This window comes from Natribacillus halophilus, assembly GCF_900100185.1.
Lineage (GTDB): Bacteria > Bacillota > Bacilli > Bacillales > Marinococcaceae > Natribacillus > Natribacillus halophilus.
In genome coordinates this window covers 1-44,299 of record NZ_FNEN01000021.1, presented here as the reverse complement: position 1 = coordinate 44,299, position 44,299 = coordinate 1, and the positions used below count along the sequence as shown (strand labels likewise).

The 44,299-nt window shown below is 46.5% G+C and carries 39 protein-coding genes and 4 pseudogenes; 5 read left to right on the top strand and 38 right to left on the bottom strand.

The window, feature by feature from the left end:
* Nucleotides 1-176: pseudogene (locus tag BLS58_RS17300) on the bottom strand (IS110 family transposase); the annotation flags it as partial.
* Between the two features lie 80 nt (nucleotides 177-256).
* Here BLS58_RS17300 and BLS58_RS15460 point away from each other — a divergent pair.
* From BLS58_RS15460 to BLS58_RS15450, 3 genes are all read left to right on the top strand, one after another.
* Nucleotides 257-952, top strand: coding sequence for a solute carrier family 23 protein (locus tag BLS58_RS15460; RefSeq protein WP_245723208.1), 696 nt, complete (start codon nucleotides 257-259; stop codon nucleotides 950-952).
* A gap of 406 nt (nucleotides 953-1,358) precedes the next feature.
* Complete coding sequence (locus BLS58_RS15455) at nucleotides 1,359-2,132, top strand: transposase (RefSeq protein WP_090399811.1); 774 nt, start codon at nucleotides 1,359-1,361, stop codon at nucleotides 2,130-2,132.
* A 49-nt stretch (nucleotides 2,133-2,181) separates the two neighbouring features.
* On the top strand, nucleotides 2,182-2,832 hold the full coding sequence (locus tag BLS58_RS15450; protein WP_176764803.1) for a transposase: 651 nt from the start codon (nucleotides 2,182-2,184) through the stop codon (nucleotides 2,830-2,832).
* An 810-nt stretch (nucleotides 2,833-3,642) separates the two neighbouring features.
* Here BLS58_RS15450 and BLS58_RS15445 read toward each other — a convergent pair.
* Both BLS58_RS15445 and BLS58_RS15440 read right to left on the bottom strand, forming a co-directional pair.
* Nucleotides 3,643-4,467 (bottom strand): aspartate/glutamate racemase family protein, encoded by an 825-nt coding sequence (locus BLS58_RS15445; protein ID WP_218126259.1) that lies wholly within the window; start codon nucleotides 4,465-4,467, stop codon nucleotides 3,643-3,645.
* A gap of 1,095 nt (nucleotides 4,468-5,562) precedes the next feature.
* A pseudogene (locus BLS58_RS15440) lies at nucleotides 5,563-5,765 on the bottom strand (transposase); the annotation flags it as partial.
* A 448-nt stretch (nucleotides 5,766-6,213) separates the two neighbouring features.
* Between BLS58_RS15440 and BLS58_RS15435 the strand changes: the two are divergent.
* The gene (locus BLS58_RS15435; RefSeq protein ID WP_090399808.1) at nucleotides 6,214-7,650 is read left to right on the top strand and encodes a YfcC family protein; all 1,437 of its coding nucleotides are present in this window, start codon (nucleotides 6,214-6,216) and stop codon (nucleotides 7,648-7,650) included.
* A 54-nt stretch (nucleotides 7,651-7,704) separates the two neighbouring features.
* Here the strand turns inward: BLS58_RS15435 and BLS58_RS15430 are convergent, their stop codons facing one another.
* Complete coding sequence (locus BLS58_RS15430) at nucleotides 7,705-9,375, bottom strand: PucR family transcriptional regulator (protein ID WP_090399806.1); 1,671 nt, start codon at nucleotides 9,373-9,375, stop codon at nucleotides 7,705-7,707.
* A gap of 179 nt (nucleotides 9,376-9,554) precedes the next feature.
* On the opposite strand from BLS58_RS15430, the gene BLS58_RS15425 reads away from it, so the two are divergent.
* On the top strand, nucleotides 9,555-10,844 hold the full coding sequence (locus BLS58_RS15425) for a uracil/xanthine transporter (RefSeq protein WP_090399813.1): 1,290 nt from the start codon (nucleotides 9,555-9,557) through the stop codon (nucleotides 10,842-10,844).
* 88 nt (nucleotides 10,845-10,932) lie between these two features.
* Here BLS58_RS15425 and BLS58_RS15420 read toward each other — a convergent pair whose 3' ends face one another.
* The 34 genes and pseudogenes from BLS58_RS15420 to BLS58_RS17870 form a co-directional block, all read right to left on the bottom strand.
* Nucleotides 10,933-11,352, bottom strand: a complete 420-nt coding sequence (locus BLS58_RS15420; RefSeq protein WP_090399805.1) for a GNAT family N-acetyltransferase — start codon at nucleotides 11,350-11,352, stop codon at nucleotides 10,933-10,935.
* A 3-nt stretch (nucleotides 11,353-11,355) separates the two neighbouring features.
* Entirely contained in the window at nucleotides 11,356-13,278 is a 1,923-nt protein-coding gene (gene thrS, locus BLS58_RS15415) for a threonine--tRNA ligase (protein WP_090399803.1), read from the bottom strand.
* Nucleotides 13,279-13,782: 504 nt separating this feature from the next.
* Nucleotides 13,783-15,372 (bottom strand): Na/Pi cotransporter family protein, encoded by a 1,590-nt coding sequence (locus BLS58_RS15410; protein WP_176764800.1) that lies wholly within the window; start codon nucleotides 15,370-15,372, stop codon nucleotides 13,783-13,785.
* On the bottom strand, nucleotides 15,353-16,018 hold the full coding sequence (locus BLS58_RS15405) for a phosphate signaling complex PhoU family protein (protein ID WP_090399799.1): 666 nt from the start codon (nucleotides 16,016-16,018) through the stop codon (nucleotides 15,353-15,355). Before BLS58_RS15405 ends, BLS58_RS15410 begins: the two co-directional genes overlap by 20 nt.
* A gap of 130 nt (nucleotides 16,019-16,148) precedes the next feature.
* Complete coding sequence (locus BLS58_RS15400; RefSeq protein ID WP_218126257.1) at nucleotides 16,149-17,003, bottom strand: putative sporulation protein YtxC; 855 nt, start codon at nucleotides 17,001-17,003, stop codon at nucleotides 16,149-16,151.
* 174 nt (nucleotides 17,004-17,177) lie between these two features.
* Nucleotides 17,178-18,293, bottom strand: coding sequence for a cyclic dehypoxanthinyl futalosine synthase (gene mqnC / locus BLS58_RS15395; RefSeq protein ID WP_090399795.1), 1,116 nt, complete (start codon nucleotides 18,291-18,293; stop codon nucleotides 17,178-17,180).
* Nucleotides 18,294-18,373: 80 nt separating this feature from the next.
* Nucleotides 18,374-19,315, bottom strand: a complete 942-nt coding sequence (gene dnaI, locus BLS58_RS15390; RefSeq protein WP_090399794.1) for a primosomal protein DnaI — start codon at nucleotides 19,313-19,315, stop codon at nucleotides 18,374-18,376.
* 7 nt (nucleotides 19,316-19,322) lie between these two features.
* On the bottom strand, nucleotides 19,323-20,747 hold the full coding sequence (locus BLS58_RS15385) for a replication initiation and membrane attachment family protein (protein WP_245723209.1): 1,425 nt from the start codon (nucleotides 20,745-20,747) through the stop codon (nucleotides 19,323-19,325).
* A 5-nt stretch (nucleotides 20,748-20,752) separates the two neighbouring features.
* A complete protein-coding gene (gene nrdR, locus BLS58_RS15380) occupies nucleotides 20,753-21,235 on the bottom strand; it encodes a transcriptional regulator NrdR (RefSeq protein ID WP_090399790.1) in 483 nt (160 codons plus the stop codon).
* Nucleotides 21,236-21,347: 112 nt separating this feature from the next.
* Nucleotides 21,348-22,376 (bottom strand): glyceraldehyde-3-phosphate dehydrogenase, encoded by a 1,029-nt coding sequence (locus BLS58_RS15375; protein ID WP_090399787.1) that lies wholly within the window; start codon nucleotides 22,374-22,376, stop codon nucleotides 21,348-21,350.
* An 83-nt stretch (nucleotides 22,377-22,459) separates the two neighbouring features.
* The gene (gene coaE, locus BLS58_RS15370) at nucleotides 22,460-23,065 is read right to left on the bottom strand and encodes a dephospho-CoA kinase (protein ID WP_090399784.1); all 606 of its coding nucleotides are present in this window, start codon (nucleotides 23,063-23,065) and stop codon (nucleotides 22,460-22,462) included.
* 12 nt (nucleotides 23,066-23,077) lie between these two features.
* Entirely contained in the window at nucleotides 23,078-23,725 is a 648-nt protein-coding gene (gene ytaF, locus BLS58_RS15365) for a sporulation membrane protein YtaF (protein ID WP_090399782.1), read from the bottom strand.
* Between the two features lie 66 nt (nucleotides 23,726-23,791).
* Nucleotides 23,792-24,613, bottom strand: coding sequence for a DNA-formamidopyrimidine glycosylase (gene mutM / locus BLS58_RS15360; protein WP_090399781.1), 822 nt, complete (start codon nucleotides 24,611-24,613; stop codon nucleotides 23,792-23,794).
* Between the two features lie 15 nt (nucleotides 24,614-24,628).
* Nucleotides 24,629-27,262: a DNA polymerase I gene (gene polA / locus BLS58_RS15355; protein ID WP_090399779.1), complete on the bottom strand. Its 2,634-nt coding sequence runs from the start codon at nucleotides 27,260-27,262 to the stop codon at nucleotides 24,629-24,631.
* Nucleotides 27,263-27,494: 232 nt separating this feature from the next.
* Nucleotides 27,495-29,252: a two-component system histidine kinase PnpS gene (pnpS, locus tag BLS58_RS15350; protein WP_090399778.1), complete on the bottom strand. Its 1,758-nt coding sequence runs from the start codon at nucleotides 29,250-29,252 to the stop codon at nucleotides 27,495-27,497.
* Nucleotides 29,249-29,968 carry a response regulator transcription factor gene (locus BLS58_RS15345; RefSeq protein WP_090399775.1) on the bottom strand — a complete coding sequence of 240 codons (720 nt, stop codon included), beginning with the start codon at nucleotides 29,966-29,968 and terminating at the stop codon, nucleotides 29,249-29,251. The genes pnpS and BLS58_RS15345 overlap by 4 nt, the downstream gene beginning before the upstream one ends.
* Before the next feature lie 43 nt (nucleotides 29,969-30,011).
* Entirely contained in the window at nucleotides 30,012-30,671 is a 660-nt protein-coding gene (gene phoU / locus BLS58_RS15340; RefSeq protein ID WP_090399773.1) for a phosphate signaling complex protein PhoU, read from the bottom strand.
* A 12-nt stretch (nucleotides 30,672-30,683) separates the two neighbouring features.
* Complete coding sequence (gene pstB / locus BLS58_RS15335) at nucleotides 30,684-31,445, bottom strand: phosphate ABC transporter ATP-binding protein PstB (protein ID WP_090399771.1); 762 nt, start codon at nucleotides 31,443-31,445, stop codon at nucleotides 30,684-30,686.
* Nucleotides 31,446-31,459: 14 nt separating this feature from the next.
* Nucleotides 31,460-32,248 carry a phosphate ABC transporter ATP-binding protein PstB gene (pstB, locus tag BLS58_RS15330; protein WP_090399769.1) on the bottom strand — a complete coding sequence of 263 codons (789 nt, stop codon included), beginning with the start codon at nucleotides 32,246-32,248 and terminating at the stop codon, nucleotides 31,460-31,462.
* Between the two features lie 6 nt (nucleotides 32,249-32,254).
* On the bottom strand, nucleotides 32,255-33,139 hold the full coding sequence (gene pstA / locus BLS58_RS15325; RefSeq protein ID WP_090399767.1) for a phosphate ABC transporter permease PstA: 885 nt from the start codon (nucleotides 33,137-33,139) through the stop codon (nucleotides 32,255-32,257).
* Nucleotides 33,139-34,062 carry a phosphate ABC transporter permease subunit PstC gene (gene pstC / locus BLS58_RS15320; protein ID WP_090399766.1) on the bottom strand — a complete coding sequence of 308 codons (924 nt, stop codon included), beginning with the start codon at nucleotides 34,060-34,062 and terminating at the stop codon, nucleotides 33,139-33,141. Before pstC ends, pstA begins: the two co-directional genes overlap by 1 nt.
* A 19-nt stretch (nucleotides 34,063-34,081) precedes the next feature.
* Nucleotides 34,082-35,005 (bottom strand): phosphate ABC transporter substrate-binding protein PstS family protein, encoded by a 924-nt coding sequence (locus BLS58_RS15315; RefSeq protein ID WP_090399764.1) that lies wholly within the window; start codon nucleotides 35,003-35,005, stop codon nucleotides 34,082-34,084.
* 212 nt (nucleotides 35,006-35,217) lie between these two features.
* On the bottom strand, nucleotides 35,218-35,487 hold the full coding sequence (locus BLS58_RS15310) for a DUF2726 domain-containing protein (protein WP_090399762.1): 270 nt from the start codon (nucleotides 35,485-35,487) through the stop codon (nucleotides 35,218-35,220).
* Entirely contained in the window at nucleotides 35,477-35,644 is a 168-nt protein-coding gene (locus BLS58_RS17695) for a hypothetical protein (RefSeq protein WP_176764798.1), read from the bottom strand. Before BLS58_RS17695 ends, BLS58_RS15310 begins: the two co-directional genes overlap by 11 nt.
* A gap of 191 nt (nucleotides 35,645-35,835) precedes the next feature.
* Nucleotides 35,836-36,702: an SDR family oxidoreductase gene (locus BLS58_RS15305; protein ID WP_425433701.1), complete on the bottom strand. Its 867-nt coding sequence runs from the start codon at nucleotides 36,700-36,702 to the stop codon at nucleotides 35,836-35,838.
* Nucleotides 36,703-36,768: 66 nt separating this feature from the next.
* Nucleotides 36,769-37,221: a YndM family protein gene (locus BLS58_RS15300; RefSeq protein WP_176764796.1), complete on the bottom strand. Its 453-nt coding sequence runs from the start codon at nucleotides 37,219-37,221 to the stop codon at nucleotides 36,769-36,771.
* 91 nt (nucleotides 37,222-37,312) lie between these two features.
* Entirely contained in the window at nucleotides 37,313-37,855 is a 543-nt protein-coding gene (locus BLS58_RS15295; RefSeq protein WP_425433700.1) for a glycerol-3-phosphate responsive antiterminator, read from the bottom strand.
* A 5-nt stretch (nucleotides 37,856-37,860) separates the two neighbouring features.
* On the bottom strand, nucleotides 37,861-39,471 hold the full coding sequence (locus BLS58_RS15290) for a glycerol-3-phosphate dehydrogenase/oxidase (RefSeq protein ID WP_176764805.1): 1,611 nt from the start codon (nucleotides 39,469-39,471) through the stop codon (nucleotides 37,861-37,863).
* A 254-nt stretch (nucleotides 39,472-39,725) separates the two neighbouring features.
* The gene (locus tag BLS58_RS15285) at nucleotides 39,726-39,953 is read right to left on the bottom strand and encodes a hypothetical protein (RefSeq protein ID WP_143018936.1); all 228 of its coding nucleotides are present in this window, start codon (nucleotides 39,951-39,953) and stop codon (nucleotides 39,726-39,728) included.
* 88 nt (nucleotides 39,954-40,041) lie between these two features.
* Nucleotides 40,042-40,204 (bottom strand): annotated as a pseudogene (locus tag BLS58_RS18090) (glycerol kinase); the annotation flags it as partial.
* Nucleotides 40,205-40,238: 34 nt separating this feature from the next.
* On the bottom strand, nucleotides 40,239-41,105 hold the full coding sequence (locus BLS58_RS15280; protein WP_245723206.1) for a pyridoxal phosphate-dependent aminotransferase: 867 nt from the start codon (nucleotides 41,103-41,105) through the stop codon (nucleotides 40,239-40,241).
* 600 nt (nucleotides 41,106-41,705) lie between these two features.
* Nucleotides 41,706-43,208 carry a glycerol kinase GlpK gene (gene glpK, locus BLS58_RS15275; RefSeq protein ID WP_090399750.1) on the bottom strand — a complete coding sequence of 501 codons (1,503 nt, stop codon included), beginning with the start codon at nucleotides 43,206-43,208 and terminating at the stop codon, nucleotides 41,706-41,708.
* Nucleotides 43,209-43,229: 21 nt separating this feature from the next.
* Nucleotides 43,230-43,937: an MIP/aquaporin family protein gene (locus BLS58_RS15270; RefSeq protein WP_090399748.1), complete on the bottom strand. Its 708-nt coding sequence runs from the start codon at nucleotides 43,935-43,937 to the stop codon at nucleotides 43,230-43,232.
* A gap of 109 nt (nucleotides 43,938-44,046) precedes the next feature.
* Nucleotides 44,047-44,299: pseudogene (locus tag BLS58_RS17870) on the bottom strand (IS1634 family transposase); the annotation flags it as partial.

The following is a 44,299-nucleotide window of genomic DNA, read 5'->3' as shown; positions in this document are numbered from 1 at the left end:
CATCTTAGAAACGTCTCAAAACCTTCAAGGTCGTTGGTGAAATTGATGCGTTTCCCAAACTCGAAACCGCGATCATCAATGGCACGAGCAACATGTTTGTTCTTAGCAATGTCGACGCCAATGATAAGTGTTTCCGGGGTGATTTGAGCGAGCTTTTCATTTTGTGTATAATTCATGATGAGTCCTCCTTGGTTCCCTAAATTCGAGATTCGATGATCATTCATCGTCTACTCCGCACTATACCAAGGAGGCTCTTTTGTGTTCAAAGCCCAAAATTTCACCTAACAGGAATGCTTTCTTTTTCGGAATGCCCACCTTTGAATTGTCAGCGATTATAACGATGACCATTGTTGCCATCATTATTATGATCGAAAGTATTGGCGCCTTTTTTGCCCTTGGCGAAATTACTGATCGCAAGTTAACCGGTCATGACATTAAAAAAGGACTGAGAGCGGAAGGGGTTGGTGGGTTTATCAGTGGAATCTTTAATTCCTTCACCCATTCTACTTTTTCACAAAACGTAGGTTTAGTTGCCCTTACGGGCGTTAAAAGCCGCTATGTACTAATTGCGGCCGGCATCATTCTTCTGATATTGGGCCTTTTTCCCAAAGTATCCGCTCTCGCTTCCATGATCCCCAGGCCGGTCCTTGGAGGCGCGATGATCCCCATGTTCGGAATGTTGATTGCTACCTCACTGCGGATGATCAACCGATCAGATTTGACAAAGGGAACGAATCAACTCGTTATTGCTGTCGGTTTAGGAATCGCTTTAGCGATCGAAGGCGCGGAAGAGGTTTTAGCCGCTTACCCTGATAATATTACGCTCATTGTCGGAAACGGTATCGTCATGGGAACCATCACGTTGTTCACTTTGAATTTATTGCTTAATGGTCCCGACAAAACGGAACACGCAACAAATGATCCTCCCACATCAACAAAGGCCGGCGGATAACGCCTATGAGTCCCAGTTTGAATATAATTCACATTCTCCCCCAGAGAGACAAGCGTCTCTTTGGAGGAGTTTTAATGGCAATTCAAGGTATTATACATTTTTTACAACCTATATGTTCACGCATAACTTTTTTCCTTTTTGATCATATACAACAATTGTTCAGTATACATTTAGTCAATTACTGGTTCTCACCCAAAAAGGTCCAGATTTTCCACCAATTAGACCGAAAAATCGATTATAATAGAGACAGACTACGATGTTGGAGGTTCTACCATGTTCAAGCCAGGAGACAAACATGTACAAAAAACACTCTTCGATCAGGATCAAGCATTTCCGGACTATGTTGTTGAAATCCTAAAAAAAAGCTAGGCCGAGGATTTTTATCGTCTTATTCTTACGCAAATTGATGAAGAACGTTTTTCCGTATTATATAGCGAAAGGCCAGCCCCCAAACAAGCCAGTGAATGTACTGGTTGGTTTGCTTATCCTCAAGCAACAGAACTTGCTTTCTGACGAAGAGTTGATTGGATCTCTTTATTTTGATTATCGGTTTCAATATGCTTTGGGTCTGGAGGCAAATGCAGATAAGGAACGTCTCTGTGTCAATACCATATCTAACTTTAGATGTCGCCTGGTTGAACATGAACTCCAAACGGGAGAAAACCTCCTCCAACAAGAAATGGAATCGCTCGCTGAAAAGATGGCCGATTTTCTGTCTTTAAATAAATCGCTGGCACGCATGGATTCCACGATGCTCGACAGTTCCTGCAAGAAAATGACACGCATTGAGTTGGTTTATACGGTGATTCGTAACATGGTCAAGGAAGTAAACAAGGTTCCGGGATTGGATATCCCTGAGTCTTATTTGGCATACCTTGAGAAAGGCCATAAGAACCAAACCATATATAAAACCAAATCGGCAGAGGAAGCATCTAAACTGGAATCCCTCATTTATCAGGCGTATGACTTGCACGCGTGGGTTAAAGATACATCCGTAGCTCTTGATACGGATGCTTTTGCGCACCTGTCGCGACTCCTTCAAGAACAATCCATTGAGACAGAGGACGGTGTCGCTGTTCCGATCGAGGGATCAAAATTATCTTCTCGTGTCCTTCAAAACCCATCGGACCCTGACGCAACCTTTCGTCATAAAGGCGGCGACCATCATATCGGGCAATAGCCTAAATCTTGTCGAAGTTCATGACCCTGAACAAGAAACAGGGCTTATTATGCATGCCGACTTGAAAGAGAACACCCATAGTGATGCCCAATTTGGCGAGGACTTTGTCAAAGAGCACCCTTTGGCCGACGAGATTGACACACTAGCTGTTGACGGCGCTTACTATCGCCAGGAAACGGTGAAGCACGCAGATGGAAAAGACCTTGAAATCAACTTTTCAAAGATGACAGGTGGTCCTGTTTCCGATGACTATATAGGGGTCGATCAATTTGAGATTGATCCCGAAACAGGTGAGATCACAAGATGTCCACAAGGCTATGAGCCAACCTTTGCCATCTACGATGCCGAGAAAGAGATATACACAGCCAAATTTTACAAAGACCATTGCGAGCAATGCCCTCTACTCAACCAGTGCCAAGTCAAAGAGCAAAAGAAAGCCTACCACGTTTCGTTTAGCGAAACCAAAAGACGGACCGACCAAACGCGCGCCAAAATTGGAACAAAAAGGCACCAGGATCTTTCCAACTTTCAGGCGAGTGTCGAAGGTGTGCCATCTGTATTAAAATGGGCCTATCGATTGGAGGATTTGCCTGTCAGGGGACGCGTACGTCCAAAAATCTGGTTATATGCCTCAATCATTGCCCAAAACTTCAAAAGATGCACGAAACACCTTAAAAAGATGGCTCCAGCCACCATATAGAGGGGATGGGGTGATTTTTTTCAAAGAAAAAATACCCTTTTGAACTCTAAAACGCGGCTCACTTTTGTTGGAAAAGACTTTGAGTGAACCTTAAAACCATAGTTTTTGGGTGCTAACCTATTGTTAAATACGTAGAATATGTTCCGAAAATGACAAATTTCCCTGATTACAACGAAACCCTCTATGCCTATTATGACGTTGTTGGGGGAAGTTTATTTACACCATTCTCTCAACTTTCATATACCAAAGGTTTTGAGATAGCACAAGTAGCTCGGGCTGAGACCCGAGCTAAGGACAATACCGTTTAGTTAGGTGTTTGTATCGTCGTGAGTGCGGTGGTTCTCGGCGCGGTTGGGGCCAGCTGGCGTGTTGGGGCCGTTTGAGTAGCCATAGGGCGATTTTTGTGTTTGACCACCCGCGGCCTGGATCGCCACCTTCGTCTTCACTGGCGTGGTAGGGACACACTCACCAATTTGCTTGGCACCGACGACCTGACCTGGCAAGGTGTCGTTGGAATTCAACGTGGAGACAGGGTTGTGCGTTCTGGCATTCCTGTGGGCGCAGTTGATACTCACGCTTATCGGCCAACAACTGGGCCAGGAAGATAGCCAATTCCCTCGAGACGTCGAGCGTGGCACCATAGGTAAGCAGTGGAGCCTCGTAGTGGAGATGATCTTTGACGCGATACATCTTCTACAAGGGGACTCCATGACTGTCCTTACTGGGCACCCGTACACATCACCAGTCCCGACAGCACACGAGATCTTCTTGAGACCACCTCATTGTGTTATGGAGCTGAAGGAACTATACCTATTCTGTCTCGTTGACGACGTCGAGCGCTTCATCAGTTGCCGCGATGACAGGGACCACCAAAGGCTCCTCGAATTCCTCCTCTATTCTGAGAGCAGGCTCCGACAGCGGCCCGCCACCCATGATTACCGCTTCGGCGCCTTCCGAACTGATGGACTCCTGTACCGCTTCAGTTAGCGCCGCGTCAAGTTCTTCCGGTGACTCATCCAGTTCATCAGGGTCCCCGGGCGTGACCCTGACACCCTGATACAGATGCGAATAACCAAACGACTCGGCTCTCTCCTGGAACGACTCGACCAAGTCCTCGTCCGGCGTGATAGTTGCGATGCTGAACTTCCGGTCGTCCTGCGCGGCGGCATGAAATGACTCTTCACCGATGCCGAACACCGGGACATCGACCTCCTCGCGCAATTCCTCAAGCCCTGGATCGCTGAAGGCTGAGACGATAATGGCGGCAACGTTCTCATCTTCCGCGGCTTCTACGCCGAGCTCCACTACGCCAGGCGCCGCTTCTTCCATATCCTGAGGTGTCTCCAGCAGCGGTGGAGCATCTTCATTACTGACTCCCTCAACATTTGCGACGCCGTCGGCCTCCGCCTCGGCGAGGTCGGCCATCGAGCGGGTCGAGTCTTCATTGGAGTTCGGATTGATGAGAACGATGGTGTTAGCTGTTTCGGAAGTGCTCGACTGTGTACTGTCGCCCTGTGTACTGTCGTCGGCACCTGCGCAGCTGGTCAGCAAAAACACGAGCATGGTCAAACCAGCCAGGACTCGGCGACCAGCTGAGAACTTCGGTCGAGAAGATCGATATGGACGGTAGCTCACGAAAATTCCTCCTAAAAGGTAACCGAACAGGTACTGATGTAGCTTATAACCGCTGTCACCGTGTTTTGAGTTTAGGGATTTCAATTTTGGAATAATAGTTCCATATTTTTGGGGTGTGACCTTCGATGGGGACAGGTCTCTATCATATTGATGAAAAGCATTGCGAACACTGTTTAAGGCGTCAATACACCGATAAAGACGGCGAAAAAATCGGTGCTAGGTTTTAGCAAGTGTTACCATCATTCCTTACCTCATGCGCAAAGCTTCATTTTGTTTTTTCCTTTTTGCAATTGTTTTTAAATTTTTATCTTTAACAGAACAATATCGTTATAAAGGTTGCAATTAATTCTCGTTCTCCCTCATTACGCATGGCTCATAAGCCTTCCACTTCATATTTTGTATCCTTTAAATATTATGAATATAAATTCTTTCTTTGGGATGAGGTTTCCGGCTCAATATGTTCACCTCCTCGTATTTATATAGCCTCTCGGCATTCGCCGAGGCTGATGCTTTCATCGATTTGAACAAACGAAGCAAGACGAACATCGAAACGGGCAGTGATATTCAAATTTCTCCGAGGATATTCCCATCTGTCCAAACGGGAAGAAAATGAAATCGAATGGCTTTGACAAATCCCAGAACCGTCGGAAGTTGCGGGTGTTCGGACGCGACATATGGTCGAACCTATCATACGAAATCAAGCGACAACCTGCGCAATAGGTGTTACGACAATGATTCCTGTCACCCCCTTAAAAGGATACACACTAGTAAGTAAATATACGATTATGATAGCGCTATCTGATAAGTCTGTCATTATGATCATTGGCTAAAAATGAAGCTTTATATTATCTAATATGACCATATAATGTATGAAATAAATACGACATACAAACCTGAATTATTCATACCTCCAAGTAAAAGCATGCATGAATAAGCATCAAAGCTCATGATTTTTTCGTTTTGTGCTCAAAAAATGTGGTGTGATAACTAACATTGTGATAACGCATAGCGTCAAACGCTGAAAAATGGCCTTTTTTGGACATACGTCTCCCTTAGTCTTGAAATGGCTTTTAAAAAATGTGGAGCGATCGCATGTCATTCTAGTTTTAGCCTTTGAATACGATTGAGCACATTCCAGAAAAAGGTTTCATAGACAAAACTTGAAGACAATTTAAAGTAAAACGAACGGCCCTGATTTCACTAGTTTGCTTGCCACTTTAATGACTTTTGATCGTATGGTTTGGATTTGCATGCTTTTGTTCTTCCGGAAAACAAAGCGTGAGCAGCCAACCTCCGAGTCTATTATCAAAATTAACAAATAAAAATCATATATTTAGCCAGATGTAATAATGACATACGCTTTGGATAGAGTTAATATACTCACTATCTATATAAACAGATGAGCATTAGAATACAGTCATATTTTTAGGAGGTGAAGTGATTAACGTCTTAAGATACTATTTCCTACGAGGCACTCTTACTCAAATGCTACAATGCTATGCAGGAAAGAGTTGAAATCGCCTTCAAATTAAAGCTATATAATCGCGCATTTTGTTTATAGGATGCATTCAAAAGCCTGTTATGGAGAAGAAAAGGTATTGTTTTGTCTTAGTTTTATGAACCTAGCCACTACGTTTTCAAATTAAATTTTTGAAAACTCAAAATCAAATCCGAAAATCATCAATCTACCCCAAAGTCAAATGTAGCATAAAGCAAAGGTGCTAAAATTGGCAAGGAGGTTTTAACATGCAAACATCACCGAAACCGGAAGAACAGCATCAAGTCAAAAAGAAAAGAACAATGAAACTGCCTCACATTTATGTAATATTATTTATCTTAGCTGCCGCAGGAGCCATTATGTCTTACATTATTCCTGCGGGCGAATATGACCGAGTTCCAGGTCCAAACGGACAAGAGGCCATCGACCCGGACTCCTTCACACAAGTCGAAGCTTCACCTGTCACACTGACGGACTTTATGTTCGCAATCCCTAGAGGTTTGATTGACGCGAGCGAAATTGTATTCTTTACATTTATTATCGGCGGTGCTTTCATGGTTCTCCGGCATACCGGCATCATTGAGATTGGAGTCGAACGTCTAGCACGTAAATTTCAGACAAAGAGTCTCATGATAGTTCCCGTTTTGATAACAATCTTTGCCATGATTGCAACAATAATTGGAACACCTGAACTTTCACTCGTATATATTCCTGTCTTGATACCACTGATGATCTCACTTGGTTATGATTCCATGACAGCGGCAGCCATTGCGTTGGTATCAACTTGTCTAGGCTTCACTGCCGGTTTAACGAATCCGGGGACGGTAGGATTACCCCAACAAGTATCAGGCCTTGAGTTGTATTCCGGAATAGGCATGCGAGTTGTTGTCTTCGTTGTTATTGTCATCATAGGTTGTTGGTATATCGCACGCTATGCTAAAAAGGTTCGAGCAAACCCTCAGTCAAGCCTTGTATATGACGATGATAAGGAAAAGCGTGAACTTTATAAAGATGAACTAACAAAAGAGCCTAAAACCTTGTCAAAGCGGCAGAAGGTAGCCATATGGACATTACCCATTTTCTTTGGGATACTTGTTTTCGGGATTCTGCAATTTGGTTGGTTTATGATGGAAATATCCGGGTTATTTATATTTATAGGGGTCATTGTGGGGTTAATCGCCGGTCTTTCTATCACGAATATTTGCGAAGCATTTACCGAAGGTTTCCGTGAAATACTGGTGGGGGCGATTGTTATAGGGCTCGCTCGTGCTATTTCCGTAGTAATGGAAGATGGCCAAATCCTGGACACGATTGTTTTTGGTTTAGGCGGAATTGTAGGGCAATTGCCGGGAGCATTTTCAGCAGTAAGCATGCAGTACGTACAAATGACCATAAATTTCTTTATTCCATCCGGCAGTGGCCAAGCCCTTGTTACTATGCCAATCATGGCACCACTGTCCGACATTGCAGGAGTTACCAGGCAAACAGCTGTCTTAGCTTACCAATTCGGCGACGGCTTTGCACAAATTCTATTTCCGACTTCCGGTCATTTCATGGCCGCCCTCGTTATTGCTGGAGTTAGCTGGGGAAAATGGGTTCGTTTCTTTTTCCCACTCTTCCTTATTTATATGGCAGTAGCTAGTGCTTTTCTCATTTTTGCTTACATGATTCAGTGGACTGGGTGATATTTAACATCATGTGAAACGGCTAGTATTAAAAACTAGCCGTTTTGTTTATCTTCATAATTCTTCATGTATACTGGCATTTTTCAGCAACTTCTCCACCAATAAAGCAGTTCGGATACGCAATGAATCAGAAGGGTCCCTTAAGGAACAGTCAAGAATCGATTCAATTTTCTCAATTCGGTATTTCACCGTATTGCGATGAACAAAAAGTTTACGAGACGTTTCAGAGATCTCGCATTGGGTATCCAGGTAAACCTTCGTTGTTTTCATTAATTCATTCACTTCTTTCGTATCTTCTGTTGCGAATGCTTTTAGCGTATGGCGGTAAAACTCATGAAGATTTTTTAGGGGAACCATTTGAAACAACTCCAACAACTCCCGAACTTTATAAACGTGAATAAATGGTTCGTTTTCGTTCATATAACCGCTTTGCAGCGCATCAGATGCTTCATGATACGCATTTGGGAGTGCTTGCAATTTTTGTACGTAATTACTAACCCCGAAAGAAAGATTAATCCCTTGTTGTAAAACGTGGTTTTGTATATTTCGTAAAAAACCCTTCACGTTCCCGAGGACGTCGTCGTTATATGTGTCAAATTGAAGGACAGTCGCTACATAGGATTCTTGTGAAAATAAAACGCCGTCAAATGCGTAAGAAAGCATTGCATCTTCCATGTTTTCAAAAATCAGTTGTTGTATTTCCGCGATTTCTTTTTCCCTCTGCAAGGACCAATGCGCTTTTTTCTCTCCGTTCGCTTGACATAAAATCATAAGATAAAAAGCATCTTGACGCAATCCATAATATGCACAACGACTTTCAATCTCTGAGTCAGTGTCGAATCGTTTTTCGATGAGATCCGTAAAAAAATTGTTTTTTATAATTTGCAAATTTTCTTCAATGGCATGGTCTTTTAAAATCGTAAAAGAAATTACATTTGCCGCTTGTTCAATGGCGGTCTCCGATAATGGGTATGCCAACGTGACCGCATCTGAAATAATCAACATATTCGGCTGAAGTCTTTTTGTCTGAATCGGAAACGTCGTGATACTGCCGATGTTATTCTCTTCTATGAAAAATGTCGCCCCTTTTCGAGCAAGCGCCAGATCTTGTTTTATCGTATTCGTTATCGTCGTTTGTTTAGGCTTATCCAAGCGAACTTCTTCCGATGAAGCGTAGGGTTGACTGAGGCATTTTATTTCCCCACGGTGATCAGCGAGTAATAAAGGCCTCTTAATATAATAGCTGACTTGTTTGATAAGCGATTGAAGGGTATAGCCTTTAATCATCATATCTGAAAATTTTTGATGTAAATCCATGGCGTAGTATAATTGCTCTGCTCGTGCATCATTCAATAAGTTTAAAACGTTTTGAGATAGCTCCCCTAACTTATAATCCAACGGCAAATGAATAACGGGTAATGAAAGCGAATCGGCCACGATTTTTGCTTCTTCCGGTAAAGTATATAAGTATCGATCAAGTTTAACGATGATACCAGAACAGTTCCGGTCATTCATTTGTTCAATCAGACGGCAAAGCGCCTCCGGCTCCCCCTTGAAAGCGTATCCGGTCGTCAGCAAAAGTTCATGTTCATTTAAGTGATCGATGGCATCCGGGGTGTCCGAAATATTGACCGATTGTACGCTTCTCGTCAGACCGCGATGTCCTGCCATGACGGTGCTGTTTTTTAAACTTTCGATCAAAAATAAATCGTTAACGCTCTTCATACGAAAGCACCTTTCATCAGAGTTTGTTTAATCTATACAATAAATTATACATTTTTTAGTAGAAGACAACAATGTTTTTTTTCGGTCATCCAGTTACGCTAGAATTGCAAAATTATCAAGAAATTTATACTTTTATCGCTGTCTTTAAAAAGAAATGAGGCAATGATGTGGCACAATTTATGAAATTAAGACCTTGGGTGTCAGGGGTTCAATGGCTTTTTTTCATGTTTACAAACACAGTCGTTATCCCAATCACCATCGGCGCTGCTTTCTCTCTATCGCAAGAAAGTATAGTGACGTTGATGCAGTATTCCTTTATCGTGACAGGGATTGCTTGCATGATCCAGGCCGGCATCGGACATAAACGCGCGATTATGGAAGGGCAATCGGGGTTATGGTGGGGCGTAATGTTGTCTCTTGCGGCCATTGCCCCGGCTCAAGGGATTCCAATTGCAACTGTCGGAGGTAGCCTTATTGTCGGGATTATAATTTCCGGTATACTCACATTGATGATTGGTATTACCGGTTTGGGACCGCTCCTATCGAGAATGTTCACCCCAAATGTTATGGGCGTTTTTATGTTCCTTTTTGGTTGCCAAATTCTTGGAATCTTCCTTCAAGGTATGCTCGGGGTTCCCTTTGGAAACGAGACATCAGACTCCGAAGTGGCTATCAATCTTCCTGTTTCGCTGTTATCCATAATCATCGTTCTGATCGTCATTTTCATAAGCGTCAAAGCACCGGCAAAATATCGACCGTACGGATTATTAATCGGTATACTGATTGGTTGGTTCGCCTATAATATGATTTTTTCGACGGAAGCAACGATGACAAATATAACCGGGTTTCAATTTGATATCTTTATTCTTGGTACACCGGACTTTCATTGGGGAATCATTTTAACGGCTGTTGTTACCGGTATCTTAAATCTCGCCAATACGTTTGGTTCTCTTAAAGGGACGGAGCCGATGTACGATATCAGCACTACCAAAAGTGACTATAGGCGTTCTTTTTCAATTACAGGCGTTACTACCACGATAGCGGGCATAATTGGTCTCATTCCATACGCCCCATATGTCTCTTCTATTGGTTTTTTAAGCCAGACTAGAATATTGCAAAGGCTGCCGTTTGTGCTTGCTGGTATTATGTTTGTTTCCGTCGGTGTTGTCCCTTTATTCGCGAGCATCTTTGCAACCATCCCGTTAAGCATTGGAAGTGCAGTGTTATTTGTCGCGTATTTACAATTGTTTTTGTCTGCCTTTGGTTTCTTCAAACAAATGAACTTTACAAGCACAAACGTTTACCGAACGGCTATCCCTGTATTTACGGGTGTGATCATAATGACCATGCCGGGAACTTATTTTTCATCACTGCCTGAACTATGGCAACCTTTATTATCCAATGGGCTCCTTGTTGGACTCATGCTTGCCATTGTTTTGGAAATGGCCATTCCTTGGGACCGAATTTAACTCGATATCAAAAAACCCACTTTTAACGAGTGGGTTTTTTATGAAGAAACTCTTTCGCCGGAATGAAGGATCACTTTTGCGTCCTCCATTAAACCAACAATTTTCGCATATAGTATTGGCATTCGCCTGCGATCGGATACCCGTCCAGCTTTCCAACGATCTCAAATCCGTGCTTTTTGTAGAAATCCGGTGCTTGCCAACTTAACGTTTCCAGGTACATCATGCGGCAAGAATGGTTCACCGCTTCCGCTTCCATTTTTTGCAATAATTGGCTCCCGCACCCGCGACCACGGTAGGACGCGTGCACGGAGAAAAGCGAGATGTGCATATTGTGCCAAAAGATCTCACCGTTGATGCCAGCTACGATCTCACCCTCATCTTTGATTACAAAACAGACGAGGGTTTTCTCGCGGCTGGCGAACGCCGGTCGCTTCGCTTCCGTATCGGCTTGCAAATGAGTAGTCATTGCTTTTTTGGCCTCTTCGTAGTCGATGCGTTCGACGGGCATAAATTATTTTCCTATCTCTTGTGACATCCGCTCCACAAACGCGTCCAGCGATTCCGTGTTCGTTTCTTTTTCTCCGTATTTGCGGATGTTCACCGAACCGGCTTTCCTTTCATCATCCCCGAGCACGAGGGTATAAGGAATTTTTTGCGTTTGCGCTTCGCGGATTTTGTAGCCGAGTTTTTCGTCGCGGAGATCAGCTTCCACTCGCACGCCGGCAAATTGCAGTTTTTCTTTTACCTGTTGGATATATCCGCCATGAACATCCGGCGATACCGGTATCAGTTGCACTTGCACAGGCGCAAGCCAAGTCGGGAACGCGCCTTTGTATTCTTCAATTAGAAAAGCAACAAACCGTTCCATCGTCGAGACGACCCCGCGGTGAATGACGACCGGCCGGTGTTCTTTGCCGTCTTCGCCGATATAGGTGAGATCGAACTGGTTCGGCAAGTGAAAATCAAGTTGAACCGTCGCCAACGTCTCCTCTTTCCCGAGGGCTGTTTTTACTTGCAGGTCAAGCTTCGGACCGTAGAACGCCGCTTCTCCGGTAGCTTCGACATAATCCACGCTGTTCTCGTCCATTGCTTCTTTTAAAAGAACCTGTGCTTTCTCCCACATTTCATCGTTATCGACATATTTTTCCTTATCGTCCGGATCCCGATAAGAAAGGCGGAAATAGTAGTCGTTGATACCAAAATCTTTATAGACATATTGAACGAGTTCAACAACGCGTAAAAACTCGTCTTTCATTTGATCGGGACGACAGAAAATATGGGCGTCATTCAATGTCATGGCCCGAACACGCTGCAACCCGGCCAAAGCGCCCGACATTTCATGGCGATGCATCGTACCGAGTTCGGCAATGCGAAGCGGCAGTTCACGGTAACTATGCAAATCGTTCTTATAGACCATCATATGGTGCGGGCAATTCATGGGACGCAAAACGAGGTCTTCATTATCCATCTCCATGGCGGGAAACATGTCGTCATGGTAGTGCTCCCAGTGACCGGATGTTTTATAAAGATCCACACTTCCAAGCAGCGGGGTGTAGACATGATCGTAGCCAAGACGCTCTTCCAGGTCCACGATGTAGCGTTCAATCGTACGGCGGATGGTCGCGCCTTTAGGCAGCCACAGCGGCAGTCCCTGGCCGACTTGTTGATCAATGGTAAAAAGATCCAATTCCTTCCCTAGCTTGCGGTGGTCCCGTTCTTTCCTTTCCTGCAAAAGGTGCAAGTATTCATCGAGTTCACCTTGTTTCTGGAAGGCCGTCCCGTAAATCCGTTGCAGCATCTGGTTGTCACTGTCGCCACGCCAATAAGCACCGGAAATGTTCATGAGCTTGAATTTTTTCAGATCACTCGTTGCCGGCACGTGAACACCGCGGCAAAGGTCCACGAATTCCCCTTGTTCATATAGCGATACGGTTTCTCCTTCGGGGATATCATCGAGAAGTTCGAGTTTCAGCTCATCGCCCTGTTTTTCGAAAAAGGCTTTTGCTTCTTCCCGGGACACTTCCTTGCGGACGATCTCATGGTTTTCATCGATAATCTTTTGCATCTCTTTTTCGATTTTCGGCAAATCTTCCGGTGAAATCGTCGAGGCCGCTTCGATGTCATAATAAAAGCCCTCTTCAATGACCGGGCCGACGCCGAACTGGGCATCCGGATACAGGCGCTTGACCGCTTGCGCCAACAAGTGAGCCGTGCTGTGGCGGAGCACTTCCAATCCTTCCTGATCTTTGTACGTCAAAATTTCGACTTTGCCGTCATCGTTTAACGGCGCACGTAAATCGAAGTGTTCGCCATTTAATTTTCCGGCTACGGCTTGTTTTTTTAAGCCTGGACTTATGGAAGCCGCCACATCTTCCAGCGTCGCTCCCTGAGTAAATTCCTGTACGGATCCGTCTGGAAACATTAATTCCGGCATGTTGTCATCTCCTTTGTATTTTCACGAAAGAGCGTAAAAAAGCCCGCCCCAAAAAGGGACGAGCTTAACCCGCGGTTCCACCCTCGTGCCTTGCCGAGAGTGATCAGCAAGACGCTTGGACCGGTTAACGCCCGGGGACGGCAACGAATACTCTTCGTTCATCGTTGCAGCTCCGAGGGGGTAAACATCAGAACCGTCGATAAAAAGCTTTCAGCCGCGGGCTTTTCTCTCTGTCATTCGTATCCTGATATTCGCGTCCTCTTCCGTGCTATTGTTCGTTGTCCATATTATAAGGAGGTTTATCGGAAAATGCAAGTGCAGCATAGTTATTGACAGAGAAGGTTGATGCCCTAACCAGTGATCGTGCTTGCCGTTAGGTCGTCATCAGGGGCGTTTGGCGCCCTAACTGGTGAACGCACATGCCGTTAGGTCGTCAACCGAGTAGATTGACGCCCTAACTAATGATCACGCATGCCGTTAGGTCGTCATCAGAGCACCGGACTGCTACACCATCCCGAGCAACGTATGCGAGATATTCACCGAGTGCTGATGGATCCTCAGCATCCCGTTCATCAAGTCGGAAAATACGACGCTTACGGTGCTGCTCGAGCTTGCCCCCTGGTGGAAATGTTGATAGCGAAGCTCTCGTTCCATGCGCAAAATTTTCGGGTTGCTGTGGATGACGCGGAGCGCCACCTCTTCATCCTGATTCTGAAACCCTTGAATAGCATCGTTGAAGCTTTGCATGACTTCCTCATATAATTCCGCGACCTTCGTTCTTTCCCACTCGCTCAATGCTTTCCCGCCACGATCAAGTTTAGCGATCACCCGGGTCATATCCTTTACGGTATTGGCCATTCGTTCCAAATCGTTGTTAAAATAAAGCAGCTTTAACGCTTCTTCCGATTCCCGGTCGTTCAAGTCCTGTTCCATCATTTGTTGCAGATGATGATAAATCGCCTTATATAGATGATCGATTACTTTTTCTTCTTCAACGACGGCTGCCCGGGTTTTCTCGTCCCGGATCATCGTGATTAAATGCGGAAACATATCGTCACGGATTTTGCCCGACATGCGTTCAAGTTCCTTGCGCGCCTGCAATAAACCGACTGCAGGAAATTGCACGGTGTCCCGGTCAATATGTTTCACGTGTTTCGATGGTTCCATTTTTTCAGGCAACAACCGCACCATCCAATCCGCGAAACGATTGCAGAAAGGAAGAAGCAACAGCATGTTTACGATATTAAATATCGTGTGTGCATTCGCGATCTGACGCTCGACATCCCCGCCCAGCAGCGGGAGAACTTGCACAAACATTTGCGTAAAGGGTATAAAAATCGCAACACCAATCGCTTTAAAAATAGCGTGGGCGAGCGCTGCTCTTTGGGCATCTTTAGATGTTTTCAAACTGGCGATCATCGCGGTAACGACCGTACCCAAATTAGCGCCATAAACCGCATACACCGCTGCTTCCAGCGAAATCAATCCACTGCTTGTCAAGGCGAATAAAAGGGCTATCGTGGCTGCACTATTTTGAATGATAGCGGTAAAAACGGCAGCTACAAGTACAAAAAGCAATGGATAATCAGAGATAAACACCAACGATTCCCTGAAGAGTTCACTCGACTGCAGCGGCTCCATAGCCCCTGTCATCAAGTCCAAACCGAAAAAGACGAAGCCAAAACCCAATACGATCGAACCATAAGACCGAAATCGCGAATCAAAAAGAAACAAGAGCACACCGAGAATGACAAATACGAGAGCATAATCCGTAATCGCAAAAGCGATGAGTTGCACGGTAAACGTCGTTCCCACCGCTGAACCGAGCAGAACCCCCATCGCCCGGCGCAAACTGATCAACCCCGCATTCACAAAACCGACGATCATGACCGTAGCCGCGGTCGAAGACTGTAATATCGCCGCGAGCACTATACCGGCAAGAGCCCCGTACCATTGATTTTTCGTCACTTTTCGCAGAAATAGGTTAAGTTGATAGGACGATGACTTTCTCAGACCGTCACTCGCGATATGCATCCCATATAAGAAAATAGCGAGGCCGCCGAGCAGTTGCAGGCTAACTTCGATCCAATTCATCGTATCCATCCAGCCTGCGGTTAATATTCACGACATGATCGGCGATTCGTTCCACGTAGCGAATCGCGAGAAAAAGGGGCGCAACTTTTTCAAGCTGTTGCGGATTGGCTTTCATATCCCGGATTACTTGTTGTTGCAAGTCAGAAAATAACTCATCAACGTTCTCGTCCATCTGTTCAACCCTTTCATCCGCGCTATATGTTTGCGACTGCATCCCTTCCAGCGTCCTTGCCAACATATCCATGCTCACTTGCTGCATACGCATGTATCCATCGGCGAATGTCGCGCTTACATGGTGTTTTAACGCCTCCACGCCTGTTTCGGTTTTGAGTTCCGCAATGTTGACGACCTGGTCCCCAATCCGCTCAAATTCCCGAGCCATACGCATCATCGTTGTTAGGGCTTGCAGTTCTTCCGGTAGAGGAGGCTGCAGGCTGATTAAATGGAGAATGGATGTATGAATATGACGGTCGAACGCGTCGATGTCATTGTCTTTTTCAAGCAAGCGCTGGACATCCGGTCCTGTATGCTCTTCGAGAAGAATATCTTTTACCTGTTCCAACTGACCGGCGACTGCTTCTCCCATTTTGACGAGATCAGCTTCGATGTTTTTTAATTCTCTGCTAAAATTTGTCATTTCATACATCCTGTTACCCCCTTGTAATTATTCCTACACTAAAAAGAGGCTCTCAACAAGCCCCTCATTTCAATTCCTTTTATTTTGCAAGTTTAGTTTACATATAAGGATTATTTCCCGGGAAATGTGCCTGCACTCTTTAAAAGCCCCATTGTTCAAAAGGGCGGACATTCAACCTCTCCTGAAAAATCGCACGCAAAGTCTGAATCACACCATCATCCTGGGCCGTATAAATATAGAGATGTTGGGGCGCAATACTTGCAATCGGGCTGACAATCATTTCCATTGGTTGTAAACCGTCTTCGAAAATAAGGGCGGACTCTGTATGTTTCATTCTTTTCTCCGGCCCCCATTCATGACCATTAGCATCCACCAGCCAAAAGTATTCACTATTCTCATACCATAAATGAAGGTGTTTTGTGGCAGGGGCGGTCCTTTCCACATAGGAACGAAGTGTGTCCACGACTGTCTGATATTCCTGTTCCATCTGATACTCGTCGATCACGACTTCAGCAAGGCGCGCCAAATAGCGCTCATAATTTCCTGTACAAAAGGTAAGAAATGGGTTCCAGTAAAAAACAGAACTATCGCTCAGATACTCATTAATCGCCTGGTATAAAGAAGTCTTTCTCTCCGCAGCATTTCGTGTTTCCGGAATTTCAGGCCTTTCCCCGGCAAGCAACTCCCTGGCCAGTTCCATGACTTGCTCTCGTTCATCAGGATCCCGAAATTGAAAACGCTTCTTAATGAGTTTTTCAAGTAAGGATATTTCGTATCTTTGCATAATGTCTTCGGTTAAAACCGCCGCCATATACGGTCTTATTCCATGCTCCCACTCCATGTCGGAACCATCATGCCTACAATGAATCACATCTTCGTTTTGCTGCAATTGCAATGAAAAGGATGGAAACGCTGTTAATTTTGCCAACTCCTTCTCTACACGGGCGTATACACGTGCACAATCATGATCGTGATTAAACTCAATTGCCAACAAACTTAGCCCTCCTCCGAACTCTGCTCTATTTGATGCCGCATCCATGCACGTCATTCACTCTGCTAACATGTGTATGGGCAGGCTCCTGGTTTCATGCAGGGTTTTTCGGAGAAGTCACTGCGGTAACTGACAAATAAATCCCGCAAGCACCTGCTCACGGGAATGCCTATCCTTCTAGTTTTGCATCACGAAGTCTTTCTTGACGCGTTCATCTTCGGCGAACACGTGAAGGGTATTGTACTTCGTATCACGCACCGCCGGCGTTTTCCCGGCTTCGCGAATGATATCGAGCGCACGATTATTGTTCACTTTATAGGTGGCGCCTGCAGAGGAGACGACATTTTCCTCAATCATCGTGCTGCCGAAGTCGTTGCAACCGAAATGCAGCGAACGCTTGCCGGTTTCCGGTCCCATCGTGACCCAGGATGACTGGAAATTCGGCACATTATCGAGGAAGAGCCGGGAAATCGCCACGTTTTTCAAATAGCCGTTCGGTGAAATGCGTTCACCTTTCATGCGGGTATTATCCGGCTGGAAGGTCCAGGAAATAAACGCTAAAAACGGATTCACCTCATCCTGGGCATCACGAACCCGTTGCAAATGCAGAGCCCGCTCATGATAGGATTCACCGAAGCCGATCACCATCGTGGCTGTGCCATGCATGCCGGTTTTTTTGGCCAGTTTCATACAGTCAATCCATTCAGTCCATGTATCTTTCAGGCGGCTCACTTTTTTGCGGTTGGATTCCGTTAAAATTTCCGCACCCCCGCCGGGAAGAGAATCAAGACCGGCGTCTTTTAGTTCCTGGAGCACTTGCTCCAATGATAATCCCGACACTTCCACCATCTTGTAGATCTCTGTCGGAGAAAAGGAGTGCATCGTAATGCCCGGGAAGCGTTCCTTAATCTTTCTCAGTAAATTAGTATAGTAACTAAAAGGGAGATCCGGGTTCGTCCCTCCCTGCATCAAAATTTCTGTCCCGCCTACATCAACGGTTTGCTGAATTTTGTCCAGGACTTCCTCATCCGAAAGGACATACCCTTCTTCATGGCCCGGCGGGCGGTAAAAAGCACAAAATCTGCAATAAGTATCACAAAGGTTTGTATGGTTAACATTACGGCCGATCACAAAAGTCGTGATGGGATCCGGATGCCATTTTTTCATGACCTCGTTGGCTGCAGCTCCGATCTTCTCCAGCTCACTCTCGTCACTCTCATATAAGGCAACAGCATCGTCCATCGTCAGCCGTTCACCGGCGACGGCCTTATCCAATATCGCGTCGACGCTCATGGAATATCCTCCTTCACACATCGTCTTACATTTATATACTATCAAAAAAATGAACAAATGACGAATTTCAGAGATTGATATTATGTCTCCCGACGATTTCGTCCCGATAAATACAATTCCGTCGTAAACGGTCGAATGCGTTCCATAATACGCTTCGCTTTCATCCTTTCTTCCCCGCCTTTATTGGAATAGGAAAAATGCGCTTCAAGTTCTTCATAATCCCAATTCGACGTATAAACCGTCGGCAGTTTTTCCGTCATCCGGTGCTGTAAAATCGCTCCGAGAACATCGTCTCGAATCCAGTTCGACATCGTTTCCGCACCGATATCATCGAGCATGAGCACAGGTACACGTTTGACGGCATCGATTTTTTCATCGACGCTGCCTTCTCCGATGGCTTGTCGCATTTCCCGGAAAAACTCAGGGGCGTAGACGAGCATCGACTGAATCTGCCGGTCCGCCAGGGCGTTCGCGATCGCGGCCATCATATACGTTTTTCCGACACCGAACATGCCATGCAAATACAGCCCTTGTCCCTCTTCACCGGGTACGACCTCATGGGCAAAGGCAATCGCCTTTTTCAAGGCGGTCGACCGGCGGTCATCCGTATCATCGATGTCGACATTTTCCAGCGTTGCTTTCTTGAATTCAGCCGATACATACAAGCTTTTGACGAGTGCTTCCTGTTTTCTGCGGCGGGTGGCCGCTTTTTGCAAAGGACAGGGATGATAGCGCATGTGAATTTGTCCATGTTCAGGATACAGCTCCGGTTGGTGGCCTGTCATGGGGTTCGGGCACTTATCCAGGCCAGGACACTGGTCACAATTCTGCCAGGAATTTTTATACTCAAGGAGGGCCGTCATTCCCTGTTCAACGGCCCCTGCACTCAACGCTTCGCCATTTGCAAAAAGCCAGTCATGGACGCGCTTTTCTGTAAGCACATCCTGTCGGACCCGCTGTAACGCCTCTTCCCAGCCGGACTCCTGCATATATTTTTTTAATGACGACTGTATAGGTTCCATCGGTGCGTCATCCCTTTCGATACTGTTGCAAGAGCGTCTGGATTTGTTCACGATCCTCACTTACGCGCTTGCGCTTCTCTTCGTCACTGGCTTCCGTGACATCGCCGGTTAGCCACTTCGGCAGACGTTCCTTATGCTGGGAACGATTTTTCGATTGATTGCCCTGTTTGGACTTTTTCTTTCCTTGCTGATTTTGTTTTTGGTTGTTGGACCATTGTTTTTTCTTATTTTCATGTTTTGCCAGTTCCATGGCATCTTCGACTGTTTTCAGGTTCATTCGCGACCAATGACCTGCGATTGTCTCCACATATCTCGCATTTAATTTACGATTATTAGTACGCATCACATAATCGATGAGCACATTCGCCACACCTGGCTGCAACTGATAATCAAAGAGCAGCGACTCAACCAACCTGGCATCAGAAGGTGAAACCTCTGCACCATGTTCCGAAAAACTTTCCAGCAATGTTAACGGTGCGATCATCTCAAAATAACGAATAGTGGCTTTTTCATCATCTACCGGTTCCGTTGAGGAGGTGTTCTCCTGAGTCTGCGGCTTGTCCACTCGTAACCCGAGTTTCGGCGGTGTTTGCCCGAACGACATCCGGTACCACTCCTGCACCTTTTTCCTCAGCATACCAATATCCACTTCCTCGTCTCCAACCAGTGCTTGCTGAATGAGTTGACTCATGGATGCCGGATCGATCCGATACACAAACGCAAGCCGCCCTACAGCCTTTTTCACCTTATCCGTCAGAAGCTGATCCCGGTTAAAAAAAGAAGGTAAACGCTGATATAAAAGCTCAAAATCGAAGACATCTTCCTGTATGAATACGCCATTGGTCTGGGCGTTTGTCACCAGCTGTCCATCGGCTTGTCCTTCTAACTGTTCAGAGGTTGGAACGAGCTCCGACGGATGCAGAGAGGTGAACACGTCGTTAAAGGAAGCGGTCATTTCCGTCCAGCCGCTTCCCATTTCAGGGACGAGAAACTGTTGGCGCAAGCGACGGTATTTACTTTTTCCGATGCGATTGTATAGAAAAACGCTTAGGACATCATCTTCAAAAAATTGCCGGGGAGACATCGGCGGAAGGATTTCATAGATGAATTGACGATCCTCGCTCCCGGTGCCTGCCTTCACATATGTTTTCAGGAGCCCAACCGCTTCGAGTTTCCGACGAGCTTCCAGCAACGTCGTCAATGTTTCCCCGATGATAATCATGAGCTCGTGATGGGTGGACCCTTCACTTTGATAAACCCCGTGCGGTAACCGATGATACAGCGTCTGGTAAAAATTAGTGGCCTGGGCTCCGATCAAAGGTTGATAGAGTTGTGTAAGCACTTGCCTGTCCGTATCTGCCGGATACTGTGTCATACGCACACGAAAACCATCCACAGGCAGTACTTGTTTCCACGACACATCCACGTGCATCACCTCTATTCATCCTCTCTCGACCCATTGTCCTCATTTTGGTTCATCAAATCTTCCAATTCACTTATAAAAACATTGATATCCTTAAACTGCCGATAAACCGAGGCAAAACGGACGTACGCCACATCATCAATTTTCGCCAAATGCTTCATGACTTGTTCCCCCACCGCGTGGCTTGGTACTTCGGCCTCACCGTCACTTCTCAATTCGGTCTCCACCTTATTAACCACATTTTCCAGTGTCTCTAGCGCCACCGGACGTTTTTCGCACGCGCGAATCAGTCCGCGCAGCATTTTTTCCCGACTAAATTCTTCCCGGTTGCCATCTTTTTTGACAATGATGAGCGGGGTGACTTCCACGACCTCGAAAGTGGTAAATCGATGAGCACATGACTCGCATTCCCTGCGTCGGCGAATCGACTTGTGATCGTCATGGGGTCTCGAGTCAAGGACACGGCTTCCATTGTATTGACAGACCGGACAGCGCATCGAATCATCTCCATCGGGTGAATGTTGTTTTATCATACCATTTTGGATCCCTACTTTGGAAGTGGACGCATAAAAAAGACGTTCAACACCATCGCTGAACGTCCAATGACTTTTATCCTTTGACAGTGGAAGTTCGCGCTGACTTTTCAGCGACGAGGCGAACGAGGTCCACAACTCGGCACGCGTAGCCCCATTCATTGTCGTACCAGGCAAGCACTTTCACCTGGCGGTCGTTGATGACCATCGTCGATAATGTATCGATAATCGAAGAGCGCTCATCGCCGTTGTAATCAACCGAAACGAAAGGTTCATCGGAACAGCCCAAAATGCCTTTTAATTCTTTGTTCGAGGCCGAACGCAAGGCATCGTTGACATCTGTTTCCGTCACATCCGTGTTCAAATCGCAGACGAGATCAACCAACGATACATTCGGTGTCGGTACCCGTAAGGCTGTTCCATTCAATTTACCTTCAAGATGGGGCAGAACGAGTGAGATGGCTTTCGCGGCTCCTGTCGTTGTCGGAATAATCGATTGTCCGCAGGAACGTGCCCGCCGCAAATCTTTATGTGGATTGTCGATATTGTTTTGATCGTTCGTATATGAATGAACGGTCGTCATTAACCCGCTCTCGATGCCAAACGCTTCATCCAGCGTTTTAACGACAGGTGCGAGACTATTCGTCGTGCACGAGGCATTGGAAATAATATGATGTTGTTCGTCATCATAATCGCTGTCGTTAACACCGATGACGATCGTCGCGTCTTCGTTCTTCGCGGGCGCGGTAATCACCACTTTTTTGGCTCCTGCATCCAGATGGGCACTCGCGGCTTCCCTCGACTTGAATTTGCCGGTGGCTTCAATCACCACATCGATGTCCAACGCTTCCCAGGGCAATTCCCGCGGCTCCCGCGATTGCACGATTTTTATTTCCCGGCCATTTACAATCATGGCTTCTTCATTGGCTTCAACCGTCGCATCAAACCGTCCGTGTACGCTATCATGCTTGAGTAAATGTGCGAGTGTCTCGGGCGGGTATAACGCATTTACCGCGACGATGTTCAACTTATCATCAAAAAAAGCCCGGCGGAATGCCATTCTTCCTATACGACCGAAACCATTAATCGCCACTGTTGCACTCATCTTCGATTGCCTCCCATTTATGATATACTAATTACCTTCATTATATTGATTAGTATATCATATAACGATGGCTTGTACGATGTTTATGATTTACGCGGATCAATATTCCACTCTGCTAGTATGTACGCCAATTGTTCACTTGATTCATCACGACTGCCGTTATTATCGACAATCGCGTCCGCATAATCCTTTTTTTCTTTTAATGGCATTTGTGAGCGAATGCGATCGAGCGCTTCTTCTTCACTGCTCCCGTCCCGTTCCATCAGGCGCTTGAGCTGCACATCTTCATCCACATATGCCAGTAACACGCGATCAACCGTGTTCATCCGGTTATTTTCTATAAGCAGGGGAATGTCGAAAACAAGTGTATGATGCCCTTGTTCAAAAAGGGCATCTTTTTTCGCCATCATTTCTTCGCTGATCGCCGGGTGCATCGTACTATTAAGCCATTGCCGTTTCTCTTCATCGGCAAAAATGATACGGCCGAGCGCTTTACGATCCAGCGTCCCGTCTTCGTGAAAAACACGAGCGCCGAAAAAGGCTTTTATTTTTTCGTAGACAGGTTTGCCGGGCTCGACGACTTCCCTGGCAATCGCATCCGCGTCGATAATCGGCAACCCCCGGGAACGCATATCGTCAGCGAGCAAACTTTTCCCGCTGGCAATGCCGCCGGTGAGCCCTATGATCATAACTAACCACCTCTATATAAAGTTAAAAATGCCGATGCATACGATGAGTAAACCTGGCAAAAACACGAGTTTATCAATGGTTTTGCGATCCGCGAGCCGGAAGCCGCCTTTTTTCCCAAGCACTAAAAAGACTGAGCACATCACGAATACGAACACCGCAAAGACGATAACCGGATAACCGAGCATCGCCGCTCCGAAGCCGGCGCCAAAGGCATCCAATGCGAGGGCAAAGCCGAGGAGCATCGCTTCTTTTACGGAAATCGTTCCGGAGCCATCCATATCAGCGGCCGTTGGTTTTCGCAACACTTTGATCACGAGCCCCAATTTCTTGATTTCCCAGTTCACCATCGTTCCTTCCTGCTTTTTGCGAACAGGGGCGGAAGGCTGTTCCTTCGGCTGCATCGCTTGATAAATGGCCCATAACCCAATGCCGATCAAAATCGCTCCCCCGAGATAATCCGCGAATTGGGGAGGGATATAGTTAAAAAGCACTTGCGCAAACAATCCCGCCAGCAAGACGGATATGAATGAACAAAAACCTATAAGAACAACCGGCAATACGGAAATTTTGAGCTTTCGCATCCCATACGTCATCCCGACCCCAAAGGCATCGAGACTGACCGCGAAGGCCAGAACGAGTAAAGCCATCCAGCTTTCCATGAGATCTGCTCCCTCCAGCTATCTATTTAAAATAGCCTATGACAGGAGCCTATCCAATGTACTTCATTACGAACACTGACAGCTCGGACAATAATGCGTGCCCCGGCCTGCGACGACCGCGCGCTCAATCTCACTTCCGCACCTTTTGCAAGGATGTCCTTTACTTCCGTATACATACAGTTGTTGTTGAAAATAACCCATTTCACCGTTTCCGTTCAAATAGGAACGAATGGAGGTCCCGCCGGCTTCGATAGCGGCGCCCAACGTTTCGATCGTTTCCCGGTGAACACGTGCTACAGCCCGCCTATCGAGAGAAGCGGCCGCTATCCCCGGGAAAATGCCGGCTCTAAACAGCGCCTCATCGACGTAAATGTTACCGAGACCGGCCACCGCTGCTTGATCGAGCAAGACCGCTTTCACATTGCGGGTCGTTTTGGCAAATATACGCTGTAAATACTCGGGGGTAAATGACCCCTCCATCGGTTCCGGTCCCAGCTTGGCCAAAGGCGCGACATCATACTCCGTTCCCGCCGGAAACAGGTGCATCGTTCCGAATTTGCGCACGTCACGGTAATGAAGTTCCCGGTGATCATCAAGAAAAAAACGCACATGGGTATGTTTATCCGCTTCGCCTCCGCCAATGCTGTATTTACCTTCCATACGCAAATGAGAAACGAGGGCGTAATCATCCAGGTTAAAAATCAGAAACTTCCCCTTGCGGCTGATGTTTCTTATCGTCTGGCCGGCGAGTAAGAACCGAAATGCTTCCACATCATCCGGTTTCTTAATCATTCGCGGCCAGCTCACTTCGCTATCGACAATTTGCCTGTCCTGGACAAGCTGGACTAACGTTTTCCTGACAGTTTCCACTTCCGGCAATTCTGGCATAACATCTGCTTCCCCTTATTTTGCTTCATACCATGTTTTTCCATACTCCACATCGACGATGAGCGGCACGTCAAGCGCGATCGTCTCCGTCATCGTATCGGCAGCCAACTTTTGCATATGTTCGATTTCCGTTGGGGGTACTTCAAATATCAGTTCATCATGGACTTGCAGCAATAAACGGCTGCGCAAATCTTGATCGTACAAACGCTCTGCAACGTCGATCATCGCTTTTTTGATGATATCAGCAGCCGTTCCCTGAATCGGCGTGTTCATCGCTGTTCGTTCCGCGAAGCTGCGCAGATTAAAATTGCGGTTATTAATATCCGAGAGGTAGCGCCGACGGTTTAACAGCGTAGTGACGAACCCTTCGTCCCGAGCTTGCAGGATCGCTTCATTCATATATGCCTTCACCTTCGGATAGCTTTCAAAATAACGATCGATAAACGAGCGTGCTTCCTTCCGCGTGATGCCGAGACTTTGCGACAATCCGTAATCGCTAATCCCGTACACGATCCCAAAGTTTACTGCCTTGGCGTGACGCCGCATCGTATCGGTGATGTCATCTCTTTCGACATCGAAAACATCCATCGCGGTTTTCGTATGAATATCCTGACCTTCATGAAAGGCTGTTTTTAGCTTTTCATCGCCGGATATATGGGCGAGGACCCTGAGTTCAATTTGCGAATAATCAGCAGCCATAATAACCCAGTCGGGTTCAGAAGGCACAAAGGCCTTGCGAATTTTTCTCCCTTCTTCCAGGCGGACGGGGATATTTTGCAAGTTTGGTTCCGCCGAACTTAAACGCCCGGTTTGCGTGATGGCCTGATTGAAGCGCGTGTGGATTTTCTTCGTATCTTCATGAATGACTTTGAGCAAGCCGTCGATATAGGTGGATTTCAACTTCATAACTTGACGATAGTGCAGGAGTTTCGGGATGATCTCGTGTTCATCTGCAAGTTTTTCGAGAACGTCAGCAGCGGTGGAATACCCGGTTTTCGTTTTTTTGATCACCGGGAGTTCAAGCTTTTCGAAAAGAATCGGACCCAATTGTTTCGGCGAGTTGATATTAAACGATTCGCCGGCGAGGGAATGGATGTCTTTTTCAAGCGTGTCTAGACGTTCGTCGAGTTCCTCACCCATATCAACGAGTTGTTGTTCATCCGCGGAGATCCCCTGGAGTTCCATCTCCGCGAGCACCAACGTTAACGGCAACTCCAATGTAGAAAACAGTTCGCTTTGTTCATTCTCACCGAGTTCTAAAACGAGTCCCTCTTTTAATTTCCAGAGCGTGGCTGCCTTGCGGGCAAGATGATCATTCAACGTTGCCGTATCCGGTTTTGCAAACTTCGCGCCTTTGCCATACACACTCTCATCAGCCAGGACGGTGTGCATATCCCGGCGCTCGGCAATATCCGCCATATCATGGGCTGATAAAGAAGGATCCCACAGATAGGAGGCAATGAGGCCATCAAAAGAAACGCCCTTGATTTCGATATCTTTCCATCCGCAAGCGACGAGGACCCGTTTGGCATCAAATAAGTATTTTTCTTTTGTTTCATCAGCGAGCCAATCGCGAAACGACTCGGACGCTAATGCCTTGGCAGCGGGGACCGTGAATGAGCCATTCTTATTGGCGATGGCAACGCCCCACACTTCGGCATTGTGATAATTCTCCACTGGCACCTCCACGATGAGGGCGGCAGGCGAGACGAGCATCTCGTCTGTTATATTTTCTTCGTGTTGGAACTCAAAGTCTTCCAGGGCAGCTTCCTCTTCTTCTATATCCTCATCGGTTGTAATCTGATTCATTAAGGAGTTAAAGCCATATTCCTTGAAAAGCTGACGTACCTGTTTACTGTCATATCCGTTGTAGGCGAGCTTATCCAGCTCCAGTTCAACCGGCGCTTCGCGGTTAATCACCGCCAATTGTTTACTCATGAGTGCCTGCTCCCGGTATTCTTTGAGACGTTCGCGCATCTTTGGGCCGGACACATCATCGGCATGGTCAAGGACGTTTTCAATCGCGCCATATTCACCTAACAATTTCAGGGCTGTTTTTTCGCCGATGTTAGGCACACCGGGGATATTATCCGAAGAATCTCCGCCAAGCCCCTTCATATCGGGAATGTGCGTGGCCGGAATGCCGTATCGTTCATCGATGGCTTTCGGATCATACCATTCGACATTCGTGATTCCCTTTTTCGTGATGGCAATGTGGGTTTCATCGGTAACGAGCTGCAGCAAATCCTTGTCCCCGGTGTAAACGCGAACTTGCCAGTTTTTTTCTTCGGCACGACTGGCAAGCGTCCCGATGATATCATCGGCCTCATATAACTCGACTTGTACCGCGGCTATGGTGAATGACTGCAGCACTTCCTGAATAATCGGCAACTGCTCCGAGAGCTCCGGCGGTGTTTTCTGTCGGTCGCTTTTATAGTCTTCGAATTGTTCATGGCGAAAGGTCGTTTTGCCGGCGTCAAAAGCGATGAGCATATGCGTCGGTTGTTCTTCCTCTAAAATTTTAAGTAGCATCGTTGTAAAACCGTAGACGGCGTTCGTATAAATCCCTTTATCATTCGATAAAAGCGGCAAAGCATAAAAAGCGCGGTATGCCACGCTGTTGCCGTCTACAAGCACGAGTTTATTCATAAATCGCAAGGCTCCTTTCGGCCAACCTGTATGTCTTGTTTTTATTCTATCATAATTGTCACTCGTGAACCTAAATAACATCCCCCGGGATACAATGGGGGATGTTTATTGATAAATTCGTATAAAATCGAGCTACATACGCAGGATGGGGCGGTGGAACCTTGCCGACCGTTACTAAACATGGACATGTCGTAACGAATTTTGCAATATATCAGCCAAAACAAACGGTTTATCAGCCATTCCAATCTTTCGGAAGGCGAATCGTAAACGTTGTGCCTACGTTCGGCTCGCTTTCAGCTTCGATCGTACCGGCATGCGCCTCCAATAAATGTTTAACAATGGCGAGACCAAGGCCTGTGCCGCCCAAGTCGCGACTCCGTGCCCGGTCAACGCGATAAAAGCGTTCGAATATGCGCGGGAGGTCCTGTTCTTCAATACCTATCCCGGTATCACTGATGCGGCAAGCGACGAAGTTGTCTTCCTCATAAATATGCAGCTCCACTTCTCCATCCTCGGGGGTGTAAGCGATGGCGTTTGTCAGCAAATTCACGAGCATCTGCTTTATACGAGCCGCATCGCCGATCATTTCCGTGTTCCCCTCATTTGAAACGTTAAATGCTATCGATTTGTCACCCGCTTTTTTTCTTAATAAACGCTTTGTTTCTGCTCCGATTTCCGCAAGATCGATCGGTTGTAAATCCAATTGAAAATTGTGGGTTTCAATGCGTGACAACTCGAGCAAATCGCTCACCAAATCTTGAAGGCGATCACTTTCCTTCCAGATAATTTCCAAAAACTGTCGTTGCAAGTCATGATGATCCATCGGTTCGCTGAGTAACGTTTCCGCAAAACCTTTGAGTGAAGTGACCGGGGTCTTTAATTCATGGGAAACATTGGCGACAAAATCTTTCCGAATCTCTTCCAATCGTTTCAGACCTGTAATATCGTGAAGGACAATGACCACGCCATGTAACTGACCTTTGTCATTCATAACCGGCGTTCCGTATGCTTCATAGTGCTTTACAGTCCAACCATCGTCAAACTGCAACGGTTCGTGAGCATGCGCTTCGGTTAGAAAGACACGCTGAATGAATTGAACAAAATTGTGATCATGAATACGTTCATAGTAAAGGTCTTCCAGCCATTCATTCGTATCTGTGTGAAAAATATCATCGCACATGCGATTCGCAAGCGTTATACGCCCTCTGCCATCAATGAACAAAAGACCGCTACCCATGTTATCGATTAACGCTTCCAGGTTTTCTTGCTGGCGCTGATAGTTTGACGTTGTTTTTTGCAGATTATAGGCCAAAGTATTAATGGAACGAGTTAATTGTCCCAGTTCATCACTCGTCTCATCATGGGTCCGCGCTCGATAGTTTCCTTTCGCGAGTTCATTCGCCATGGCCGTCACATCGTCAATGGGACGAGTCAGCCTTCGCGTCACCCGATAACCTAAGACGACAATAACAAAAAGAGCAGTCAGAAAACCGACAGTAATGATCATCCACATCTGACTGGTTGCATCCTGGACAGCATCAATGGGAAGCGCGAGTCTTACGTAGCCTTCATTCGTATCACCTTCACCCATTGGGTGGGCATAATAGAGAAGGCTTGTTCCGAGGGTCTCACTCTCACGAATCGTTGCCCCCTCGGGATTCCCGGCCGATTGAACTTCTTCCCGACCCAGGTGGTTTTCCATGTCGTCGCTGTCAACGTCTGACGACTCCGCGATGACCTCCCCATTTTCAGCAAGGAATGTGATGCGTAAATCAAGCTGCATACCGATCTCTTCACTGAGTGTTTGGGGATCATCGTCGCTTTCTTCTACAAAAGAGGCGATCATTTGCGCTTCTTTTTGCAGACGATCCACCGTTTCATCTATATACAAATTGTTGATCAGTTGACCAATTAGAAAGCCTAGGGCCACAAGCGTAAGCAAAATAATGACCAACAAAGAAACCATCAAGCGGGAACGAAAGGCATTCATGGTTTATCAGGACTTTCCATTTTATAGCCAATGCCCCTTACCGTTTTAATGTAAGCGGGCTTTTTTGTTTCCGGCTCTATTTTTTCACGCAGATGACTGATGTGTACATCAACAATACGTGTATCTCCCACAAATTCATAATTCCAAACCGCGTTCAGTAATTGGTCCCGCGTCAACACCCGTCCACGGTGGTTCATTAAGTAAAGCAGCAATTCGAACTCCTTTGGCGTGAGTTCGAGTTGATCTCCATTGACGTAGGCTTCATAATAATCCGGATAAATGTCAATGTCACCGAGGGTTTTTTTCTCCTGATCTGCCCGCATGTCCGGGGATGTCGTTGCCCCCGCCTGTTCCACCCGGCGAATGATCGCCCGCACCCGCGCAATAAGTTCCCTGGGGCTGAACGGTTTCGTCATATAATCGTCAGCACCGAGTTCCAATCCTAAAACTTTATCGAATTCTTCATCTTTAGCCGTTAACATGAGAATGGGGGCGTTCACCTTCTGTTCCCGCAGATGTCGGCAAACTTCTAGTCCATCCATCCCGGGAAGCATCAAGTCGAGCACAATGAGATCGTACGCGTGCGTCATGGCCAAATCGACTGCCGCTTGCCCGTCACCAGCGCTGTCAACGGTATATCCTTCTTTTTCAAGGTTGTAGGTTAATAGTGTGATGATGGATTCTTCATCATCCACGATCAACAATTTGTAAGCCATAGCTTCGCTCCTTCGTTCGCCATCTATCTATATCTTACTATAACTACGAATTGAGATCATAACGTTCACCTTTTTCAACAAACAATACTTGCTCGGAAATATTTGTACAGTGATCGCCTATACGTTCAATCGACCGCGCAATATAGGCCAACTGTAGCAATTGCGGGGCCGTCGCTTGATCCGCACCGGCATGTTTCATCAACGTGTGAATCATTTGTTTATATTGTTGGTCTAACTGATTATCCATTGTCTCCAATTCCAACGCTTCGGTGACGTCCAATGTCCGAAAGGAATGCAATGCTTGCACAATCATGGCAAGCGCATCTTGTCCCATCTTCTCCAACGCTTCCCCTTCATTAGCAAGATCCTGGCCCTCAATGTGTGTGACAGATTTCGCCACCTCTACAGCGAGATCCCCGATCCGTTCCAAATCCACGGCGACTTTGATAAAAGCAAGCACTTGTCGTAGATCGGTGGCAACCGGTTGTTGCGTCGCGATGACGTTCACGGCCCATTCATCGACGTTCGCTTCGTTTTGATTGAGATTTTGATCGCGCTCGATGACAGAGTCCGCTAAATCCAAATCTTGCCTATTCAACGCTTGCAAAGATTGATCCACTGCGTCATACGCAAGTTTGCCCATAGTTTTGATTTCAATATTTAAACGCTCGAGTTCTGTCGTTAAAGTTTGTCTAGGCGTCATCCCTTATCCCCCCTATCCGAACTTTCCTGTAATATAGTCTTCCGTTTGCTTCTCTGTAGGATTGGAAAACAACTGGCTCGTTTTGTTCGTTTCGATTAATTCACCCATGTATAGAAAAGCCGTTGTATCAGATACCCGCGCCGCTTGTTCCATCTGATGGGTCACCAGGATCACGCTGTATTGGCCTTCCAGTTTCCTGATCAATTCCTCAATCCCCAGTGTGGAGATAGGATCAAGGGCAGACGTTGGTTCATCCATCAGCAACACATCCGGCTTGGTGGCAAGCGCCCGTGCGATACACAGCCTCTGTTGCTGACCGCCGGAGAGGCCGAGGGCAGAATCTTCAAGACGATCTTTGACTTCATCCCATAAATACGCCTCGATCAATGTTTGCTCGACAATCTCTTGCAACTCCCGTTTCTTTTTAACCCCATGGATACGCGGACCATAGGCTACATTTTCGAAAATGCTCTTGGGAAAAGGGTTGGGTTGTTGAAAAACCATGCCAATTTGTTTTCGCAAGTCAATCGCGTCGATTTTATCATTGAGAATATTCTTTCCGGAAAATGTAATGGACCCGCTTAATTTCACATCGTCAGACATGGAACGAACCAGGAGGTTGAGTGTTTTTAAAAAGGTCGACTTCCCGCACCCGGACGGCCCAATGAGCGCGGTCACCTCCCCTTCGATAATATCCCAGTCAATGCCGTGAATGACCTGGTTTTTTCCGTAAGCAATTTTCAGGTTTTCCGTTTTAAAAATGGCCTCAGTCAATAGTTCTCCCTCCGTTAACCAAAACGTCCCGATATATAGTCTTCACTGCGCTTTTCTTTCGGGTTTGAAAAAAATTGCTCAGTGTCCGTATGCTCAACGACTTCCCCTTGATAGAAAAAGGCAGTCGAATCGGCCACTCGTGCTGCCTGTTGGAGATTATGGGTGACGAGGATTATCGTGTAGTGGTCCTTTAAGTGTAAAAGCAGGTCTTCGATTTTCGCCGTTGCGATCGGATCCAGGGCAGACGCCGGTTCGTCGAGCAACAAAACTTCCGGGTGGATACATAACGCCCGCGCGATGCACAGACGTTGCTGCTGGCCGCCGGAAAGGGAATAGGCGGATGTATCGAGCCGATCTCGAACTTCATCCCAAAGCCCCACTCGTCTAAGGTTCGTTTCTACTTGTTCAGTCAGCTTCCGTTTAGATCTTATTCCGTGCTCTTTTAATGGCTGCGTGATGTTTTTCGCGATTGATTTTGGGAACGGATTGGGATTTTGAAAGACCATGCCGATTTCTTTTCTAAGCGCGACCGTGTCGATATTGTCAGTCAACAAATTGATATCATCGTATTGAATGAGGCCTTCGGCACGAAAACCCGGAACATCATCATTCATCCGGTTAATCGAACGCAAAAACGTTGATTTCCCACAACCCGATGGTCCGATTAACGCTGTTATTTCGTGTTTTTTTATCGATAAATCTATATCATTAATGGCTTGCTTAGCTCCGTAAAAAATATTGAGTCCTTGAACGTCGAACGCCGTTTCTATCGTTTCAGGCAAAGCTACTGTAACCAAACCAATCTCTCCTTATTTTGAGGTTAATTTTCGATGAATCCATGAACCAAGCAGGCGGGCACTAATGTTGAAAATCAGGTTCGCGGTGACAAGCACGGCTGCCCCACCGTCAGCGACGTCACGGATGTCCGGAATAATGCCCTCGCTATTCACTTTCCAGACATGCACGGAAAGGGTTTCCGCGGGACGCATAATATTTAAGGGCGACGTCTCCGCGAACGGATTCCAATTGCCAAAATCAAGGTTCGGCGTTGTCATCCCTGCGCTATACAGCAAAGCGGCCGCTTCGCCGAACACAAGACCACAGGATAATATAATGCCGGTCAGAATCGATGGAAAAGCGCTCGGCAATAAGACGGTCGTTATGGTGCGCCAATGCGTGTATCCAAGCGCCAGTCCCGCTTCCTTTTGTTGCGGCGACACGGAACGGATAGCATTTTCACACGTTCTGATCATAATCGGCATATTAAAAATGGTAAGCGTCAATGCCCCCGACAACACGGAATATCCAATGTCGAACGTGTTGACGAAAACGAGCAACCCGAACATGCCAAGGACAATGGAAGGCAAAGAAGCAAGTGTCTCAATACAAACACGTATGATTGCTGTCAATTTATTGTCTTCGGCATATTCCGCCATATAAATCCCGCCGGCAAGACCGAGCGGTATCGTGAAAATCATCGTCCATAAAAGAATATAAAAGGAATTAAATAATTGATCCTGAATGCCGCCCCCTGCTCTGAAATTGCTCGATTTACTCGTGAGAAAATCCCAACTGACTTGTTGAATGCCAAGATAAAGCACATAGCTGAGCAAAGCAGCAAGGACAAGGACAATCACAGCCGCAAAAAGTGTAAAGATGAGTGTCGCCAATTTGTCGGTGAGTTTTCGATTCATCAAATCTTCCTCCTGGCACCCAAAAAACGCACGGCCATAACCAACAAGTAAGATATCGCAAGGAGGATCAGTCCTAATGTCCACAGGACATTGTTTTCTGCACTTCCAAACGTTGTATGCCCCATATTGAGTGTAATAATCGTTGTCATCGTTGCCGTCGGATCAAGGAGCGATCCGGGAAGAAGCTCAGTGTTACCAATGACCATTTGAATGGCAAGTGCTTCACCGATCGCACGCGCCATACCGAGAATGACCGCTGTTAAAAGTCCGGGGATTGCCGCCGGCAGCAAAACACGACGGATCGTTTGCCAACGTGTGGCCCCCAACGCATACGAGGAACTCCTAAGGCCATTGGGCAAACGATTAAGCGCATCTGCCGATAAAGTTGTGACCGTTGGCAATATCATGACGGAGACAACTACAATGCCGGCCATCAAACTGTAGCCGCTCCCTCCGACTTGTTCCCTAATGAACGGAACGAGAACGGTTAAACCGATATAACCGTAAATAACGGAAGGAATGCCGACAAGGATTTCTATCACAGGCTGAAGCACTTTCTTCCCCCAGGAAGGGGCGATTTCCGTCATAAAAATAGCCGCTCCAATCCCAAGGGGAGCAACAATGACCGCTGACGCTAACGTCACCGCCAATGAACCGAAGATGAATATGAGTGCGCCATAGGTCGGGTTGTCACCGCTCGGATTCCAGTTTGTTGACGTAAAAAACTCCAGTGGATTTATGTCGCTCATATAGAATGATTGCAGTCCCCGCTGTGCCAGAAATACTGTCACAGCGAGGGTGGCAACTACGGTTAGAAAAGCAGCGGTATAAACAACAATTTTTCCGTTTCGTTCCGGATTTTTCAAAGATAATTTTCTGGACTTGCGAACGAGCCGTTCACTCGCTCTCAGATTCGTCTCCATAACCGTTATCACCTGTTCCCTATTCTACCGGTGTCTCTTCACCTTCTGCATCACGTTCCACTTCCATTTGCGTCACGGGAATATACCCTTGTTCCGGAACCAAGGTGTCCTGAATCTCATCCGACATCATAAAATCCAGAAAATCTTGCGCTAAACCTTCAGTTTCCCCGTTTGTATAAGAGTGTTGATAAGCCCAAATCGGGAAGTCGCCTGTTTGCACATTTTCCGGTGTAGGTTCAACACCATCCACACTCATGGACGAGATGCTGTCATCAAAATAAGAGAATGCCAGGTATCCGATGGCGCCCGGTGTTTCCGAAACAATCTGTCTTACGGTATTTGAAGAGTCTTCCGTAATCCCTTCAGCCGGCTCTTCACCTTCAAGGGCAAAATCAACAAACGTTGCACGTGTCCCGGAGGAGTCAGGGCGATTTACGAGTGTAATCTCCTGATCTTCACCACCGAGTTCAGACCAATTGGTGATTTCTCCTCTCCATACATCGATCAATTCATCTTGGCTTAAATCTTCTACCCCGGCATCAGGATGCACGACAGGCCCCATACCGACAACCGCTACGCGATGGTCAACGAGCTCGTCTGCATTGATCTCATCTTCTTCCTCAGCAAACAAGTCAGAATTGCCAATGTCCACTTGTCCTTCCGACACTTGACTTAACCCTGCACCCGAACCTCCGGCTTGCACGTCAATGCTGGCATCCGGATTTTCTTCCTGATAAACTTCTGCCACAGCACCGACCAACGGCTGCATCGCGCTGGAACCGGCAATTGTAAGTGAATCCGAGTCACCGCCGGTTGCCTCGGCATCTTCATCATTCGTACTATCGACTTCTCCGGAAGCTTCTTCACCATTGCCTCCGCCACAAGCCGCTAAAACGGTCAGCATTACAACGCCCACTAACATCATGAATGCGTGCTTTTTCATCTCCATCTCCCCTTTTATGTCTTCTTTGTTGTACAATTTCACTATAATTGATGAATGTTGAGGAGATATGGACGCTATGTAAAGATTGTGTAAAGATAGCATAAAAAAAGCAGAAACGAGTGATTTCCCCGCTTCTGCGCGCTTTCTACTATAATAGGGTGGCTTCCAGTCAATGTTTTCATCCCACACTTCAACAGGAATCAGAATAGGGCCTACAATTCTCTTAGCATGGTCTTAACCCTTTCTTCCTCTCCGCTGCCATCCGTACGCAGACGCAGAAGCGGGATGTTGGCTTTATCTAGAATACGCTCTTTTAATCGATCTCTTTTCTTAGTTTCACCGTCATAATCATGATGACTGCCGTCCACTTCAATTGCAGCAACAGGATCTTTCCCTACTTTATAAAAAATAAGCAAATCAATGTGAGCAGCTTGGTCCACATATTCCTGTTCACGGTTTGTTAACGACAGTTTATTGTGCAATTTCTGATTCGCTTAAAAAGGTTCGGAATGTTTTACCGGAAGAAAAGTGGACAATTACCATAGTTTTTCCGTTCTGTACACTCATCTCCCAGTCCCGAAAGCTTGGTAATGATGATTTCTCTTCCCCCTTTTGTAATAAACGAAAAGAATCAGTCATGTCTGTTTCTCCTCCTTGGCAGCCAATAGTTAATCAATAAGGTTTTTCCATTATAATCCATATTATGATAATTATCGCTTAAAGGAGAAAGAACCTTCAATCGCTAGGATCGTTTATGAGTTTAGGGCTGTGACAGAAGTTGAAAAATTAAACTGATTTTCATGCGATCTATTTTAGGAAGGGTTCGCGAGTTATGACGACGTATAATCCCCACCGTTAATGTGAATCGCCTGCCCGGTCATATAAGAAGACTCGTCAGCAGCGAGCATCACATAAGGCCAGGCATGTTCCGATGGTTGGCCCGGTCGGTTGATCAAGCCGCCTTGACCGAAATTTTCTACGCCGGCTTCATCAAACGAAGATGGGATCAGCGGTGTCCACACCGGTCCGGGCGCCACTGAATTCGCGCGAATCCCTTTATCGGCAAGGCTTTGAGCAATGCTACGGATAAATGAAGTTACGGCCCCTTTAGTTGCCGAATAATCCATAAAAATCGGATTTCCGCGGTAAGCGTTAATGGAGGAAGTGGCAATAATGGAGTCACCTGCCTGCATGTGACGAACCGCGGCTTTTGTTAAATAAAACTGGGAAAAGAAGTTCACCCGAAAGACGTCTTCAAACTGTTCACTGGAAATATCAAGCACATCATCGCGGACATATTGAATCGCCGCGTTGTTTACAAGAATATTAAGCTTCCCGAACTCGGCAACCGTCTTCTCAACAAGGTCCTGACAATGGGATTCTTCCTTAATGTCTCCGGGTAGAAGTAAACATTTGCGCCCTTCTGCCTCGACCATTTTTTGCGTTTCTTCTGCATCGCCATGTTCATCCAAATAGGAAATCGCCACATCGGCCCCTTCTTTTGCATAAAGAATAGCCACCGCGCGTCCGATCCCGCTGTCACCGCCGGTAATCAGCGAAGCCTTACCTGTTAATTTGCCCGTTCCTTTATAATCCGTAGGTTGAGCCGGTTTTGGCTGCATCTCTGATTCAATGCCCGGTTGCTTATCCTGGCGTTGACGGGGCGTACTTCCGACTTGCATGTCTCTCGGATCGATAGAACAGACCTCCCTCATTAATTTTAGCGTATTATGTTTGTACCACTACATGGGAAGGTTGAAACTTCACTTCCGGTTTTTATTCCCTTTTTTGGCATCAGACTTCACATCCATGTCTGAACCGAATTCAGTCTGCAAATGTTTCGATGATGTATCATTCGAAGTTGAATCCTCGTCAGTCAAAACGATTTTCTCCATGTAAATGTGGAAAAATGCTTCAAATACCGCAATCGTCGCCGCAGTGAGCAATGCCAGCCAAAAAAGACCCCAATTCGGAAATAACGCATTGCCCAGCGCCCAGATCCCTAACCACGCGATCACCACATCAGCGATTGTCGCCGCTGTATTGCCAAAGTTGGATAATACATACAGATCACCAACGAGATATGATACACCGGTTAAAACAACACTGATCAACAAAATATTTGCAAAAGAAACATCGCCAAATAGACCGAAAATAAACCACAACACGAAGGTCATCATCAGGAATTTAATAATCACTGCCCCAACATGTTTCATATCCATCAGCCCCTTTCTCATCCACCCATTATCCTGTCCTGTTTTTGTCTGTTTAACCACAAACGGACAGATGGATTGATCAGGGTAATGTCTACTTCCAAAGGTCATGGCGCGACGTCGTTACTGCTCGTGCCCCGGCCTCGATGGCTTGTCTTACGTCTCTTTCGATTTCAATCAGCCCGCCTGCAACAATGTCAATGCCTGTTTCCTCGTGCACTTTCCGTATGTAGGACGGGATGATGCCCGGCAGCAACTCGATCACATCCGGTTCTACGCTCCGGGCCAGTTGATAACTCGTGTGAAGGGCGATCGTGTCGAGCAGAAACATCCGTTGGATCGCCAAGACGCTATTCTTTTTGGCGGTTCTAAGCATATCAGCCCGGGTAGAAATAATGCCCGCGGGTTTAATGGTCTGGGAGAGAAATTCCGCCGCGTGTCGATCGCTTTTCAGTCCCTGCACAAGATCCGCATGAAGAATCATCTTTTTATTCGCTTCCCGTGCCGCTTTTCTCATTCTCGCCAGTTGGGAGATGTGAACTTCCAGGACGACAAAATAGGCTTCCTCTCGCTTTAGTACACGTTCAAAATCCTTCATCTCTTTCACAGCTGGAATGATTTTCTGTCCATTAAACACACCCATCACCTTTCAAACGTCATGATTTTCCACATATTATTGAGTTCCCTCATACGTCTTTCTTTTTCATGCGTTGTCCACTGAAGCTTCACGGCCATCGCTTCGACAACCGCATCTTTATTTTTCCGCGCCGTATCGATATCAAACAAGAGAAATGACGTGCGACGAAGCAGAAAATCAACCGGTGTTAACGTCATTTCATGTTCTAAAGCATAACGTAACGACGCCCAAACAGCCTTCGGAAGTTGAAACGTTTCGGCTTCGTCATCTTCAAGATACATGAATACTTGCGAGACGTTGGACCCATAACGTTCCACCAACTCCCTGGCCGTTTTCTCATCTAAACCAAGTTTTATGCCGGCGTTAACGAGCGTTTCGTTAAAAGAAACAAGTTCCTGCGATCCGCCGACATCACCGCCGGAGAGGACAAGGTTTTTCGTTTGGCAAGCCGGGTAGGATGCCCCTGTTTCTTTTTCCAACTCCTCGGCGACCATGGAGACAATGGAGTCGGCCATTTTGCGGTAGCCGGTTAATTTTCCGCCGGCGATAGTCATGAGGCCACTTTTCGAATGAAAAACTTCGTCTTTACGGGAAATATCCGATGGGTCCTTTCCTTCTTCATGAATAAGCGGCCTCAAGCCCGACCAACTCGATTCCACATCATCTGTAGCGATATGATAACCCGGAAACATGGCATTGGTCGCTTTAATAATATACGCGACATCATCATCCGTCACGCCCGGTTCACGTTCATCCCCATCATAATCCGTTTCCGTTGTTCCCACGTAGACTTTCTCACCCCGCGGTATCGCAAACATCATCCGTCCGTCCTTAAAGGGTGTGTCAAAATAAATCGCCTGTTGCAAAGGCAAGCGCTTTTTGGAAAAGACGAGGTGAACACCTTTCGATAAATGAATCGTTTTTCCGGTTTTTGAACGATCCTGCTCCCGCAGGTGATCAACCCAGGGACCGGTGGCATTAACAATTTTCCGCGCGTAAATTTTGATCGCTTTATCGGTGATTACGTCCCGGGCAACAACGCCAATCACTTTGTCATTATCATAAATAAACGATTCCGCCTGTACATAGTTGGCAAGATGCGCGCCCTTTTCAGCCGCTGTTTTCGCGACTTCCAGCGTTAAGCGGGCATCGTCGGTGCGATATTCCACGTACATGCCAGCCCCGCGCAAATGTTTATCCGCTAATATCGGTTCTTGTTGCCTCGCGTCTTTCACGTTCATCATCGTACGACGTTCCGCTTTTTTAACCCCGGCGAGTCGATCGTAGATCGATAACCCCATCGACGTCGTAAACGAGCCAAATGTTCCTCCCTTATAAAATGGCAGCATCATACGAAGCGGCGTTGTCACGTGCGGCGCATTCTCATAAACGATCGAACGCTCTTTTCCAACTTCCGCCACCATTTTAAATTCTAAATTCTTCAGGTACCTGAGACCGCCATGAATAAGCTTCGTGGAACGACTCGAGGTTCCCGCTGCAAAATCCTGCATTTCAATCAGACCTGTTTCCATCCCGCGCGTTTGCGAATCAAGTGCGATTCCCACGCCTGTGATGCCTCCGCCGATGATCAATACATCAAGGTTCGTCTCACTCATATGCTCAATGGCCACATCCCTTGTTTGGGCAGAAAAAGTCAATTCAATCCCTCCATTTGCATTTAAAACGTAAAAAAGATCACAGGCCTCTCAAAATGGACGTATCCCCATCCTCTTGATTGCTGTGATCTTCTCATTGACTCCGATCAGTGGTTATTAACTTACTTCTATCATATCAAAATCATGTTTAAGGTTAAAGTAAAGCGATGCGGATGATTTGTGGATGATACTCCAGGAATGGGAATAGGGAATGGTTATTTATTTTCTGCCTGCTCAATGATCACCTGTGCGTGCTCCAAAGTTTCCGCGGAGAGAAGTTGCTTTAGCAAGTCATCAAGCGATTCTAAATGATCGATAGAGCGAATTTTCTCTTGTTCTGCATCGGTAGACGACTCGAACTTTTCTTCCAAAACCGTACAAATGGCATCTTGTTTTCCTTTTTCAAGCCCTCTTCGTTCATAAGACGTCATCAGTTCCATCACTTTCGCCTCCTCCTCGGGTTAATTGCAAGTGATTTTATTTGATATAGATACTTATTACTCATGCATTAATAAAGACCGTGATCGACCCACTCGCGATATCATCTTTGCTGTTCCAATCACCAACCTCTAAACCGGCTAAGTAAGCGGCCCCAAGCGTTTTCACTAGCAGTCGGTCGTTTCACCGGTGAGGCGAGGAGGGCACTCTGGAATTGCATGAGGAAATTGTTTCGGCAGCAACCGTCCGCTCGTAATTTTGTACAAGCTTGCTTTTTTCTCCCGATGTGCTCATTGTCGATACGCCTCCACTACCTGAATGACACGTTCTATGGCGTCAACTGCCGCTTTATGATCCTGTGAAAAGTTGATACGGAAGGTATCACTAAACTGTGGACCGAATTCTGTCCCAGGGGTTACCGTAACACCGGCCTGAAAGCGAAGCACCTTCACGAATTCATTTATCGATACACCTAATTCGGGAATACTTGGGAACAGATAGCTGCCTGCGTCAGTAGCTCTTACTTTAAACTCTTTTGCAGCGCGCAATTTTGCGACGAGATCATCCCGGATTGCCTGGTGCTGGGCAACTCGTTCGGTCATCCAACCGTTCGGTTCCGAAAACCAAGATTTCAAGACAGCTTGGCTATATCCACCGGCACGTAGAGAGACGATGGCTTGCAGTTTTTCCATGCGGTCAATAATTTTGGCTGATCCGAATCCTACACCCAGCCTATATCCGCTGAGTGACTCTGTCTTCGATGGTGCCATAATCGTAATTACATTTTCGGAATCTATAATATCCTGTGCACATAGATGTGTATAGATCCGTCCCTCAAAGATAAGACGAAAGTACAGTTGATCAACGATAACCGTTGCCCCGTACTGCTTTGCAAGTTCTGCAATTGTACGAATTTCCTCCCGTGAATAAATAACGCCTGTAGGGTTATTTGGATTCGAAAACAAAAAGAGTTTCACACCAGATTTAAAAGCATCCTCCAGCTGAGTTAAATCCAAACCAGCGGAAGTGTCTGTCCCTAAATAATCCATCTGTATAGGTACGATTTCTCCATCAAAAAAATCAACCAGTTTTCGGTTGGCAAAATAGTCCGGCTCCACGATAGCAACCTTGTCGCCCCTGGAAACAGTAGATCCCATAGCAAGAAATAGTGCCCCCTGTGTTCCTGGCGTAATGATAAAATTCGGTCAACGTCAATTGTTGTACCCGTAAAATAAGAAAGCTTTTCAACTACATCTTTCCTGATATCTTTATTTCCACGATACTGAGTGTAGGCCTGCTTATCACCTCGATTGACTCCTTCAACAAAGACATCTTTCGATCCAGGAATTGGCTCGAAAGCATCTACATCACCGTGAGAAAAATCAACCGGCGTTCCAGAAAATTTCTCATATTTTAGTTTAAGCTCATCTGTATTCTGTCGAACTTCTTGTCCAGGTGCATATTCAGCACCAAGTTTTAAAAACTTTTTTCTATTGCATCCATGATAAGTCACCCATTCTTGTTTTTTAAAAAAGAACTAACACTACCATATGAAACGTCAACCAGATACCAGGAATTTTCTCACATTGCAGTTTAAAAACTAAACGGTTCATCGTTTTGATTCGTTGGGGGACCCCCACAAATTTGAGATTCTCGTGATCAGTAAAATGATTAAACCAATATTTTTCATCCTTGAAGGACTGATCCTGAGGAACAAGGGGCAGTGTATTATGATGATTACTACCCCTCTGTACTATCTAATTCTCCGGCTTAAACACCATCGTCGCTTCCACGGCTTTTTTCCAACCATTGTAGAGTTTCCGTCGCTCGGATGTTTCCATTGCCGGCTCGAACGATCGATCCACTTTCCATTTCTTCGCGATGTCTTCTTTGCTGTTCCAGACACCGACTGCTAACCCGGCCAAATAAGCAGCCCCTAAAGCTGTTGTTTCACTGGCAGTTGGCCGTTCCACCGGTGCAGCGAGGAGATCACTCTGGAATTGCATGAGAAAATTGTTTTCGGCGGCCCCTCCGTCGGCACGCAATTTTGTCGAGGGGATACCTGCGTCTTTTTCCATCGCCGCCATAACATCTTTCGTTTGATAGGCCAGGGATTCAAGCGTTGCCCGCACGAGATGCGCTTTTTCCGTTCCTCTCGTGATCCCGAACATTGCCCCGCGCGCAGCGCTATCCCAGTAAGGCGTACCCAATCCGACGAAAGCAGGTACGAAATAAACACCTTCAGACGAGGTTACTCGCGTGGCAAGATCCTCGCTATCCGGCGATTGGTCGATCATATTTATGCCATCTCGAAGCCATTGCACCGCAGATCCTGCCACGAAAATACTGCCTTCCAACGCGTATTCGACTTTGCCATCGAGCCCCCAGGCAATCGTCGTTAACAACCCATTTTCGGAGGTGACCGCTTCTTCGCCGGTATTCATCAAAATAAAACAACCCGTGCCGTACGTGTTTTTCACCATGCCTTTTTCAAAACACGCCTGCCCGAATAAAGCCGCGTGCTGATCACCGGCTACACCCGCTATGGGCACTTTTTCGCCAAAGAAATGATACTCGACCGTTTCCGCGTAGATTTCGGAAGAAGATTTCACTTCCGGAAGCATCTGTTTAGGGACATCTAAAATATCTAGCAGCTCTTCATCCCATTTTAAATCATGAATATTGAACATCAGCGTACGTCCCGCATTCGTATAATCCGTCACATGAGCCGTCCCACCGCTCAATTTCCAGATCAACCACGTATCTATCGTTCCGAATAACAAGTCCCCGTTCTCAGCTTTTTCCCGCGCGCCATCGACATTATCCAAGATCCATTTCACTTTTGTTCCGGAAAAATAAGGGTCGAGCAAAAGGCCGGTTTTCTGTCGAAACGTTTCATTAAGTCCATCCTCTTTTAGCTGATTTACGATCGGTTCCGTTTGACGGGACTGCCATACAAGAGCATGATAAATCGGCCGACCTGTATGTTTATCCCAGATCACCGTTGTCTCCCGTTGATTCGTAATCCCGATACCGGCAATATCTGCAGGTTCAATCTCAACTTCCGTAAAAAGACCGGCGATCACCGATAGCACCGAGCCCCAAATTTCATTCGCGTCATGTTCGACCCAACTGGGGTGTGGAAAGTGTTGGGTAAATTCTCTTTGTACCGTATGAACCGGTTGTCCTTCTCCATCAAACAAAATCGCCCGTGTACTCGTTGTTCCTTGATCAATCGCCAGGATGTGATTGTTTGCCATGATTAAAACCTCCTTCATTTTTTATCCTAACAGCAATACATACAGCGCTGCACCAAGAACAGCACCAACGACCGGGCCGAACACGGGAATCCACGCGTACTCCCAGTTAGACGGACCTTTGCCGTAGATCGGCAAAACAAAATGAGCAAGCCGTGGTCCGAAATCACGAGCCGGGTTAATGGCATATCCTGTTGTTCCGCCGAGTGATAACCCAATCGCGACGATTAAGAGACCAGTCGAAATCGGCTCCAATCCATCTGTAAATGTATGTGCCCCCATACCAAGGAGCCCAAACAACAACATACCCGTACCAATCACTTCACTCACAAAGTTGGAAGGATAATGTTTAATCGCCGGATCTGTCGCGAATGTGCCTAATTTCGCCCCTGGGTCATCTGTCGCTTTCCAATGGGGAAGGTAGTGAAAATAGATGATGACCGCGCCGATAAAGGCGCCGAAGACTTGACCGATAATGTAAAAAGGCACTTGCGACCACGGAAAATCTCCAATTGCCGCAAATCCAAGCGTAACAGCAGGGTTAATGTGACCGTCACTCACAGTTCCGGAAACAAATACACCGAGAGAAACACCAAGCCCCCACCCGATGGATATTCCGATCCAGCCCATCCCTTCGGATTTGGTGTGCTTCAAAACGTTGCCGCCCACAACCCCGGCACCAAAAATAACCAGTGTCATTGTACCGAGAAGCTCCGCTAACATTTCGTACATATCGCTTATCCCCTCCCACTCGAGTTCAACAGTCGCTAGGCAAACAAAATCCCGCAGATGGGCATAGGAATGCCGGTTTGCAGGATTTTTGGACATAGGTGGCGTGTAACTATGTTTTAGCCCGAATGTCGAAAACTTTGGGAGGGGTCTCAACCCCTAGTATGCGTAGGGTTTGACGTTGTTCATGAGTGAGTTCTGTGCGCTGCTGAAAGTCTCCTTTTTTAGAAGAATAATGGCCGAGATGCATCTGCTCCATCGTTTTCCGGATGGTTCGCCACGTTTGTTTGGTTTCGACTTCCGCGACTCGAATCAATAAGAGTGCTAACCAATTGATTAGGATATGAGATTGAATCCGTTCCTCT

Coding starts and splice junctions, on each gene's coding strand:
- dnaI (WP_090399794.1), bottom strand. CDS start 19,315: ATGGAACCTATACAGTCGTCATTAAAAAAATATATGCAGGAGTCCGGC.
- nrdR (WP_090399790.1), bottom strand. CDS start 21,235: ATGCGCTGTCCGGTCTGTCAATACAATGGAAGCCGTGTCCTTGACTCG.
- BLS58_RS15410 (WP_176764800.1), bottom strand. CDS start 15,372: ATGAATTGGATCGAAGTTAGCCTGCAACTGCTCGGCGGCCTCGCTATT.
- BLS58_RS15315 (WP_090399764.1), bottom strand. CDS start 35,005: ATGAAAAAGCACGCATTCATGATGTTAGTGGGCGTTGTAATGCTGACC.
- BLS58_RS15280 (WP_245723206.1), bottom strand. CDS start 41,105: ATGGGATCTACTGTTTCCAGGGGCGACAAGGTTGCTATCGTGGAGCCG.
- BLS58_RS15450 (WP_176764803.1), top strand. CDS start 2,182: ATGCATGCCGACTTGAAAGAGAACACCCATAGTGATGCCCAATTTGGC.
- coaE (WP_090399784.1), bottom strand. CDS start 23,065: ATGATCATAGGGCTCACCGGCGGCATTGCCAGCGGGAAAAGTTTGCTC.
- pstC (WP_090399766.1), bottom strand. CDS start 34,062: ATGGAGACGAATCTGAGAGCGAGTGAACGGCTCGTTCGCAAGTCCAGA.
- BLS58_RS15300 (WP_176764796.1), bottom strand. CDS start 37,221: ATGAAACATGTTGGGGCAGTGATTATTAAATTCCTGATGATGACCTTC.
- mutM (WP_090399781.1), bottom strand. CDS start 24,613: ATGCCAGAATTGCCGGAAGTGGAAACTGTCAGGAAAACGTTAGTCCAG.
- BLS58_RS15430 (WP_090399806.1), bottom strand. CDS start 9,375: ATGAAGAGCGTTAACGATTTATTTTTGATCGAAAGTTTAAAAAACAGC.
- BLS58_RS15345 (WP_090399775.1), bottom strand. CDS start 29,968: ATGGCTTACAAATTGTTGATCGTGGATGATGAAGAATCCATCATCACA.
- phoU (WP_090399773.1), bottom strand. CDS start 30,671: ATGACGCCTAGACAAACTTTAACGACAGAACTCGAGCGTTTAAATATT.
- pnpS (WP_090399778.1), bottom strand. CDS start 29,252: ATGAATGCCTTTCGTTCCCGCTTGATGGTTTCTTTGTTGGTCATTATT.
- BLS58_RS15385 (WP_245723209.1), bottom strand. CDS start 20,747: ATGCACGTGGATGTGTCGTGGAAACAAGTACTGCCTGTGGATGGTTTT.
- thrS (WP_090399803.1), bottom strand. CDS start 13,278: ATGCCGGAATTAATGTTTCCAGACGGATCCGTACAGGAATTTACTCAG.
- BLS58_RS15420 (WP_090399805.1), bottom strand. CDS start 11,352: ATGCCCGTCGAACGCATCGACTACGAAGAGGCCAAAAAAGCAATGACT.
- ytaF (WP_090399782.1), bottom strand. CDS start 23,725: ATGGAAAGCTGGATGGCTTTACTCGTTCTGGCCTTCGCGGTCAGTCTC.
- BLS58_RS15375 (WP_090399787.1), bottom strand. CDS start 22,376: ATGAGTGCAACAGTGGCGATTAATGGTTTCGGTCGTATAGGAAGAATG.
- BLS58_RS15270 (WP_090399748.1), bottom strand. CDS start 43,937: ATGTACGAAATGTTAGCGGAGCTTCTCGGTACAATGACACTGGTTATT.
- BLS58_RS15290 (WP_176764805.1), bottom strand. CDS start 39,471: ATGAGTGAGACGAACCTTGATGTATTGATCATCGGCGGAGGCATCACA.
- polA (WP_090399779.1), bottom strand. CDS start 27,262: ATGAATAAACTCGTGCTTGTAGACGGCAACAGCGTGGCATACCGCGCT.
- BLS58_RS15435 (WP_090399808.1), top strand. CDS start 6,214: ATGCAAACATCACCGAAACCGGAAGAACAGCATCAAGTCAAAAAGAAA.
- glpK (WP_090399750.1), bottom strand. CDS start 43,208: ATGGCAAACAATCACATCCTGGCGATTGATCAAGGAACAACGAGTACA.
- mqnC (WP_090399795.1), bottom strand. CDS start 18,293: ATGAGCGTCGACGCGATATTGGATAAGGCCGTCGCCGGTGAACGGCTG.
- BLS58_RS17695 (WP_176764798.1), bottom strand. CDS start 35,644: ATGACTGATTCTTTTCGTTTATTACAAAAGGGGGAAGAGAAATCATCA.
- BLS58_RS15405 (WP_090399799.1), bottom strand. CDS start 16,018: ATGTATGAAATGACAAATTTTAGCAGAGAATTAAAAAACATCGAAGCT.
- BLS58_RS15425 (WP_090399813.1), top strand. CDS start 9,555: ATGAAATTAAGACCTTGGGTGTCAGGGGTTCAATGGCTTTTTTTCATG.
- pstA (WP_090399767.1), bottom strand. CDS start 33,139: ATGAATCGAAAACTCACCGACAAATTGGCGACACTCATCTTTACACTT.
- BLS58_RS15455 (WP_090399811.1), top strand. CDS start 1,359: ATGAAGAACGTTTTTCCGTATTATATAGCGAAAGGCCAGCCCCCAAAC.